Below are 57671 nucleotides of genomic sequence, written 5' to 3'. Positions count from 1 at the left end.
CATTGAATGCCGAGGAAGTAACCCCTAAGGTGGGACACATACCCAATAGCATAACAAAAACAGGATTGTCTTTGACAATACCTTTTAGAAAATTTTGTTTTTGATTTATTTGCTCTGCCATAGTTCCTATTCTTGTTTATTCTCTAGATATACATCGTAAGCCAGCTGCGTAGCTTCTCCAAAAGCTCTTGTGGTAATGGTAGCTCCAGTTAATGCATCTACCTCGCCCCCATCTTTTGTCACCTTTAAATTGAACGAGGAAGGGTCTTTACCCCTAAACTGTTGAATAAACTTTTCGTCCTTAATTTTGGTGCCAAGCCCAGGTGTTTCCTTTTGCTCCAAAACGGCGATATTCTTTATGGTACCATTCGTCTCAAACCCCACCATTATTTTTATGAGTCCGCTAAACCCTTTTTCTGAAGAACCAATAACTGCGACTCCCACCCCATCTCCTTGCAATGAAGCCAGGTATATTTCAATACTGTCCTTTGCCCTGTCAGATGCAATTTTCTTCACTTCTTCCACTGGGTTATTATCAAATGCTGGAAGCACTCCTTTTAAGGCATTCACTTTACGCTCAAGTTTGGCCTTGGCCTTGGGCCCAGCGGTCAAATCATTAACATATCCCAATGAAAGACCTGCAACCAGAGTAATCACAAAAAGTGCCAGTACCATATTCAAGAAGGTAGATTTCTTTTTGCTCATAGTTATATTATTTTAGATTTGATTTTATTACCGAATCTTCGTGGCTTAAAATAAGTATTGATTAGAGGTACAAAAGCGTTCATAAGCAATATTCCAAAGGAAACCCCCTCAGGATACGCCCCAAATAATCGAATAACAACTGAAATTAGACCTATTCCCACAGCAAAAACAACCATTCCTTTTTTGGTCATTGGGCTTGTTACTAGATCGGTTGCCATATAAAAAGCACCCAACAACGCTCCCCCAGATAGCAAATGAATCAAAGGATTTGCATAATGCTCAGGGTCCATGAACCAAAATATTCCAGTTAAGACAGCCATGGTCACCAACATCACAACAGGAATGTGCCAGGTGATTACCTTTCTAATTATCAGGTATATCCCGCCCAATAATAAAGCAAAGGCAGACATTTCACCTAACGAACCACCAATAAACCCGAACAAAAGGTCTAAAATTGAAGGTAGTTTGGCACTGATTTCTGACATTGTACCACCAAATTGTAAATCTTCTTTTATAATGCCCAAAGGTGTAGCTCCAGTTACGGCATCAGCTAGTGTACTATTGTTTTCGAAAGGAGTTGGCCACGAGGTCATTTGAACTGGAAATGAGACCAATAAAAAAACCCGCCCTACAAGGGCTGGGTTAAAAATGTTATATCCTAATCCACCGAAGGACAACTTTGCAACCCCTATGGCTACAAAACTACCAACAACCACCATCCAAATAGGCAGACTTGAGGGTAGGTTAAATGCCAACAAAACTCCAGTTATCAAGGCCGAACCATCAGTTATGGTTATCTCAGATTTCAGAATGAACTTTTGTATGACATACTCAAAAAAGATACACGAAATAATGGCTATAGACGTGACCAAAAGTGCTCCTAATCCAAACACGTAAATCGAAACCAAAAAGGCTGGAATAAGTGCGATAAGCACATCATACATAAGTCTTTTAGAAGTTCTATCTGAATGAACATGCGGTGAGGCTGATATAATTACCGGTTGATCTGACATTCTAATTCTTTGAGGTTTCCATTTTTTTTACAATACTTTTTCCAAATCTGATATAGTCAAGCAAAGGTCTATGGGAAGGACATACATAACTACAAGACCCACATTCAATACAGGTCATTATATCTTCTTTGGATGCCCGTTCATACAACCCTTTTTCACTCAAATTCATCAACAAATGAGGTTCTAATCCCATTGGGCATACAAAAACACATTGACTACACCTAATGCAGTTTTTAGCTTCCTTTCGGCTTGCTTCTTCTTCAGAAATAACAAGTATTCCCGATGTTCCTTTGGTAATCGGCACATCTGTATTTTTCATAGCCTTGCCCATCATAGGCCCACCATTGACTATTTTCCTTGTACCATCCGGAACGCCTCCTACTTCTGCCACTAAATCTTTGATAGGAGTCCCAATTTTGACCCAAAAATTTGATGGGTCATCAAGTTTTTTTCCAGTTACTGTAACCACACGTTCCGTCAAAGGTTGATTGTGCTGTACTGCTTGATAAATGGCGTAAATAGTACCGACATTATGAACGATTACCCCAACATCCATCGGTAGGCCGCCTTTGGGTACTTCACGTTTTAAAATGGCCCTAATCAATTGCTTCTCACTCCCTTGAGGGTATTTAACCCTAAGTGCGGCAACTTTAATTCCGTTGGCAGATCGTGACGCCTCTTTAAGTACCTCAATGGCATCTTTTTTATTGTTTTCTATACCTATTACAGCTTTTTCAATGTGAAGAGCATGCATTAGAATTCGAATACCTACAATGATTTCCTCTGCTTTTTCGAGCATGAGTCTGTGATCAGCTGTCAAGTAAGGTTCGCATTCCACACCATTGATTATCAAGCAATCGACCTTACGGTCATTTTTAATATCCAATTTAACATGCGAAGGAAAGGTTGCTCCTCCCAAGCCTACAATACCATATTCAGTAACATGGTTCAAGATATCTTTTTGTGAAAGTGTGATTTCCTTTTTTAAAGGAAAATCAAGTTCTTCAAAGTTTGACTCATTCTTCTGGTCAGTACGTATAACAATGCATTGTTTTTTATACCCACTGGAATCTACAATCATATCTAACTTTGTGACCGTTCCAGCTATTGGAGAATGAATATTAGAGGAAACAAACCCTCCTGATTTGGCGATAACCTGACCTATATCCACTTTATCCTTTCTATCTACAATAATCTCGGAAGGAATACCAATATGCTGGGCAATTGGAACATATACGACTTTTGGTGCCGACATACGTTTTATGCCCTTAGATGCCGTTATTTTGTTTTCAGAAGGATGAATACCTCCTTTAGGAAATGTTTTAAGCATTGGCATCTGTTTTAATTGATTTTGCGCTGGCCTTAACTTTTGGCTTGTCTTTCTTTACCTTGACTTTTTTCGGAGGAAAATTAGTCTCAATTATGGAATGGGTAGGACAAACCTCGACGCATTTTCTACAAAGGGTACATAAATCAGGATCTATGTACGCTAGATTATTATCCATGTCTATAGCATCCTTTGGACAAATATCTTCACATTTAGAACACCCTATACAGGCTACATCACATGCCCTTTTGGCAATTCCTCCTTTATCTTCATTTAAACAACCAACAAAAATCTTTAGATCACGCTTGTTTCTGGGCCTCATTTCAAGAATATGTCTCGGGCATGCCTTTACACAAGCTCCACAAGAAGTACATTTATCTGTAATGATTACTGGCAACCCAGTTTTTTCATCCATGTACATCGCATCAAAATCACAAACATTAACGCAATCACCATCGCCTAAACAACCATATTGACAATCAGTTTCTCCGCCATACACCAATGATGAAATCGCACAGGACCTAGGTCCTTGATATAAAGTGGTTTTTGGCCTTACATCACAACCACCTTGGCAGCGCAATACTGCAACAGTAGGGTCCTTTTCAGCGACTTCCTTATCCAGTATTTCGGCCACCTGCTTCATAACATCATTCCCCCCTACTGGGCAAAACAAATCCGAAATGTCCTCGGTATTCACTAATTTTTCGGCAAATACCCTACACCCTGGACTACCACAACCTGCACAGTTAGCTGCGGGAAGAATATCCTCTACCTCCGTAATTTTTGGATCCTCAAAAACATTGAATTTTTTTGAAACAACAAATAATACCACAGCTGCCACAGTCCCGATGGACGAAAGTAAAATAGCGCTGTATAAAATCGATGCAATCATAGTTGAGTTGTCTTTAATATAGATACTTTGAATTCTTTCTTGAATGAACCCCTTAGGGCATAAATAATCAAGTAATAAGGCAATAGAATTGCTAAGGCCAAAAGTCCCGCAAACCATTCCTCAAAGTAGTTGGAAGCGAGCAATAGGGTTAGCAAAAGAAATATAAAAGGTAATATGTATGCCAGGAAGACCGCTTTTATAGCCAAGTTCTTTTTAAGCAAAACTGTAACATCTTCGTTTAGATCCAGTTGCTGGGATACATTGTCAACTTCAATTTCTTTACCATTCGAGTCAGCAGCACCACAGACAGCCTTGGCCTTACAGCCATCACAATTTATATTCCCTTTAAGAGCAACCGTGATTTTATTATTTGAGATTTTTGAGATAACTCCATCATGTTCCACCATTGCCCCCGCAACGGTTCCATAATGTTCTATCTCGATATCTTCCATAGTCTTGAAGAATTTTACTTTACAAAATTAATTTGGTCGATTTTCTAAAAACATGACATTAGACAGGATTTTTAATAATTTTTTGATGTAGCCAGTTTAGCTTGCGCTTATTTAAAAGCGTACGATGATTAAATAAAGAATATCATCAATAAAAAAGGAAGAATTATATCTTAATAATCTTGAAGTAAGATGCTTTAGTCGTATTATTTTGTAACCTAAGTTACATAGGGGAAGAATCATGATATATGTCATGAAATTAGGACCTATCCATCTTTAATTTTGCTAGGAAATATATAGAACTAAAATTATGGATACGATTACAGAAGTCAAGGCTAGAGTTTATAAATTCGGAAACAAAAAAGCTGACGGCAACAGTGAAATGAAAAACCTATTAGGAGGCAAAGGAGCAAATTTGGCAGAGATGAGTGCTATTGGTATTCCTGTTCCTCCGGGATTCACGATTACTACTGAAGTTTGTACCGAATATAATTCACTTGGTCGAGAGAATGTAATCGAAGCTATTAAAGAAGAAGTAGAGGAATCAATAGAGGCCATAGAAAAAGTTATGGGAACCACTTTTGGTGATAAAGAAAACCCACTCTTGATTTCTGTTAGATCGGGTGCTCGAGTTTCTATGCCAGGGATGATGGATACTGTACTTAACCTTGGTTTAAATGATGAGGCTGTTTTAGGTTTGGTGAAAAGGACCAACAATGAAAGGTTTGCTTGGGATTCTTATAGAAGATTCATACAAATGTATGGTGGTGTGGTATTGGGAATGAAACCACAAACAAAAGAGGACATAGACCCCTTTGAAGAAATCATGGAGCACCTAAAAGATAAAAGGGGAATCCAATTAGATACAGAATTTACAATCCAAGATTTACAGGATTTAGTTTATGACTTTAAAGATGCTGTAAAAAAACAAACCGGGCATGATTTCCCAACAGACCCTTGGGATCAATTATGGGGAGCCGTTATGGCCGTTTTTGATAGTTGGAATGGTAATAGAGCCATTTATTATCGTAAAATGAACGGATACCCAGCTGATTGGGGAACTGCAGTGAATGTTCAGGCAATGGTATACGGTAATATGGGGCTGAACTCTGGTACAGGAGTTTGCTTTACCCGGGATGCCGGTACAGGGGAAAATGTCTTCAATGGTGAATATCTAATTGATGCCCAGGGAGAAGATGTGGTTGCAGGTGTACGTACACCACAACAGATTACAAAACTTGGTTCTGAACGTTGGGCTGAACTAGCAAAGATTGAAGAAGCAGATCGCGCAGAAAACTATCCTTCGTTGGAAGAATTAATGCCATCTATTTATGCTGAACTTAATGATTACCAACAAACATTGGAGGACCATTATTCTGATATGCAGGATATGGAGTTTACCATTCAAGAAGGTAAACTTTGGATTTTACAGACTAGAAATGGTAAACGAACAGGTGCAGCAATGGTAAAAATTGCCATTGACCAGTTAAAAGAGGGAGTAATTGACGAAAAAGAAGCATTACTTCGCATAGAGCCTAATAAATTAGATGAACTATTACATCCAGTTTTTGATACTAACGCCTTACAAAGAGCTAATGTAATTGCCCAAGGATTACCTGCTTCTCCAGGAGCCGCTACAGGTCAGATCGTCTTTTTTGCGGATGAAGCTGATAAGTACAAGAATACCATACTAACTAGAATAGAAACCTCTCCTGAAGATTTGGAGGGCATGAACATCGCGAAAGGTATATTAACTGCTCGTGGGGGTATGACATCCCATGCCGCAGTAGTGGCTAGAGGAATGGGTAAATGTTGTGTGTCTGGTGCAGGAGCTTTAAAAATCGATTATAAAAATCGTGTTTTACGGGTTGATGATAAAGAATACCATGAAGGTGATTGGATATCTCTAAATGGATCTACTGGTAACATTATAGAAGGTAAAGTTGCCACAATGGAACCTGAATTAAGTGGTGAGTTTGGAGAAATCATGGAACTTTCGAACAACTATTCCACAATGCAGGTTAGAACCAATGCTGATTCTCCAAAGGATGCAAAAGTAGCACGTAGTTTTGGTGCTCAAGGAATCGGCCTTACCAGAACAGAACATATGTTCTTTGAAGTTGATAGAATAAAGGCAATGCGAGAAATGATTCTTGCAGATACTATAAAAGGTCGAAAACATGCTCTGGAAGATTTACTACCCATGCAAAGAACAGATTTTGAAGGAATATTCGAAGCAATGGAAGGACTTCCGGTGACAGTTCGATTATTAGATCCACCATTACATGAATTTGTACCCCACCAATTAGCAACCCAGAAAGAATTGGCTGAGGATATGCATATATCATTGTCTGCAGTTAAGAACAAGGTAGCTGAATTACAAGAATTTAATCCAATGTTGGGTCATAGAGGATGTAGATTGGGAAACACCTATCCAGAAATTACCGAAATGCAAACAAGGGCTATTATAGAAGCCGCATTGAATCTAAAAGAAAAAGGGATTATTGCTAAACCGGAAATTATGGTGCCATTGATAGGTACGGCCAATGAATTTATTGAGCAAAAGCAGATCATTAAAGAAACTGCTGACAAGGTTTTTGAAGAAAGGAATGATAGTGTTGAATACCAAATTGGTACTATGATTGAAATTCCTAGGGCGGCATTAATGGCTGACAAAATTGCTGAACATGCCGATTTCTTCTCTTTCGGAACAAATGACCTTACACAAATGGCTTTTGGATATTCTAGAGATGATGCAGGTAAGTTCCTTGCCGTATATTTAGAAAAAGGTATCTTAACCCATGATCCATTCGAGGTATTGGATCAAGAAGGTGTTGGACAACTAGTGAAAATGGGTACGGAACGCGGTAGAGTATCTAAACCAAATTTGAAGGTTGGCATATGTGGTGAGCATGGTGGTGAGCCAAGTTCTGTTGAATTCTGTCATAATACTAATATGAACTATGTCAGCTGTTCTCCCTTCCGAGTTCCAATTGCACGCATTGCCGCTGCACAAGCTGCAATTAAATCATTGAACTAATAAAATTAAAATTAGTATATGAAATTGGCTCTGCAACATATGCGGAGCCTTTTCATTTTATATAAACAAAGTTCTTATTACCAAACATGCAAGCCCATTATAAATCTTATCTTTGCACATTATTTGCAATTTTAGCAGTACTATTTATGTTCAGTTTTTTTACAAAAAAAGAATTTTTAGTTGACCATTTAGAGGGGTTTGTTGATATACATAATCATATCTTACCCGGAATCGATGATGGGGCAAAAACAGTTGAGGAATCAATTGCATTAATACAGGAATTTGCTGGCTTTGGTGTGACAAAATTTATTGCCACACCCCATATAATGCACAATTATTATCCAAATAATCCTGAAACCATTAATTCATCCCTTGTTATTCTAAAAAATGAGCTTTTAAAAAATGGAATGAAAGAAATATCACTCCAAGCTTCTGCAGAGCATATGATCGATGATAATTTTGAAATTATTCTAGAGGAAGGGAAAGTAATGCCAATTGGCCAGTTCCACCTTCTGGTGGAGATGTCATATTTGCAACCTTCTTTAAATTTTAAGGAAGCAATAGAAAAAGTGGTGTCTAATAATTATTTTGCTATACTGGCACATCCTGAACGATATGGTTTTATGCATAAACAGTTCAAGCAATACGCATCTTATAAAAAGCGAGGAATACATTTTCAGTTGAATATTTTATCCCTAGGAGATTTTTATGGCAAGGAAATTCCAAAAATTACCCATAGATTATTAGATGATCATATGATTGACTTTATTGCGTCTGATGTTCACAATATGCATCAATTAAATGCACTCAAAGAACTGACAATTTCCAATAAGGCATTAAAACATTTAATCCCTATCATCAATAATACAATTGAAACATTTTATTGATTAGTAAAACTTCTACTTCTTAATAACCATTTGTTTTTGGAGTAGTTTACCATTTTCATCTTGTACCCTCAAGAAATATATTCCAACTTCAAATTCCTGTACCGATATGGTTGATGACTTTCCATATTCTTGCTTGCTTATGGTCTTAACAAGGCGTCCGGCAACATCAAATACTTGAATATCACTTGTTATGGTCGGTTGGTCAAAAAATACTGAAACTTCATCAATAACAGGATTTGGTATAATCCTCATATTGTTTGTACTCTTTAGCAATAAGTTAATATTTTGACTGCAATTGCTCGCCATATCACCAAGACCTGTTGGAAGATTCGTAGTACTTGTGATATAAATCTTATCAAGTGAGGCACCATCTTCCCTTAAGGCAATATCTATCGTATTGGACCCTTGTGCCAAATTAAAGATCACAGGTTGACTGCTATTATCACTATCATGTACTTGATCCCAAACAAAAGTCGGGCTATTGGTAATCTTATTCCAACGAATCCAAGTTCCTCCGTTAGAACGTACCCAAAAACTATCGTCTGCACCAGTACTTGCCTGTACCAATGCATGAACGCTATAGGTACCTGCATCAGCTTGAAAATCAAAGGTTACCATCTGGTCGGTATTGCTAGGCGGACCTGAAAGGTTATTGCCCGAAGGGGCGAGGAGATGTTGCCCGTTCGAGGAAGAGACATTATCGATAAAGCTCCAATCAACACCAGCAATAGCGCATTCAGCCTCCAACCAAATCTCGTCGGAGGTCTCCGGACTCACAGTTACACTTACCAAATCAAAACCAGTATCGCCCTCATCATCGGTCACCGTCAATCGGAAGACGTACGTGCCCTCTATTAAATCACTGGCCGTAAACTGAGTTGTATCTCTCCTGCCAAAGTAGCTGTAGAAGGTCCACCGCTTTCCTGCGTCCAAGCATAAGATACAATGGCTCCGCCATCAGGGTCATTGCCAATTCCACTGAAAACTGCACTATTGGCGGGCAGCATGATGTTCTGGTCTGAACCGGCATCGGCCGTAGGAGGTAACAATACTATTGCTTCCACAGTTACACTTACCAAATCAAAACCAGTATCGCCCTCATCATCGGTCACCGTCAATCGGAAGACGTACGTGCCCTCTATTAAATCACTGGCCGTAAACTGAGTTGTATTCTCTCCTGCCAAAGTAGCTGTAGAAGGTCCACCGCTTTCCTGCGTCCAAGCATAAGATACAATGGCTCCGCCATCAGGGTCATTGCCAATTCCACTGAAAACTGCACTATTGGCGGGCAGCATGATGTTCTGGTCTGAACCGGCATCGGCCGTAGGAGGCTCGGGAACAATGACACAGTTGCTCGCCATATCACCAAGACCTGTTGGAAGATTCGTAGTACTTGTGATATAAATCTTATCAAGTGAGGCACCATCTTCCCTTAAGGCAATATCTATCGTATTGGACCCTTGTGCCAAATTAAAGATCACAGGTTGACTGCTATTATCACTATCATGTACTTGATCCCAAACAAAAGTCGGGCTATTGGTAATCTTATTCCAACGAATCCAAGTTCCTCCGTTAGAACGTACCCAAAAACTATCGTCTGCACCAGTACTTGCCTGTACCAATGCATGAACGCTATAGGTACCTGCATCAGCTTGAAAATCAAAGGTTACCATCTGGTCGGTATTGCTAGGCGGACCTGAAAGGTTATTGCCCGAAGGGGCGAGGAGATGTTGCCCGTTCGAGGAAGAGACATTATCGATAAAGCTCCAATCAACACCAGCAATAGCGCATTCAGCCTCCAACCAAATCTCGTCGGAGGTCTCCGGACTCACAGTTACACTTACCAAATCAAAACCAGTATCGCCCTCATCATCGGTCACCGTCAATCGGAAGACGTACGTGCCCTCTATTAAATCACTGGCCGTAAACTGAGTTGTATTCTCTCCTGCCAAAGTAGCTGTAGAAGGTCCACCGCTTTCCTGCGTCCAAGCATAAGATACAATGGCTCCGCCATCAGGGTCATTGCCAATTCCACTGAAAACTGCACTATTGGCGGGCAGCATGATGTTCTGGTCTGAACCGGCATCGGCCGTAGGAGGTAACAATACTATTGCTTCCACAGTTACACTTACCAAATCAAAACCAGTATCGCCCTCATCATCGGTCACCGTCAATCGGAAGACGTACGTGCCCTCTATTAAATCACTGGCCGTAAACTGAGTTGTATTCTCTCCTGCCAAAGTAGCTGTAGAAGGTCCACCGCTTTCCTGCGTCCAAGCATAAGATACAATGGCTCCGCCATCAGGGTCATTGCCAATTCCACTGAAAACTGCACTATTGGCGGGCAGCATGATGTTCTGGTCTGAACCGGCATCGGCCGTAGGAGGCTCGGGAACAATGACACAGTTGCTCGCCATATCACCAAGACCTGTTGGAAGATTCGTAGTACTTGTGATATAAATCTTATCAAGTGAGGCACCATCTTCCCTTAAGGCAATATCTATCGTATTGGACCCTTGTGCCAAATTAAAGATCACAGGTTGACTGCTATTATCACTATCATGTACTTGATCCCAAACAAAAGTCGGGCTATTGGTAATCTTATTCCAACGAATCCAAGTTCCTCCGTTAGAACGTACCCAAAAACTATCGTCTGCACCAGTACTTGCCTGTACCAATGCATGAACGCTATAGGTACCTGCATCAGCTTGAAAATCAAAGGTTACCATCTGGTCGGTATTGCTAGGCGGACCTGAAAGGTTATTGCCCGAAGGGGCGAGGAGATGTTGCCCGTTCGAGGAAGAGACATTATCGATAAAGCTCCAATCAACACCAGCAATAGCGCATTCAGCCTCCAACCAAATCTCGTCGGAAGCCTCTGGAGCAACCGTTACGGTAACTATCCACTGTTGCTCTACTTCATCCGAAGAAGTAACTTTATATATTACCGGGTTCGTAAAATCAATGAGTGCTCCAGGTGCAGGGTCAATAACCGCATCTGCCGATACTCCTATATTTGGAGCAAGGGAAGTTATATCTGATCCAAATGCGACCGTAACATTTACTGTTTTTTCAATAGCGTCAATGCTAGCTGGAGCTAATTCTGTTGGAAGGGAGAAAGAGGTTATATCATTTCCGGGAATTCCAGAAAAAGTAACTTCTACATTCTGCATACATGTACTACTATTTCCTTCCTCATCAGTTGCGGTCCATTCTATCATGGTTATTCCCACTGGGAATGGATCCGTCAAAGCAAGAGCGTCGCCGCGAATGCCTGTAATAGTATTGAATGTTGAACAATTGTCAACCACAATAGGAGGAGTTATTGTAACAATAACCGGACTTCCATTACTACTTGGCACCGAAATGTTATCAGGGCATGTAATAACTGTGGCCGTATCATCTTCCACCGTAACCGTTGCAGAACATGTGCTGGTATTGTTGTTTGTATCTGTTACCGTAAGTATTACAGTATTATTTCCTATATCATTGCAATCAAAAGAATTCGGAAATACCGTCAAACTAGCAATTCCATCAGGGGCGCTAGAACCATTGTCCACATCGTCACCTGTAATTGTGACGTTTCCATTTTCATCTAAAGAGACGGTTATGTTCTGACAAATCGCTGTTGGCGAACTATCCTCTGTAATCTCAAAATTGATTGTAAAATCTGGACCTTGGGTTCCTGTCAAATTAGGTCCCGTAAATGGAGTAGCTGTCAATGTGTAATTTCCAACCACAAAAACTTGTTCTATATAATCACCTGCAACATCACCATAAAGTGAGTAAGGAGCCGCATTTTCAACATTACTTGTAGTTAGAGCACCACTTAATTCAAATTGTATGCTCCCGACATCAATCGCATTGGCTCTTATGCTTAACAAGTTCGTAGGAAGGTCTTGCATTGAAAGTACATCCCCATCATTTATAGTTGTGATATCTTGATCTGAAGTTGCATTAATCAACGTTAAACTAGTAACCACACCGCTCGGAATACCTCCATTTGAAGCATTCGGCGTAGGAGACGTAAAATTGACGAATGTAGGCCCACCGTCGAAGGACCTACCTTCTGAAATATCTTCGGTTTGGGCTGTATATATCAATGAATCTATGAACGTATTGTCATTCCCATTAATCTGAAGTAGTCCTATTTGTTCACCTCCACCACTTAGCTTAACACCAACATGTAACACTCCCTGAGACTCTTGTTTATCCGCCCAAAGTAAAAGGAATCCTCCTGGAGGAATAGTTGTTTCAGAAGGTGACGTTGTCGGAATTTGATACGGGTCGGCCTCTGTCAAATCATCCACTATAAATAGACCTCCTACATCTACTGCAGTTGTGCCAGCATTGTATAATTCAATCCAATCATCAAATTCTCCTGCTTCATCGGAAATCGTTATAGCATTGCTTGCCATATATTCATTGATGAAAACATTTGTTACTAACGGAAGTATATTATTGTTGTTCGGTGTAGGCGCACTAAATGACTTGAACTGTTCTGAAGCATCTGGATACCTACCAAAAGAAATATCATTTGTTTGTGCCGCATAAGTCATGGAATCAACAGTAGACATATCTGTCCCAATTATATCGGATATAACTATCGTTCCCCCACCACTACTCAAAGTAAAAGGTAGGTGCAGTTCTCCCTGGGATGTTTGATTATCGGCCCATAGGGTGATAAATCCACCTGCAGGAATAGTTGTCAAACTAGGATTTGTATCAGGAATCTGCCAAAGTGAAGGATTACTGGCATCATTACTTACATAAAGGCCTCCGATATCTACAGCATTTTCATTTAGGTTATACACCTCAACCCAAGGGTCGTTCTCCCCATTGGGGTCCGTAATTGAAGTGGAGTTAATAGCAAGGACTTCGTTTATAGATAATCCGGCTACAAAAGGAATGATATTTGAACTACCGGGAGTTGGTTGAAAGTAGAAACTAAATGTACTACCACCATCAGGTTCGCGACCATAGGATACATCATCAGACTGTGCACCATAGGTAAGGGAATCTATAAACTGTTGCTCGACTCCAATGATTTGCGTAAGCCCAATATCCTCTCCACTTTTTCCAAGTTTTAGACCAACATGAAGTGTACCTTCTAAAGGTTCATTATCAGCCCATAATATGATAAATCCTCCAGCAGGTATCGTCGTTGCCGTAGGATTATCTGTTGGGATTTTGAACAATAATGGATTCGTCAAATCATCCGTTATGTATAAACCGCCTATATCAACAGGCGTATCATTACTATTGTAAATTTCAATCCAATCTTCAAATTCACCAGCTTCATCTACTATTCCAGTTTCATTACCAGCGATAAACTCATTAATGTATATTCCTGAAAGGAAACCGATTTCATTCGGCGCACCCGGAGTTGGGTTATCGAAGGTCACAAAATTATTCTCACCATCTGAAAATCTTCCTTCTGAAATGTCATCTGCCTGGGGACCAAATGTATAAGAATCAATTGTTTGGATTCCTGTGGAGCTATCAATAGACAAACCTATTGCCTCACCTCCAGAACCAAGTTTAATATCTACATGCAGTGGTCCTTCTTCCGGATCTTTATCTGCCCAGACATAGAGAAACCCTCCTGCTGGAATCGTTGTTTCCGCGGTTGAAGTATCAGGAATCTGCCATTGTGTTAAATCCACCAAATCATCGGTGATATACATTCCTCCTAGATCCACGGGTAATACTCCCGCATTATAAAACTCAATCCAATCTTCATTGGCTCCGGACTCATCTGTAATTCCAGTTACGTTACTAGCGAGGAACTCATTGATATATAATTCCATTTCAGCGTAAGAAGCCTCCGTACTTGCACTCCAATCACTGCCATCGTTAACCCTTGCAATAATTTCTAAAATACCCGAATCTGGTACATCTATGGGCGAGGAATATGCTATTGCGCTGCCAGAAACACTTCCATTTGGCAACTGTGGATCAGTTCCATCTGTCGTATAATAAATAGTTCCTGAAGGATTCGGATTAGTCATCTCAAGCTCGAAACTTGCAATCACTGATCCGCCGGGATTATTAAAGACAGCTGCATCCAAAGCAGGATAATAACCTTCCACTCTAAGTGCGTCTAAAAATCTTTCAGCATTACCGTTCATAAGCGCATCTAAGCGATCTACTTCAGGTTGCCAATCATCATTTTTAGTTCGTGTTTGGCCATCATTCAATCCATCACCCCAACGTGCCGATTCTGCAATTACCGCAGTTTCAATATATTGATTTACAGTTGCCCATCTGGCTCTTGAAGCATTATCCGATATTGGACCATTATTAAAAAACTGAAGATTTACTCTATCTACGAATAGCTGCATAAATTCAGGATTTGCCCTGAGACTATGCCATAGATTAGAAATTGGCTCTGAACCTGTCTGACTACTCCTGAAAAAGGGATGTACCCACGCCCCATTATTTGATCCATTTGTGGTATCCCATGACCATTCGCCATCCCATGCATAATAGTTAAATGGTTCTGCAGGATTATTGCGATTTCCTCCATAAAAATTATTTAAAGGCCAATCCGTCATTCCCATAGACCAGGTAACCATTAAATAGTCCATAAATTTTTCTATATCAAGATACTGTTTGACTTCTTCATAATTTGCCTGGATGGACATATCTTGATTTACCAGAGTATTGGTCAAATAATCAAATCTTGTAGCATCTCCACTCTTTACACCATTATGATTAAGGGTCATATAATCGTCATTCTCCCCTCCAAAATACGCTGCCATAAAACCAGCATCTTGTCTTTGTACCGGATTATACATACCCCAGTAAAGTCCGTTAACATAAAGATGAACAAATGCGCCCGGCTTACCAATTCCAGAGGCAGCGATCTGTGAAGCTCGATACCATTCATCTCTTGTGAAAGCTGTTCGGTCTGCGTTCCAGTTTCTTGACCATGCTCTATTATTACCTCCTCTTAGAACAAATTTGGTATCTGTAAAGTTATCTGTAGCCACATCACCACTTAATGGCCCTGTTCTGAGTAAATTTGATGAAATGCTATTGTTGATGTCTAATTTCATTGAACGTTTAAGCCTCAAATGGCTATGTGACTCTAGTTCTGCTATAAACTGTTCATTGGGAAAAGCACCATTGGGATAGATAATTTCAATAGAGCCGTCAATGCCGACTTCGCCATCGTAAACCGTCCAAAAATCATCTTTGTCCATTACAATTGACATGGTTGGAATTGATGATAGCCCTGATATGATATCGTTGCTATATTCAGGTGCATTTACGACTGCAGGATCCATCTCATAATCATGTGTTGCCTGCGCACCACCGGTACCAAGATTGTAAACATTATTTGGCCAACCGGTAATGTTAGCCGGCTGCTGTACAACATCACTTAAAAATATGTATGAATGGGTTCCCACTTCCGATTCTGTACTACCAGAATATGCAATAGCCCTTACTGTTGTAGTAGTATTTACAGTTAATGGATTGCCGTTATAAATAGTACCGCTTGTGGTACTCGGTGTAGAACCATCTAGTGTATAACGAATGGTAGCTCCTAAAATTCCAGTGAATAGACTTAAATTAAAAGGAACTTCATACAAACCTCTTTCTTGTGAAAAAGCTAAATCTTCGACAGCACCATCACTTTGAAGTGCAATGCTCATCTCACTACCAGCACCATAGTTGATAACCAGGTTTGCAGTTTTCCCTGGGCCTGGATTAACTAAACCAATGGGTATTGTAAGTTGCATTCCTGACTTAATCAATTGACTTTCAGGTGAACTCACAGATGTATTAAAATCTTGAGCATCTGTACCTGTTAATTCAATTGAATTTATAATAATTCCTTGATTACCGCCATTCACATCTAAGTTAATAGTTATACCCGCATCAGGCACGGTAACTGAAGTTGGAGCAGAAAGCACACTTGCTATACTAGCCGTTCCCTCAGGATTGTCAACCCCTAAAACTTCCATGTTTCTTTGATTGCCAGCTCCTTGCAATGGTGATCCTGCTACCATAAAAACTCCATTGCCCGAAACAATTACCTGGGTACCGTGTCTAGGAGAATTTAGACTTGCTGCGGATGTCCATGTATCAGTATTTGGATCGTACTCCTCAGTAATGGCCAATGCTTGAGTTTGACCTCCTATCTCTCCACCTATCACAAGTAACTTATCATTAAAATTCACCGCAGAAGCTCCACCTCTTGGTGTTGGAATATTTTGGACGGCCGGAAGTGTACTCCAGGTTGAAGTAGCAAAATCATAAACATCTACTTCTGGAATTGTAGGTTCAAAATAACCATTGGCTGTACTTGTTAATCTACCACCGGCAGCGTACAATTTGTCATTTATTATAGCCGCCGCAAAATGATCTCTTGCTCTTGGTGCATCAGTTAAAGAAGTCCAGATGCCTGTTGCAGGATCATATTCGTCAAAAAATGACACAAAACCAGCGTCATGACCATTTGTATTACCGCCAACAATATAAAACTTATCATTGCGGACCACTAAACCGGCAGAACCTCTTCGCCTAGATTGAGGAATCTGCGCTCCTTCAATCCATTCTTCGTTTGCCGGGTCAAAAGCCCAAACATATTCCGCTGGAGCCTCTGTTGGAAAGGCGTTCGTTTGAAACGCCCCTATAACCCAAATCAATCCTTGATATTCTGTAGCCTGGAAATGATTAAATTCAAATGGTGCTGAATCTACCAAGGTATTCCATGTATCAGAGGAATAGTCGTAAACATCAATGCTCCGTGAGTTTTCGCGCCCTCCCATCAAATAAAACTTATCACCGGCTTGTACGAAGGAATTTTCGTGGCGTGCTGTGTAGTTCTCGTTTTCATTTTTATCCACCCAATTTTCAGAACCGACATTCCAATTAAAGACTTGATTGACAGTTGCAGAACCTGGCTTACTAACAGCCACACTTACCACATGTTGACCGTCATTATTTGCACCACCTGAAGCTGCAGCACTGGAAATTATGCCAGATATCAAACCATTGGTTGGTTCGATTTGGACACCGTCTGGCTGGCCGGAGATCTGATAGGTGAAATTCGCATTTGAATCACCTCCGGTCGCCGTTACTCCAAAACTAATATTATCATTAATGACATTAGCCTGATCTACTATTGGTTCTAGAATTAGTGGAGGAAAAGTCACTCCGCCTGACAAAATTTCTATCGCTGAAACTTTTGGTTGGTCAATTCCGCCAACCGCCGCCAATGCAGAAAAATCGATATTCAAAGAACCATCATTTACAGTAACATCAAAAGACTTTTGTTGCGCTACTTCAGCACCTACTTCCGAAAAAATATCGTAGTTGTCCAAAACTAAATTTCCTTCAACAGTAACATCAAAAACGCGTTGACCTGACCCACCAGGTCCTCCGCCGGTTGCTCCCCAGTAAATTTCGGCGAAATGAAGAACTACTGTATAGTCACCATCAGTTATCGGAATACTATATTGAAAAGTTTTAGACGGAGAACTTCTTTCGGTCTTATACATATCTGGTACGAGTGCACTAGGATTTGTATATGGGGTTCCTCCAACGAAATGTTCATCAGCGACAAAGGTGGTACCATTTTGGTCGATTAACACTCCTCCTGCATTTATCCCTAACAGAGAATCGGTAGAATCTTCGGGTATCACGCTCAAAAAATCCCATGTTCCCTCTAATTCTACATCTGTTGTACCTGAAGTACCAATAAAACCTGCAGCCAAATCTTGATTAGCTTGTTGAATAGCATCTAATATACTACCCTGAGCAGTTACGGTGCCTATACCAGCTCTTGTACCTCCATCGATGGCATATTCAAGGTCAACCTGCCCATTAGATGGGTCAATCGTAAAATAAAACACTATATCATTAGCGGGTCTATTAGATACCGAAATAGGAATGTTTATAGGGGTTTGTGGTATATCATTAATTTCTTGTAAAGCCGTGATTCCCGAAGTATTCAAAACAATCTTAATATAGTTGCTCTGTGTTCCATCGCCTATGAAGTGACCAAGTTCACCTCCCAGAGCGGCACTATTACCATAAATTCGTAAAGGGCCAGTTAAGTTGATAAGGTTACCTGATACTGTAAAAATTCCGGTGCCAACATCTGTCTGAACACCAAATTGATAACCTTTGTCTTGTGTATTAGTTGACCCTAAGGCGGTACCAGAAGTCATATGTGATGTCATTAACCCTGTAGCTCCTCCCAAAACATCATTTGGGTTTGGATCGTTAGGGTCATCCCGCCGATCTATCCAACTTAACCAATTCTCATTAGTATTGCCATTATTCATTAAACCTGTCAACCCTAATCCAAATATTCCATTTAAACCCTCTTGATCATTAAAAAGGTCATTGCTAACAGGAATTACAAACGCATCGCTTCCCGTCGAATCTGGGTCTCCTAATTGAAATGGATCATTGGAATCCAATATACCATCACCATCGTCGTCATTATCATTTAAATCTGACAGTAATGTTCCACCTATTGATTTATCAAAATCATTTGGCTGAGAACCACCATTACATGGATCTGTTCCATTATCTTCCTCGTCTTGATTTGTATAACCATCATTATCATAATCAGCAATAGGGTCATATCCAAAATCTCCTGGGGAAAGACAAATTGAACCATCGCTAGGTTCAAAAACCACAATCTTACCATTTAATGTTCCTGCCCAAATAGTCCCTGGAAAAATTTCATTATCACCGTTGCATGTTATGCCAAGGGCATTACCTCCAATTCCTGAAAGAAAACTTGAAGTAAGTTGTTGTAAAGTTCCATCATTAGCTAATTCTACTCTATGTATTAGCCCCGCATTATGCCCAGCTAAAAGATTACCTTTCATAGCACCACTAAAATTAGAGGCTGTATATTCATCAATACCATTCGTATTAGTACTCCAGATAGTGATTGGGATGTCATCCAGTCCATCGGGATTAACTATTCCAGGTCCCCTCCAGTCCCCTTCTACACTGTTAGCAACGGATACTGGCGGCCAATTTGCTGGCAAAGCAATATTAGGGTCTGTTGTATATCCTGCACCTCTGGAACCATCAGGGTCATAAATTAATGTTCTGAATACGGCATTTGTAGTACCAATTTGGTTTGGAGCCACAAAAAGCCCAGCTCCAGAAGGGTTTGCTCTAGTAGGATTAGGATGACCTGCATAGAAACTACCTGGCACATAGTTTTGAATATCAAAAGTCACCATCTCAAGATGGTCTAAATTATTTATATATTCACCTCCTGATGGGGATTGACTTCCCAGTTCATTAGGGTCATAGTCATTAGTAACGTTGGCAGTTCCCTCATTTACCGGAAATCCTCCCCATCCTTGATTAGCCCCATTTTCGGTAACATAAAGCGCTCCATTTTCAGTAACCACTAAATCATATGCATTTCTGTAACCCGGAGAATAGATTTGAACAGGTCCATTTGGAACTACCATAGCTTGGTTTAGACCATCATTTCCTCCAAATGGATCATTGACATCTATTCCATTATAACCAATATCATCGGGATCAATAATTCCGTTTTCGTTTGCTCTTTCAGGGTCATCTAAGGTGGGTAAATCATATAAGAAAGCCCTTCCATTGTCCATTAAGACGGGAAGAGCATTAATTGCATCTAAATCAATTGATAGAATCGCACCGGAAAGAGCGTACTCACAGGAATATACAAAATTGGTAGATGGCCCACCTCCATTTGTAAACCCACCCGAAGCGACTATTAAATAATTGGTCCCATTTATATTCACTTTTTCCAAGCCATTTGTTGCGTGATTCTCCTCAGATCTAGGCAGACCTCGAACTAAATCCACAACATCCCAGGACGTGCCATTCCAAGAAAATCGAGTAATAATTCCAGAATTAGTATCTAATTCAATATCGCCATTGCCACCTGAAGAACCAGCACCAATTCTGAAATCACTTGAACTTACATATATTACAGGGTTGACAGAAGTCCCAGATACCGTAAGACCTATTGTTTCACGGTAGACCTGAGAATTGTTGATAGTACCATCATCATCATGGTTGACAATATCTGTCACTCCTGTAAGGGCTTCTACCGCTATAACAGTATAATCTCCAAGGCTAGTTTTTTCAACAGTTAATATTTTAATTGTTCCAGGGTATTCAGCAACATAAAGACGCCCATCTGGACCATACATTAATGATGTAACTCCACTATCTACAGAACCAAGACCATTAAAATCCAGCTGACTTTGATTAAAGCTAATTTGTGCAACTATGGTGGTATTAAATAATAAAAACAGTCCAGCAATAATCTTAACTAAAGGATTGCCGGTACAAATAAAAGGTGTATTCATCCTCTGATAATATTAAAATGGTTAGCAAAAAATAAATGGGGGGGGTCTCTTAAATATATTTACTCTAATTCTGTAATAAAAGGAATACATCAACTTATCGATTAAAGGCAAATGTTATCCGATGAATAGCATTCAACCTATACTTCTAGTTGGCCAACTTAAAACACTGAAAAATATTGATTTTCAGGGGGTTGGAAGGATCCATGTACTATGGATCCTTTAGAAAAAAATCTTATTCAGTTTACTTTTTAACAATCAAACCAAGTATTATTGGGTCAGCATTACTAAATTCAATTCTAATGTGATAGATTCCATTCCTTAGAATATGTACTGGAATTTCATATTCCTCATTTGTAAATATTTCTGAAGGAGTAAATGATTGTAAATGCCTACCTGTTGAATCATATAGTGAAAGGTTTATTACAACTTTGTCAGTTGGTAGATAACTAATTGGAATTTTTGCCACATCACTAGCAGGATTTGGATAGACTCTACCTGTTGTATCTACATTTTCAGAAACCACAATAATACTTATTGTTTCAACATCCGTTAATCCTTCCCCATCAGTAACTGTTAATGTAACGTTATATGTGCCGGCTTTATCGAAGATATGAATTGGATTTGCTTCGTTTGAGGTAATACCATCTGCAAAATCCCAAAGATAACTTACTACGGCAAGATCATCGGTTGAATCATCACCAGTAAAAGTTACTTCTAATGGTATATTACCATTTTCAGGAGTTGCAGAAACTGCTGCAACCGGCGGCATATTGCCATTTATTTCGTTGACAGTTATAGTCACTGTGTCTGTATCGGATAATCCTTGGGCATCTGTGACAGTAAAATCTACATCAAAAACGCCTGTTGTCTCAAATAAATGAGTCGGGTTTTCCTGATCAGAAGTAAATCCATCTTTGAAGTCCCACAAATAGCCTACTATGCCCTGGTCATCTGTAGATCCTGAACCGTTAAAAATTACTGCTAAATCGACTGTCCCTGCTGTAGGGCTTGCAGTTGCTACGGCAACTGGAGCTTCATTTTGACTTAGACTAACTGTAATTGTTATTGTTGTCATATTTGTAAGACCATCTACATCTTCTACGGTAAGTTCTACAACATACTCTCCTTCAGTATTAAAAGTATGTGTAGGATCTGTGAGTGTTACAATAGGGGATCCATCTTTAAAATCCCATGAATAACCAGTAACGGCAACATCATCTGTAGAATTACTACCTGTAAAACTAACTTCTAAGGGAGCATCTCCACTTAATGGTGTAGCACTAGCAACGGCGATAGGAGCCTCATTGCCAACACTTACATTAATTTGAACAGTAGTTGTGTTCGTGAGCCCGGCTCCATCTGAAACAGTTAATTCAACATCATAGATTCCTTCAGTTGTAAACGTATGTTCTGGGTCGGAAAGTGTCACAGTAGGGGATCCATCTTTGAAATCCCATAAATAACCAGTAACCGCAACATCATCTGTAGAATTACTGCCAGTAAAGTTAACTTCAAGCGGTGCTGAACCAGTAAATGGAGTTGCACTTGCAACGGCAATAGGTGCCTCATTACCTACACTTACATTAATTTGAACAGTAGTTGAGTTTGTGAGTCCAGCTCCGTCTGAAACAGTTAATTCAACATCATAAATTCCGGCTGTTGTAAAAGTATGCATTGGATCAGCAATTGATACAGTGGGTGAACCATCTTTAAAATCCCATAAATAGCCCGTTACCGCAATATCATCTGTGGAATTACTACCGGTAAAGGTAACCTCCAAAGGTGTAGGACCGGTCAATGGAGTAGCACTAGCTACAGCAGTTGGGGCGATATCACCTATCTGCCCTATATTCCAAATAAATTGCTCAGAAGATGACAAGGCCGGAGCCATATCATCTGTAACTGTGACTTCAACTGTGTAAGGGCTATTTTCAGAAGCCCCACCCCCACCTCCAGTCGAAGATTCAGGAGCAGCAAGCAGCTGTGCTTGCGTATAGTTTTGATCTACATTGTGTAATGCAACCCTGTCAATAAAATGACCATTTGATCTTGAAGATATTTCCATTGTATAAACCCCAGCGGTATCGAACGTAACGTAAACGTTATGCGCGTCGTTGTCACTAGTCAAAGATGACCAATTCCAAGCAATCGTGTTTGTATAGACCTTAAACCAGTTGTCTGCACCGGGTCCATTACCTACTGGAGATTGACCACTCCCCACAGGGTAAATCAAACCTGTTGTAGACGTATATCCTCCATAAAACTCGCTGGCATCGGGAAACCTTAACCAAGCATCATTATGCTCTGTAGTTGGACTAGAAGGTGCAATGATTCCTATTTTATTATGCCATTGTACCCGATATGTCCCAGGTGCAGAAATATTTATTTCAGCTGTTATTGTTCCAGTACCTGGGGTAAGGAAACTATCCGTATGATTATTCAGATATCCACTTCCAGTAAAACCACTTTCAATACTCTCTTCAGTCCAATTGGTATCATATGTTAGGCTTTCCATTTCAATAATAACCAGTCCATTATTTTCTAGAAATTCTGAACCACCACCAGCACTTACAGTACCTGAAATTACACCAGTATTATTATCAATTGTTAATGTAGGAGGAAGTCCTGTAGCCATATAGGTAAGGTTAATACTTGCATCTGAGGCAATTATTGGTAGTGTAACACTATCACCTTCATTATTATTTTGTGTTCCTGGATTTGTAATTAAAGGCGCTATATTTGAATTGGATAAAGCAATATCCAGCGAACCATTGTTACCATAATTAACCGTAAGAATTGCATTTCTATCAGCACCACTCCCTGTTAGTTCTACAGTAATTGTATGTGTAGAGTTAGGTTTTAGTAATTGGTTGGATAACTCACCAGATAAAATATTGAAATCTGCCGCATTAGGACCGGAAAGCACCATTGATGTGACAATTACCCCAACGTTCCCTGCTTCTATGTTCAAATCAATATCCTCAGAGGATCCATCAGCAATTAGAACGCCTCCCAGTGCATTTATTACACTTTCTACACTTGGTGTTCCTATGGGGGAATCAACCCCAAAATATTCCATATTCTTTTGATTGCCACCTCCTTGAGCAGGCGACCCACCCAGAATAAAGATTCCTTGACCAGATACAATAGCCTGCGTACCATGCCGCGGATTATTCAATCCTGCCAGTGTTTGCCAAGTTTGAGTATTTGGGTTATATTCTTCAGTAGTTGTCAAGGATGGTCCGGCCACTTCGGTTTCACCTCCTATTACAATCAACTTATCATTAAAACTTACAGCCGATGCACCACCTCTCGGAGTTGGAATATTCTGTCCAGATGGAAGTGTACTCCATGAACTTCCTGAAAAATCATATACATCCACTTCGGGAATGGTAGGTCCAAATGTTCCTCCAGGTCCACCAGATAAACGACCACCAGAAACATACAATTTATCACCTATAACTACCGCCGCAAAATGGTCTCTGGCCCTTGGGGCATCATCTAAAGCTGTCCAAACGCCAGTAGCAGGATCATATTCATCAAATAAAGCTAAATACCCGCCATCATGTCCATCATTATTTCCCGCAATAATATAGAACTTATCATTATAAACTACCAATCCCGCTGACCCTCTTCGTCTCGAAATAGGAATTTGTGGTCCTTCAATCCATTCCTCATTTGCCGGATTAAAAGCCCAAACGTTTTCTGCAGGTGCTTCAATAGGGTAATTATTGTCTTTAAACGCCCCAATTACCCAAATAAAGCCTTGATATTCCACTGCCTGAAAATGATTGAATTCGAAAGGAGCTGAATCAACTAGAGAAGTCCAGGTATCAGAAGTATAATCATAAATGTCAATTGTCTTGGCATTTTCACGACCGCCCATTAAATAAAACTGGTTTCCAGCTTGTACAAAGGAATTCTCATGCCTAGCCGTATAAGTTTCATCCTCGTCTTTATCTATCCATGAAGAAGCAACAGACCATGTAAACACCTTACTGTCCGGAGCGGATCTTGGTTTTTTCACCGTTACAACCACTTCATGAACCCCATCTCCCAAAGGACCACCAGAAGATGAAGACTGATCTATTGTACCTGCAATCAACCCACTTGTTTCATTAATGGTTAAGCCTTGGGGCTGTCCTGAGATATAATACAACATACTCTCCACAGGATCTCCCCCAGAGGCACTTAGTGGTACACTAACAGCTTCATTAATATCACTTGTTTGAGCTGTTACTGAATCTAAAATAAGTGTAGGATTAGCACTATCAACCTCAAAAACCTCTATTGCATTCAATATGGGATTTTCTGCAACACCATGGGCAAATTCAATATTCATATTGCCATCAGTCAAGGTTACAGGAAAAGATAACATTCCCGCTACTAAATGCCCGAATTCATCTATAACATCTAAATCATCTTTGACAATATTGTCCTCGATCAAAATATCAAAAACCCTATCTCCTATCTGATTTGCTGGCTCATAACTGTTCCCCAAATAAATATTGACCATATAGTCCCCATTATCGAGTGGAAGTGTATATATCATCTCAGGGAGAGCGGAAGCATCATATCGCTCACGTTCGAAAATCCCATTAAAGGTTGCTTCATTAATATATGCCGGAATTGAATTATCCCTATTTGAGTATTCTAAGCCAGAATCAAGTGACACACCAGTATTAACAGAATATATGGAGGACACATAAGAACCATCCACATTATTAAATTGCCATTTTGGATCATTGTCAACAGTTTCTAATTCATCACCACTGACATTGATTCTGAAAGCCGATGCAGCATTAACAATCCAATTAAAACTAATGGTCACGGCATCACTTGTAAGCCCATCACTATCATCAACTGTAACGTTTACATTATAAGGGCTATTTGCGTCAGCGTTCACATCTATTGTTCCACTAATATGTCCATTTGTTGGCTCAATTGATATACCATTAGGTAACCCTGTAGCACTATAATTAAGATTTCCATCACCACCAGTCACTTCTACACCAAGTGAACTTATCGCAGCCCCCGTAAAACTGGTTTGATCATCTATATTATTAACATATATAGGGGTTTCCGTATCAGGAGCATGAAGAATTTCTATTGCATTAACTATTGGATTTTCCAGTAATCCGTGAACAAAGGATATATCTATAGACCCATCTGCCACTTGCATTATATGACTTATCGCTGTTCCTATTTGATGCCCGTATGTCCCTGACAAATCTATATCGTTCAACAATGGATAAACAACCCCTTCAATTTCCACATCAAAGATTCGCTGATCGGCACTAGACGTACCGCTCCACCCATTACCTAAATATAAGCGAACCTCATAATTACCTTGTGAGGCTACAGGAAAACTATAAGACATATTCGGAACCCCAGGAATATTATCTGCTCTCTCAGTATCAAAAACTGATATTGGGGTTGTACTCTGATTTACTTCTGAAGTATACCCATTCATACCGAAAGAAAAAGCTTGATTCCCCCCAGGTGTCACCAGATACTGCGAGTTATTACCTGGCGTATCTTCTTCCCAATCAATACCACTATCTATAGCAGCAATTTGTGGGCCCCCGGTATTTATACGATATAGTGCAACAGGAGTATCGGTAACCGTTACTAAAAATGACTGTTCAACAAAATTCAAATCATTGTCGGTCGCTCTAATTGTAATAGTTGTTACATTAGGTGTTCCAGGGTAAGATAATGTCAATATACTTCCATTTATTACCGCCCCGACAGCATTATTAGTATTAGACTCTATAGTATATGTTAAATTTGTCGTGCCATAATCATCGTCAAAAAAATTATCTAACTCTATATCTTCGTCTGCCGTATTAATCAATCTATAGATATCCGGAATATTTTGAGAAACTGTCGGAGTACTTCCAATTACATTTAAGAAATCCCAAGTACCCTCAAGCTCAACCGCTGTAGTATTTGATGTTCCAATAAAACCGACGGCCAAATCCTGGTTGGATTGCTGAATGGCATCAAGAATGCTACCTTGTGCTGTTAATGTTGCACCCATTGAAGTTCTTACCCCTAAATCTAAGGAATACTCAAGTTCAACAATGCCCGTTGATGGATCAACAATGAAATAAAATACTACTGAATTCTGTGGTCTATTTGGAATAGCAATAGGTACATTAATAGGAGTCTGAGGCACATCCCCGATTTCCTGAAGAGCTGTTAACCCTGCGGTTGTTAGAACAAATTTTATAAAATTACTTTGTGTTCCATCACCAATAAATAACCCTAGCTCCCCACCTATCGCAGCACTATTACCATAGAGTTGATTGGGGTCTGAAAAATTCAATAGATTTCCGGAAACCGTAAAACTTCCTGTTGAATTATCAACTTCAACACCATATTGATATCCCTTTTCTTGGGTGTTAGAGGAACCATTAGCGGTCCCAGAGGTCATGTGAGAAGTCATTAAACCCGGTGCACCACCCAACACATCATCAGGATTTGGACCTTGGCCAATATCATCTAACCAGTCCATCCAATTTGGATTCGCATCCCCATTGTTCATAAGACCGGTCAAGCCTAATCCAAAAATACCACCTAATCCCTGCTGATCGTTAAATAGCCCATTCTGAATTGGTACTGCAAAAGCATCACTACCTGAACTATTTGGGTTACCTAATTGAAAAGGATCGTCTTGATCCAAAATTCCATCATCATCATCATCGGTATCATTTAGATCCGAAATTAATGTTCCCCCTGCCGACTTATCAAAATCTGCGGGTTGTGATCCACCATTACATGGGTCCGTACCATTATCCTCTTCATCTTGATTCGTATAACCATCACTATCATAATCAGCATTCGCGTCGTATCCTGGCTCACCTGGATTTATACAATTAATCAAATCACTAGGTTCTAGAACGATAATTTTACCGTTCAATGTTCCGGCCCAAATACTTCCTGGAAATGGATCGGTGTCACTATTACAGGTAATTCCCAGGGCATTACCCCCTAATCCTGAAGCGAAAGTGTCAGTTAAGGTTTCTAAACTACCATCTGGATTTAATTCCGCCCTTCTAAGAACACCACTGTTAACACCTGCAATTAGATCACCTTGCATGGCATTTCCAAAATTGGATGCCGTATATTCATCAATTCCATTTGTATTTGTACCCCAAATAGTAACTTCGTTATCGACAGGTCCTTCAGGATTAGCTAAACCAGGACCTCTAAAATCACCCTCTACAGGATTAGCGGTTGATACCGGAGGCCAATTTGCCGGAAGAGCTATATTTGGATCAGTAGTGTACCCGGGACCTTGTGAACCGTCAGGGTCATATATCAAGGTCCTGAAGACGGCACCAGTAGTACCATTCGAAGCGGGTGCTGTAAATAATCCTGCACCATTGGGATTTGCCCTAATAGGATTTGGATGACCTCCGTAAAGGCTTCCGAAAGAATAGGTCTGAATGTCCGTGGTGATTAATTGTAGATGATCCTCATTGTTTATATATTCGCCATCGGCAGCGGGTGAGCTACTTCCTGGTTCAGTAGAATCGTAGGCATTGGTAACGGTGCCTCCTCCCTCATTTACTGGAAAACCTCCCCAACCTTGATTAGCCCCATTGTCAGTAGCATATACCGCCCCACTTTCAGTAATAACCAAATCATAAGCATTGCGATAGCCTGGTGAAAATATCTGAATTGGGCTTCCTGGCACAACCATAGCTTGATTTAACCCATCATTCCCTCCAAAAGGGTCATTGATATCAATTCCATTATATCCAGGTGAGTCTGGATCAATTATACCGTTAACATTGGCTCTAGTTGGGTCATCCAAAGTGGGGATGTCATATATATAATCCCGGCCATTGTCGTTTAATATGGGTAAGGCATTTAATGCCGTCAAATCAACTGAAATCAAAGCGCCTGAAAGGGCATATTCACAGGTGTAAACAAAATTGGTTGAAGGCCCACCACCATTAGTATTGCCACCCGATGCTACAATAAGATACTCTATTCCGTTCACCGTAACCAACTCCAATCCATTGGTAGCATGGTTCTCTTCAGAGCGTGGAAGGCCACGTACCAAATCAACAACATCCCAAGAGCTTCCATTCCAACTAATCCTCGTCAGAATTCCAGAATTAGTATCTAGATCAACATCACCATTTCCTCCTCCTAAACCTGATCCAATTCTAAAATCACTGGAAGTAACATAAATTATAGGATTGGATGCTGTACCAGCAACCGTTAATCCTGTAGTCTCTCTTTTGGCACAATCTGGAATACTACCACTACAGGGAGTTCCGTCATCATCATGGTTGGCCAGAGATATAACACTATTTAAATCCTCAGCGGCAATTACCTGATAATTAGTGGCATCGACCCTATTTATAGTTAGGATCTTAATCGTTCCTGGATATTCGGCAACATATAATCGACCATCAGGTCCATACATCAAAGATGTTACCCCATTACCGACAGACCCATTACCATTAAAATCCAGTTCACTCTGGGAAAAATTAACCTGCGCATGTAAGTTTGTAAATAATAATGTTGCCCACAATACGGCAGACAAATACACTCTTGAGTATCTGATAAATAATCTTTTCATTTTCAATAGCTTTATTACACTTATTTTTAACTAGTGTTAAAGTTGGGTAGGGCAAAGACAAATATACTTGATCGATGAACTACCAAAAAAATATCAACATGTTTTTCGTTTAAACAAGTTGATTTTTCGTTAAACATCTCAACAATTTGATAAATTGGGAAGATAAATTCGGGAATATTAACTTTTACCTACTTTCATTTCTTACAATGAACATGACTTTGCAAATACCCACACTATTGGAATATAATTCTTGATCCAGAACATGAGCGGACATAAACTGTTAGTTTTTATCTCCGATTTTTAAAGGAAGATTTAAAAAGATTATGTCAAATCTTGTTCATCAGTTAAAATCTCATAGTATAAAACTTTATCCATAAGATGTTTACATGGTAATAAATCCTAGCGTTAACAAATAGACAGACCCTTACTAATGTAGTTAAAAGCAAATAGAATTCTTTCTATTCAGAATTAGTCATTCTATATTATAAAAGTTGTAAGTACTTTTGAAGCGTTTACCAATAAACCTTGGTCTATATCTAGTGATTTTTGAAAAGACGCTTTTCAAATGCCCCAACGTAAAATATTTAGTTTGGTTTACTAAACTAACCATTTTTGACTGTGACATAAAATGGTTTTCACCATTGGCCATACTATAAATAGCGCCTGCAATTGGTAAAGGTTTCAAAATAACACCATCATCAAACTCTGTTTTTTCATGAAAATAATAAAGGTATGGCTCTTCTAAAAATAATTGCTTGAATAAATCTTTTCTTATAATTGTACAAGTACCACAACGAACATTAAAATTGCTTCTAATCTTCCATGCCATCTTTTCTCCTTCCCTGTAGAAATACCCCTTATCAATAACCCAACCAGGTATATTACTTGCAATTCTAGAATTCACATATTTGCTTATGCCATTGTGAATACAGTCATCAGAATCAACAACCATATAATAGTCAATCTCAAAATTTTGATTTGCATATTCAAAGGCTCTCAAGATTTTCCTTGCCTTATCCCCTTCTTTCAATTGTCTATCCTCTTCCCAGTCATTATTCTTAATTTTAGGTGGATCAAAATCAACTTGAACATAATGAACTTGAGGATGTTCAAATTTACTCACGGGCAATTCATGACAAGCCACTATTATTTGAAAATCCCTATCTTTTTGTCCGTTTATGGATTTAAGACTCCGATCTACAAGTTTGCTAAATAAAGGCCAATCAGAAGAAAGCTGTTCGCTTTTTACAGGTACAAGAAAACCAATCATGTTTAACTATTTTAGTTGTGTAATGAGATGAAGAAACACTGTTACTTAAAAACTAGCTGTTTTTACATTCTCCTATAATATTATTCTAACTACGTGGAATAAGCCTCAAAATACCTGTTCCTAGTAAAAGCAAATTCTTAGTATTAAAAAGTGGTACAATAATTCTGTTAAAAATTAGACCACCATCACCCATTGCCCCAATCTTTCTATCTATGGGGTAGCCTCCTAACTTATTCATTTTATCTAATATCAAACTTAGATCCTCATGATTTAGAAGTCGATATTTAATGACCCGAATCAATAAAGCAAAAACAACTGCCTGCTGTTTAGCTTTCAATTTTTTTACGACATCAAGGTGTTTTTTATGCGAATTATTGAGGTTTTCAATCAATCCTTTAAGTTCTTCAACCGCTTTCTCCTGATTATTAATGAATACTAAGTTCTTTTTATAACTCTTACTTGTGACAATCGACCCAGCAACCTTAACATACCTATGTGCATCAAGTTCAACCCTAGAAATTCTAGTCGATTTTAAAAAGACACTTGTGGTAAAAATCAAATCTTCATAGGCCCTCATATCATCTATAAACTTAATTCCTGAATTCAATAAAAAACTTCTCTTGATTAAATATCTCCAGACTTCATTTCTGAAATTATTTTCAGATATATATGACATACCGTCCGTTACTGGACAAGCTAATTGTTGAGGTTCTTCCGATGAATTAACTGGTAAATCACTTAATGCTTCATTTTCTATTTCTTTACTATTGAATTGCAATATTTCAAGATTGTTTTGTTCGCACAATTCCAAAAGACAACCTAAAACATTTGCAGTAAGCAAATCATCTGCATCGAGAAAATAAATATAATCACCTTTAGCTACTTCTAAACAACGGTTACGTGCAATACTTGGGCCTTGATTAGATTGGCTATTCAAACAAATGTTAGGATGTTTTTCAACATATCCTTGGACAATTTGTGCGCCGGAATCCTTTGATCCATCATCAATAATTATTATTTCGTATTCAATCGGTGAGATATCTTGGGCAAGAAGACTATTCAAGCAACGTTCAATATATTTTTCTTTATTAAATAAAGGAATGATAACGCTTAACTTCATTGCTTTTTTTGATTGACTTCTTAGGGTACTTTTTGAATATGAACGCCGAAAAAACTATGCTGACATAAAAATATCACTCACTTGTACAAGTGATATTTTGACATCTGAATTCACTCTTTAACGTAATAATCCCAGTAAAATTATTGAATCCAACAATAACAACAAATAAAACAGTTTTTATTGCCATTTTACAAGATGAAATACAGCTTTTAATATTATGACCACATTTAAAAAATACGTGTAGTCAAATACTGTAAACAATCCCTGATTTAAAACTTAATCATCTAGCCAAATAACCGCCATCTACCGGTATAAGACATCCAGTAATATAATCACTAGCTGAAGATGATAAAAAAACTGCCAACCCTTTTAAATCTTCACCATTGCCCCATCTTTTCATTGGAACTCTATTGAAAACTTCTTCCGTCCTTTTCTTATCATTTATCAATGCAACATTTAGCTGAGTATCCATGTAGCCAGGTCCAATTGCATTAACACAAATTCCTTTTGCTGCCCAATCGTTTGAAAGAGCTTTTGTCAATTGAGCCACACCTCCTTTTGACGCTGCATAAGCTGGTATTGTAATACCACCTAAAACACTCATTATTGATGCTATATTTATGATTTTACCACTCCCTTTTTTTAGCATAGTATTACCTGCATATTTACAATAATAGAATGTAGCGTCTAAGTTGATTGAAATAACTTCATTCCATACGTCTTCAGGAAAATTTTCACTTGGATACCTTCTTTGAATACCAGCAGAATTAATCAGAATATCCAATTCTCCACCCAATATATCAAGAGCCGAATTGTATGATTTTTTAATCTCTTCAATCTTGCTAACATCTGCCTTTAATGGACTTACATTAAGATCATTATTTTGAAAATCTTCGCAAATTTCAAAAACTCTATCATCTAAGTCAATAACCACAGTTTGCGCTCCTGCTTGCGCGATTGCCTCTACCATTGCCTTTCCAAGATCCCCTGCACCACCAACTACGATTGCTTTTTTTCCTTTTAAATTAAACTTGTCTAAAATGTTTGATGTCATAAATGTATTTTAAGTTATCCCATAAATAATCCTCCGTTGACATCTAAAACCGAACCTGTAGTGAACCCAGAATCGTCACCAGCATAGTATAAAGCAGCAGCGGCAACTTCTTCAGGTGTTCCAAATCTACCTATTGGAAAGCGTTTAAGTAAATTGTTCAAAGTCTCCTGACTTCGTTGTGCTGACATATCTCCTTCAATTGTCCCAGGTGCAATACAATTCACTGTTATTCCCTTTGGAGCTAATTTTCTAGCAAGCCCATATGTCAGAGCAATTATCCCTCCTTTTGAAGCACTATAAGCCATTCCATTTTCAAAACCGCCCATACGTCCTGAATTTGACGAGATGTTTATTATTCTAGGAAATTTACTTTTCTCTAGATACTTAATAGATTTTTGTATGGTAGTAAATGTTCCTCTTAAATTTGTTGACAATACCTTATCCCAATGCTCAGTTGTCATTTCTTCAATACTACTCATATCCAAAATTCCAGCACTATTAACTAAAATATCTATTCTCCCAAACAAAGAGTTAATTTTTTCTAAAGCAAGTTCCACAGAAGATTCATCTGAAACATCGCACTGCAAACCCAAAGCTCCGGTGCCTGACTTATCAATACTTTCGGCAGCTTTTTTCGCACTACCTTCTCCAACACTTAAAATGGCAACTTTCATCCCAGATTCATAAAATCTCTTTGCAATTGCTAAACCAATACTACGGGAACCGCCAGTTATTACAGCAACCTTATGAGCAGTGTTTGAATCATTCATTTGGTTCATTTTTTCTATAAATAAAAATTAGTTGTTTATTATTGAAGGGTCAACCCAGTATAAAATCATATCTTTCCCCTCGTCATCATGAATTATTAAATTATGCTTTATTTCATCAATCTTTTGACTTAACTCTGATGTAGAGTTTCCTTCAATATAAATTCTTGCAAAAACCTGTCTTTCAGTTCCTAGCATATCCGGTGTTACAACATCTCCAGTTTTAAACCTATCAAGTACATAAGCAATTTTTTTATCTGATTTTAAATCATCCAAACCTTTTATAGACCCAATTTTACCATCGGTCAGAAGCACCCAAATTGTACATGCAGATTTGCCTTTAAATCTGGGGTCGTTTTTTTGTGAAAAATCAGCCTCACCAAAAGTACCCGTTAAAGCAAAATTCACCAACATTTTTCGATGATCAAACCCATTTATATGGGCAAGGTGAATATGTGGGGCTTCCCCCTGCAATCTAAATCCTGGGTCATAGGCATAAAATTTATTCTTTTCTACAAAAAATTGCATGTTCAGAATACCATTTTTTAATCCCAACCCATCAAAAAAAGAACATAATTTAGGATGAACATAATTTTCAAATTGTTCTGTGTGTTTTGAAGGGTAAACAGCCCCAATGCAAACCGGACTAACATCGCCCTGATCTTTGGTGGTAATCCGATCATAAGTTGCCGATAGATAAGGTATTCCATCTTTAAAAGTATAATAGACCGCCATATCATCGCAGTCCATATATTTTTCTACCAATACAACCCCTTTCTTAGAGAAATTCAACGCTGTTTTAACTGATTCCTCGTAGTCTGAATCATTTCTACATATACTCATTCCCACTCCACCACCACTATCCACGGGTTTAATCATCAATGGGTAATCAATAATATTAGGCTTGGTTATGTCTGATTCTCTATCTAGATAGATTCCAGGTATATCTTGAATATCAAATTGAAGACAAGCCCTCTTAAAACCATCTTTACTACAAAATGCTTCAACTGCTTTCTCAGTAGCATAACAAGGAAAATCAAGTTTCTCACAAATTTCCCAATACGATTTTACTAGGATGTCAGCAACTCCTACTAAAACCCCATCTACTTTTCTTTCTTTGGCAATACTTACAATTTTATCTATATCAAAACCATCTATGTCATAGGTTTCTGAAGCACTTTTTTTTGCAGGAGCATTGGGATTAGGGTCGATAACAATAGTATATACTCCCATGGACTCTGCAGTATCTACCAAAACCCCCGTTTCAGGATTTCCACCAAGTATTATTAGTTTTTTTTGCATAGATTATCTTGATTAATTTATTGTCAACTTAAAATGATAGGGTTTTTAAACAAAAAAAAAACTTAAACCAAAGTTGTAGTCTGAAAAATCTTCCAGTACAATGGTCGTGCTTTTAAACAAAGATACTTATTGTTTAAGTCATATTTATAGAATACAGCTTTTTTCTCAATGCTTATACTTATAAATTTATTAGTGCAGTAGCACAACTATCCGAAAGTTTGATTTTCAAAAAAGCCTGAGAATCCTGAGTTGCGGGGCTATGGCGGATTTTTTACCTGCGGTTTGTCACCTATTCTTTTGACCGGCAAACGTCTAAATGTCAAAAAATTGGCCATAAACAACGGATTGCGTACAGTTCATACTGAAGTATATAATGTACCCACAAAACTTTTTTTAAAAAAATAAGGTGAAAGGTTGAACTGTTATAAAAAGTAGGTAAGTTTGCATTGGACATGCAATAACATAGATTTTTATAAGTTAGATATTATGCAAAGATTAACCTTTGAATTAACGTTTAATTTTACTTCTACAAAATGAAAGTTTTATTATTGGCCGGTGGGCTTGGAACACGGATTTCTGAAGAAACACATCTTAAGCCAAAGCCCATGATAGAAATTGGAGGAAAACCAATTTTATGGCATATTATGAAAATGTACTCTCATCACGGCTTTAATGAATTTACAATCTTATTGGGGTACAAGGGATATGTGGTCAAAGAGTTTTTCGCCAATTACTTTCTGCACCAATCCGATGTTACTATGGATTTGGCAGAAAATAAAATTACCTTTCATAACAATAAATCAGAACCTTGGAAGATTACTCTTTTAGATACTGGATTGCATAGTATGACCGGTGGGCGGATACTCAGAGCTCGTGATTTTGTTGGAGATGAACCATTTATGCTTACCTATGGTGATGGAGTATCTGATGTAAATATTAAGGCCTTAGAGGAGTACCATCGAAGTCATTCTGGTTGTATCACTATGACCTCTGTGCAGCCTGACGGAAGATTTGGTGCACTTAAAATGAAAGGAAACCGTATTAGTCAGTTTTTAGAAAAACCTAAGGGAGATGGAGCTTGGATCAATGGTGGTTTTTTTGTTTGTGACCCCAAGGTTTTTGATTATTTAGATGGGGATTCTACTGTTTTTGAAAGGGACCCGTTGGAAAAAATGGCAGAGGACAAAGAGCTCTTTGCATTTAAACACACAGGTTTTTGGAAGCCTATGGACACGCTTAGAGATAAAAATCAACTAGAGGAAATGTGGACCAACAATACAGCGAAATGGAAAACATGGTAGTATATGATGATTTTTTTAAGGGGAAAAGGGTTTTTTTGACCGGACATACAGGTTTTAAAGGTTCATGGATAACTCTTTTGCTTAAAGCCCTTGGAGCTGAAGTAACAGGTTATGCACTTTCTCCCGACCAAAAACAAAACTTATTCGATTATGCTGGTTTGGATAAAAAAATGTGTTCTCATATTGGGGACATACAGGATTTTTCTGCTTTAAAAGAGGCAATGAGAAATGCTGATCCCGAAATAGTGATTCATATGGCTGCTCAGCCACTGGTTATCGAATCATATAAAAATCCTGTATATACCTATGGGACAAATGTGATGGGAACAGTGAATGTTCTTGAGACGGTTCGTCAATTGCCCAATGTAGCTGTTTGTCTTAATATTACCACAGATAAAGTATACAAAAACAACGAATGGCTTTGGGGGTATCGCGAAACAGATTCTTTGGGGGGGCATGACCCCTATTCCAACAGTAAGGCTTGTTCTGAATTGGTTACCCAAGCTTATCGCGATTCTTTTTTTACTGATTCCAACACCATTTTGGCTACAGCAAGAGCCGGAAATGTTATTGGTGGAGGAGATTGGGCCGCAAATAGGTTGGTTCCCGATTTCATTAAATCTATCCAATCCGGGGAGCAAGTAGTGATAAGAAGCCCAAAAGCGGTGAGACCTTGGCAACATGTTCTTGATTGTATTGGTGGATACTTGCACCTCATTTGGCAATTGTCAACGAGCAAAAAATTGGCATCGAGTTATAATTTCGGCCCAGACAATGACAATATTAGAACGGTTGAATCCCTTATTGAAATAGTTTGTAAGGCTTGGGGAAATTCAGTTTCATATAGAATCGAAGGCAATGACACTTTTCATGAAGCGGGTTTGTTACGATTGGATATTTCTAGGACAATACAAGAATTGGGGTGGCAACCTAAGTGGGGGATGGAAAAAACCGTATTACAATTAGTTGATTGGTACAAAGGTTTTTCCGAGGGTCAAGACGCCTTAGAACTTTGCCTAAAGCAAATAGATGAATTTCTTCATCATTGATTAATATATGATGAAGCAAACCATTATTATTACTGGAGCCGATGGCTTTTTGGGCCACCACTTAGTCCATCAATTGGCCAAAACCTATGATATTGTTGGTTTAGTGAGAAACCCTCAAAACCTTAAAAGGTTAAACGTTGGGCAGATAACACTATGTAGTACCCATGAGCCATTAAACAAGGTTTTTGAGCGATACCGACCTATTGGAATTGTTCACACCGCAACTAAATATGGAAGAACTGGTGAATCTGTACCCAGTTTACTAAACGTAAATGTTGATTTACCATTACATTTGCTAGAACTGTCACAAACATATAATTCCAAAGTATTCATTAATATTGGTAGTTTTATCACCCAAGGCAAAGGTTATAATTATTTGCAAGATTACGCGCTTTCTAAAAAGCAATGTTCAGAATGGCTTCAACTTATAGCCAATAAAGCCAATACTTGTAAAGTAATCGATTTTACCCTGTACCACCCGTTTGGGCCTGGGGATTCTGAAGCTAAGTTTGTCAGCCAAATGGTAAAAGCCATTAAAGGAAGAACCCCTTTTATAGATTTGACCCCTGGTGAACAAAAGAGAGACTTTATTTATGTGGCCGATGTGGTGGCTGCTATTGAATTGGCTTTAAACCGGTCTGATGGTTTACAAAAGCCTTATACTCGAACAGATTTGGGCACGGGTTCATCCCAAACGCTACGCTATTTTCTCGAAACTCTCAAGGCCGTATCCAAAAATACCGAAACTGAACTTCGATTTGGAAAATTACCTTATCGTAAAAACGAAATTATGGAAGCAAAAGCTGTTCCTGACTTACTTACCTCTTGGGGCTGGAAACCTAATTACACCCTTGATCAGGGCCTTTCACTTACCTTGGACCAAACAATTTAGTTTAGTTACCCTCGCTCCATTACTGTTGATTGTTCTTTTGTTCAGTGACTCTATAAAAATATCCAAGAATGGACTACTGCCTTAATTAGTTGTCAAAACCCAATTGTCCCATCAATCGCCAAATTTCTTTTTCATCCGTATTGATTTGCACAATTTTTTTACTATCAATTCCCATAAGCATCAATTCCTCCTTGATCGAGTTAAAAGCAGATGGATTGATTGTGGCAATTATTAAAAAGTCAAACTCAGTATTGACAATAGAACTATGAGGCCTAACAAAATTGTCGGCAATATTCATTTCATGGAAATCAATATCTATCCATTTGACAATTTGAAAAAAATTGCTTTTGCTATTCGACGATAAAAGATGCTGCCCAAAAGAACCTGAACTGTAAACAACAACTTTTGAGTTCTTTTTTGTTTTTAAAAAAGGATTGAAAATAATAGTTCCCGAGGCATCATGGATTATTCCTCCAGATCTAACCAAGATTAAGGAATAAAGGTAATATAGTATCTGTGTGTTTAAGTTCTTTTTAGTTAGAAAAGGACTTAATTTTATTTCCAGAAAATCTTTTAGCAGCCCCAATCTGTAGAACTCTATTTTTGTGTTCTTAATAGATTTTAAGATGGAATCATGTCGTTGCCTATAGTAATATAATGGTATTCTACTTATCGTAAGTTTTTTTGAAATAGACAAATAGGTATAAGTGATAGCGGCATCTTCACCCATTACAATTTCACTGGGAACTTCATACAATATTTCATTGAGCAACTCCCTTTTGAACAGCTTACTCCACACATAGGTAGCTATTTCGTGTTCGCAAAAGGCGCCATTAAACATTGCTTTCGGAAGTATCGAATTTTTAATTTCATCTTCCCCAAAAACACCAGTATATGTAGGCCTTACTGTTTCAATTTTTCCCTCGAATTCCCTGAAATGCCCAGTCACAACTAGGTCAGAATTGTTAACTTCGGCAAGTTTAAATAAAATGTCGAGATAAAATTTATCGACCCAATCATCACCATCAATATAAGCAACATACTTCCCCTTGGAGTTCCTAAGCCCTTCTTTTCTACCACTCAAAAGTTCTCCATGCTCTTTGTGAATCACTTTTACCCGGTCGTCTTTTTTGGCATATTCGTCGCAAATCAGGGGGCAATTGTCAGGGCTTCCATTGTCGACCAAAATCAGTTCAAAGTCAGAAAAGGATTGATCTAAGATGCTATCAATGCATTTTGAAAGATAAGCTTCTATCTTATATACTGGGACAATAACACTGATGCTAACTTCATTCATAATCACCGTTAATTTAATTTAATATAAAAAAGTCCGCCTCCGTACATATCATCTTTACCAAAAGACTTTGCAGTTGTTATGTATAGGTTTAAATGATTGTCAAAACAGCAGGATGTCACGTTTGGGCATGGCAATTTTCGTTCATCCATTTTTTGGCCATTTTTAGGGTTCCATCGAGATACACGTCCTCCTCCCCATTCTGCAATCCATAACATTCCCTCATGATCCATGCACATGCCATCAGGACTTCCCTCTCCATTAAACTCGATCACGTAAGACTCAAATGACACCTCTCCAGTTTCTTTATCATAGGCATATTTGGCCACTTTCTTCGTAGGTGTATCAATAAAGTAAAGGCTGAAGCCATCTTGTGAAAATGCCAGACCATTGGAGATGGTTGTGTTCTCGATTATAACCTTGTATTTCCCTTCTGAATACGAAAAGACTTTTCCTATGTTATTCTTGACCTCGGGAAATCCCATCGTTCCAATGATAAGTCTTCCTTTGGGGTCTTTGATTCCATCATTATATCTGACTGAATTTGCTATATCCATTTGGAAGGAAAACTGTTTTTGCAATGTATTGAAATCTACTTCGAAAAAACCGTTTTTAGAGGCGGCCATGATTTTTTTCCTATCCAACAAGAAAATACAACTAACGGGAGAATCCAATTTCACGCTCAAAATCTCCTCTGTGGATGGATTGTAACAAAAGACCAAGTGATCCAAAATAGACACAAAATAAAGGAGGTTTTCTTCGTGGTCAAAAACAGGCCCCTCTAAAAGTTCCGAATTGAGGTGAAAAATAAGGGAAGGGTTCATATGGCCGTATTAATTAAATGTAATGTCCTCCTGTAATTCTCATTAACGAGCCAGTTGTCATGGCAGATTCATCAGAAATTAAATACATTACTGCTGGTATTGGATCAAATTTATTCAATAATCGCCCCATAGGAATAATATTACTTGCAATACTATTCAATTCTTCTTCACTAACACCTTCATCAGCTCTTAATTGGAGTTCTCCTTCAGTATTAGTCCAACCCATTACCAAATAATTTGATCTGATTCCATATTTAGCATAATGATGAGCAATATGGTTGGACAGCGCATAAAGGGTATTTTTAGTTAGGGCATATGGAGCTCTATCAATATCACCATAATCCATATGAGGGGATCCAAAGAAAATGATAGAACCTACTTTAGATTTCATCATGGACTTTAATACGTGTTTTACTAAAAAAAATGGAGCTTTAAGGTTGATATTGAAAACGCTATCGTAAATGTCTTCTTCAGTATCAAGAATAGATGAAACAGGTGTTATTCCTGCATACAAAATCAATGCATCTATTTTTCCAAATTTATTTAAAGTTTGTTTACAGAATTCTTCTATTCCCTTAATACTATTTAAGTCTAGTTTATGAAAATAAAGCTTATTTTTAAACGGCGATAATTGAATGATTTCATTTCCCTCACTAGGAGTTCTACCACAAAAAGACACGTTATACCCTTTATTTAAACATGTCAGCAGTATTTCTTTCCCGACACCTTTAGTGCCCCCTAGAATCATTACAGTTTTCATTAACTCAATTTAGATTAATAACAAAATAACGTAATGCATCACACTATTATTATCAATAAATTTTATTTTGCAATACTTGTTATTTTTCAATATCTGATTTCAATTATTAAAAATATTCAAGTCCTTGAATATCTGATATATATATGTGTAATTTGATTTACCTATACCACCTAAGTGTTGACTAAATTCACTTATGGAATCTTAATTATGATAACTTTGTTGGAGGAAAAGTTGCTCTTAAAAATTAATGAGATACCTGCTTACCTTAAAGCTACTTGTCTAAAACAATAATCGCTTATATATAATTTGATTCTAGTATATTTTGGTTGCCATGTTGTTACTTTTGATTAGATTGTAAGCCTTTCTATTTGGTCAGTACGCTTATTATTTAACGGTGGTCAATATGAATTACTTGTTGCTATTGCTGACAGAGATATATTGTAGTGATAATGTCGAGAATTCCTCTATTTCAAGAGGAGATAAACACTTTAGCCTACAGTAGTTCCTGGGTATCTACACTCGCCTATTTTCTTTGAGGCCCAGATAAATTAATACTTATCAACAGATACTAAAATTTCCACCATTTTTTAGTAGTTGTTCCATAACCATATCCATATTTGCCGCCATACCCCAGGTTATCTAAGTTTACATCGTTGACCACAAAAGATACGTTTTTAATTTTACCCTCTTTAAGTAGCTTTAACGGGAACTCAGTGGATTTTTTCTCAGTAACTCCAGCTCTGGTCACATAAATAATACAGTCAGCGAATTGGCTAATCAATAAGGTGTCACTAACAACCATTAAAGGAGCAGTATCTACAATGACATAATCATAAAGTTCTGAAACTTTTGAGAAGAGCTCCTCCATTCTAACACTCATCAATAATTCTGACGGATTCGGTGGTATCTTCCCCGAATAAATAACATCAATACTATTGGAATGTACAAGCATCGGATTGATAATATCCTTTACTTCAATGGAATCATTAAATAGAAACTCCGTCAAACCTGCATCTTTATTTCTTTGTGGTCTTTTCATTTTATCAACTGAATCTCCAGTGAAATAAGTGTAAAACTTGGGGTTTCTAATGTCTGCACCTATCAACATTACTTTTTTATTAGTACTTGCCAAACTCATTGCTAAGTTTGTTGACATAAATGTTTTACCTTCTCCGGGCGTACCAGAGGTTATAAATATTTTATTATTTTTCTTCCCATTTACGGGTTTTTTTGTCTTTAAAAGATAATCCAAATTTGTTCGTAAAATTCTTAGTGATTCTGCTAATACAGAACGATCGTCCTTTATAATAACTTTCTCATCCTTTTTTCCTAATCTAGGCAACTCTCCTAAAACTGGTACATCGTTTACGATATTCTCTAACGTGTGTTTGTTGTTTATTTTGGTATCTAACAGGTGATTTATATAAATAACACCAAAAGGTACTGCCAGCCCCAAAATTAAGGCAGCTAGGTACATTATACTTTTTCTTGGCTTAACAGGCGTAGAACTTGATACATAAGCCTTATCCACTATATTCGACTTAGGAGCAGCAGAGGCAAACGAAATTTGTGATTCTTCCCTTTTCTGAAGTAAATAAAGGTATAGAGATTCTGTGGTCTCCTGCTTGCGTGTTATGTTCCTTAATTCACGTTGGTTTTCAGGGGCCGAGTATATGGTACCTTGAATTCGACCCATTTGATTTTGAAGTGTACTTACGTTCATGCCAACATTACGCTCCAAGGCAATTAAACTAGACTCCATTGTAGATCTTAAACCATTAAGCTGCTGATCTAAACTAACGATCATCGGGTTCTTCTCGTCGGCACTTTGCAACAATCGTTTACGTTCAGCTATCAATTGATTGTATTGTGTCGTGGCTTGGGAGATTGCACCACTTCCAAGATCCACTACGGGCATTTCCTCAAAACTGGTTTCTTGGTCAATGTAATCCTTCATTCCAGTAACCATCTGCAATTGCACCTTGGCATTTTCCAAACTTTGTCTACTACTGGCACTTACTTGTACCGCAGCACCTAATTCTAACCCTGATCCTGTAATTCCCTTTTCGGTAAGCATCTCTTGGGCATCTTTATCAACAGAACTTAAAGCACCAGAAATAAGCTGGATGCGATTATCAATAAACTCGGAGGTTTTATCGGCAATACGTCTTTTTTCTTCAATCCCATTTCTATTATATACTTCTACGAGTTTATCTATGATATCTCTAGCCTTTTGGGTTATTGGGCTTGTCATTGAAATATCTAAAATATTAGAAAATTCAGATGCCACACCAATAGCAACAGCATTCTTATAGGCCCTGGCAACTTTTATTACAGGATTAATCTGCACCATATAACGCTTTCCTGCCAGTGCTTCGGGCTTTTTAACATTGGGAGTAATAACAATATCTCCTATCGTAGAGGATACTGCTTTGCCGAAAGTGTGTAATTTTTTCGGCTTATCTTCATCTTTATAAAACCTAAAAGCAGTATCAGTTGAAAATTCAATAAAAAAACTGAACTTAGCATTATTGATGACCGAGTCTGGTGCAATTACATTAATATTAAACGGGGCATTCTTATAGACTTCGGAATCAATGACCTTTCCCAGGGCGCGAATCTCGGTATTAAGTCCTAATTCTTTCACTACATCTATGAAATTTGCTCGTGATCTCAGTATTTGAATTTCATCCTCAACTTCTGTGGAGCCACCTGAAAACACATCCAATTCCCTAAACACGCTGAGTTCGCTGGTAGAGTTTTTTTCCTGTACAATCTGTATTTGCGAACTTACCGCATATTCGGGTATGGTGTAGCGCATTTTTGCGTAAGCCATTAACAATGCAACAACAGCAGATAGCATAAACCATTTCCAATGCTTAGCAAATAGTAATATATACTGTTTTAGTTCAGCCGTATTTTCGGACAAATCCATAGCTTTTTATTTAGGGTAAAGACTTGCTTTTTTACTTTTAATTTCTTGTTATTAGAATAATTGTCGAAGTTATTAAAATGGAGGCGATTGAAATAGCTATTGTCGCTCTGTTATCCAAACTGGAAGAAGAAACGGCTGATTGATTTGGCTCAACATAAACTACATCATTCTGAGTCAAGTAGTAAACTGGAGAACTCATGGCGCTTTTATTCGTTAAATCAATCCTAGTGTACACTTTGGTACCATCAAAATCGCGAATGACCATTACATTTTCTCTCATTCCCTTTATGGTTAAATCACTTGCCAACCCTAAAGCTTCCAAAATTGTAATCCGTTCTCCATTAACGGCATACGTTCCAGGTCTATTTACTTCGCCTAAAATAGTTACTGTAAAATTCCTAAGTCTTATGTTGATTATGGGGTCTTTCAAATAATCTGACAATTCTTTGCGTAAAAGCACTCTTAATTCCTCAGGAGATAGACCTGCAATCTTAAGTTTACCTAAAACGGGGAAATCAATCTCGCCTCCTTTGTCAATCAAGTAATCTACCTGCTCAGCTCTAAAACCGCCCTCTGAAGAACCTCTAAATAGATTAAACGGCGTGCTTGCCAGATTATCCAAAGTAGAAATATGTATACTCACTAAATCGTCTACTTTAAATTTAGGTGTAAAACTATTTTCATCGACTATGGTCTCAAAGTCCCCTGTATTTTGAAAATAAACAACCTCTTTCTTTGATGCACAGGACCCTAATAATAGCATTAAAACTGTACAAAAAAATAAACTCTGACAAGATTTTTGAACTTTTACTGACATAAATGGTTTGATTTTTGACGAAAATAAGAAAATTAGGATTGTAAAACTTTCAAAAATCCTTTTTTGGAATTTCTTTGTTCCTGTTTTTCATCCAATTGTTCATATTTGGAATTATTAGAGACATATTCAGGAACAATCTCCTTCATAAGACGAACCGTATTCGTATTGAAAAACATATTGGAAATACAAAGTTCATCAATTTTAGAGCGAACATGAGCGTAATCCAATTCACGTGTTTTACCAATCATTATTTTTTTATGATAGGTCGGTAATGTATTTTCACCATCTGCCAAAAGCTCTTCATATAGCTTTTCACCTGGCCTCAAACCAGTAATCTTAATGTCAATATCATCAGGGTATTTAAGGCCCGAAAGCTTTATCATGTTTTTTGCCAAATCAAATATTTTAACGGATTTGCCCATGTCAAAAATAAATATTTCTCCACCTCGACCCATTGCCGCGGCTTCCAACACTAATTGAGAAGCTTCAGGAATAGTCATAAAATATCTGGTAATATCTTTATGGGTCACGGTCAATGGCCCACCTTTTTCAATTTGTTTTTTAAATAAAGGAATTACAGAGCCATTCGAGCCTAACACATTTCCAAAACGGGTTGTAATGAATCGAGTTTTGTTTTCTTGTTGCATACTACTTATATACATTTCAGCAATACGCTTGGTCGCACCCATCACATTCGTGGGATTTACCGCCTTATCGGTAGAAACAAACACAAATTTATCAACTTTATGCTTTAACGATAAATCAACTAGCATCTTTGTTCCAGCTATATTTACCTTTATCGCTTCATAATAATTATATTCCATTAAGGGAACATGTTTATAAGCCGCAGCATGGAAAACCATCGTCGGTTTGTACTCTTGAAAATAGGTATTCATTCTATTCTTATCCCTAATGTCTCCAACCAAAGGAATAAAATTATGGAAGCCATTCTGCTTCAACTCTTGCTGAAGGTCATATAGCGGAGATTCTGCTTGGTCAATTATTATTAATGATTTATACTCATAATTTGCTATCTGACGAACTATCTCACTCCCAATAGATCCAGCACCACCAGTCACCATTATCACTTGATCTTTTAGCTCTTCTGAAACTTTTGATTTTTTAATATCAATTGGAATACGATTCAGTAAATCCTCAATTTGCACTTGTTTTATTTGAGAAACCTTTAATTCACCATTGATCCATTTTTCAACAGGGGGAACTATTTTAACTAGAACCGAAAAGTCTACTAAACTCTCAACGAGCTCTCTGAGTTTGCTTTGGTCAACATTATTAATAGAAACGATTATTTCTGAAATATCTCTTTTATTTAAAAAATAATCCGATAATATTTCTTTACCAAAGACCGCAACACCATTAATACTTTTACCTACCTTTTTCTCATCATCATCAATATAGCCAACCACTCTAGCATTACTACTTGTTTGGTTTGTCAACGCATCATATGTAAGAATTCCTGATTCGCCAGCTCCATATATAATCACATTCTTTGTAATCTTGAACTGCTTAACAAGGTTAAAGTACATGGATTTAAAGACATATCTTGATGCTGTAAGGGCAATAAATCCAATTAAACTGTGAATAATAATAATCCCTAAAGGAATAGTGAATTCTTCGATAATACTGAACTGCCTATTAACAATTATCATAAAAATGGTTATGATACTCGATAAACAAATTGCGTTAAAAATTCTATAGACGTCTCTTAGGCCAGTATGTCTTACAACTCCTTTGTAAGAATTTGTAAGTAGAAATGCAATAAGGGCAATCAAGGATACTATGGGTATTTGAACCAATAATCTCTCAATATCAAAATTCAAGGTTAAGTTAAACCTAATAAAATATGAAAGAATGAAAGATATAGTTACAATTACAACGTCAATGGCCAAAACCAACCATTTTGACGCATATCTATGCGCATTATTGACTAAATAATTTTTAATCATTTGGTTATTTCTTTTAAGATTAGGGTCGTTATTCGTTCTAAATCATCAATTGACAAATTTGATCCACTAGGTAAACATAGACCACGGTCAAATAAATCTTCTGACGTTCCATCAGTGTAATTTGGATATTTTTCAAATACAGGTTGCATATGCATAGGTTTCCACAATGGTCTCGTCTCAACATCATCAAGTAATAATGCCTTACGAATCTTTTCCCTCAACTCAAAAGAGCTTGTTAGTATGCAAGTTAACCATCTATTGGAAAAAAAACCATCAGGTTCCTGTAAAAATTCTATATCCATTAAATGATTTAATTTTTTATAATAAAACTCAAAGTTGCTTCTTCTTGCACCAACCCGATCATCAAGAACTTCCATTTGACCACGGCCTATGCCTGCCAAGACATTACTCATCCTATAATTATAACCAACCATGGAATGTTGGTAATGAGGTGCATCCTCCCTTGCTTGAGTGGCTAAATGGACAGCCTTATGCTTTAGTTCAATACTATGACAAACTAAGGCACCCCCTCCAGAAGTTGTAATTATTTTATTTCCATTAAAAGATAAGATACCAAAATCTCCAAAACTACCACAATTTATACCATGGTATGTACTCCCAAAAGCTTCAGCACTGTCCTCAACAATCGGAATATCATATTTCATTGAGATTTGTGCCAATTCATTAATCTTATAAGGCATACCATATAAGTGAACAGCTACAATTGCTTTGGGTTTTTTACCTTGGGCAATTTTATCTGTTATCGCTTTTTCAACTAACTCGGGAGCTATGTTCCAAGTATCTCTTTCACTATCCACAAAAATAGGTGTCGCTCCAAGATACATGATAGGGTTTGCTGAAGCAGAAAAAGTAAAACTCTGACATATTACTTCATCATCTTTTCCAACCCCTAATAATTCAAGTGCTAAATGAATAGCACTAGTTCCTGTACTTAAAGCAGCAACGTGTACATTATTATTAAGATAAGACTGTATAGCTTCTTCAAACTTATCAACATTTGGACCTAAAGGTGCAACCCAATTGGTCTGAAAAGCCTCATTGACATATGTTTGTTCCTTGCCTCCCATATGGGGTGATGAAAGCCAAATTTTAGTTTGTGTCTGCACAGTTTATACAATTAGTTAAGTTCATGAAAATCAAAAATAGCCATAGTTTGCCTTACCAAAGTCAATTCTTACTGATATTTCGTTTAATACTTCAAATTCATCGGTTAAAGACCTTTTTTACTTTACCACAAGTTTCAATTTCAACAAATACATTAACAATTAAACACACCACCTATAATATAAGGCCTTTTAACGACAATAATAGTCGAATTATCAAGTTATTTAATAATCTTTGCAACCATAATTAACAAAATAAGTAATGCACAAAATCACAAAAATATGCTGTATAGGTGCTGGTTACGTTGGCGGCCCAACAATGTCGGTAATCGCCAACCAGTGTCCAAATATCCAGGTAACAGTAGTCGATATTAACCAAGTAAGAATTGATCAATGGAATGATTCCAACTTAGATAATTTACCCATATACGAGCCAGGTTTGAAAGAAATTGTTCGTGACACACGAGGTAAGAACCTATTTTTCTCTACAGATGTGGACAAAGCAATTGACGAGTCCCAATTGATCTTTATTTCAGTGAACACCCCTACAAAAACTTATGGCAAGGGTAAAGGTCAAGCTGCTGATCTCAAATACATAGAATTGTGTGCTAGAAACATAGCTAAAGTAGCTAAGGACGATAAAATAGTTGTTGAAAAATCAACACTACCAGTAAGAACCGCTAGTGCTATTAAAAGTATTTTACAAAATACAGGTAATGGTGTTAATTTTGAAATACTTTCAAATCCTGAGTTTTTAGCTGAAGGAACAGCTATAGATGATTTGTTGAATGCTGATCGAGTTTTGATAGGTGGTGATGACACTCCATCAGGACAAGCAGCCAAAGATGCCCTTAGTGCCGTCTATTTAAACTGGTTGCCAAAAGACCGGGTACTTCAAACCAATGTCTGGTCCTCTGAACTGTCCAAACTTGTTGCAAATGCATTTCTTGCACAAAGAGTTTCATCAATAAACTCAATTTCAGCGCTTTGTGAAAAAACAGATGCCAATATTGCTGAGGTTGCTCGTGCAATTGGTTATGATAGTCGTATTGGTTCCAAATTCTTGAACTCTTCTGTTGGTTTTGGTGGTTCTTGTTTTCAAAAAGATATTTTAAATTTAGTATATATAGCCAGAAGTTTTGGTTTAAATGAAGTAGCAGATTATTGGGAACAGGTAATACTAATGAACGATTATCAGAAAAAAAGGTTTGCCGATAATATTGTATCAACCTTGTACAATACTGTTTCGGGTAAAAAAATAGTATTTTACGGATGGGCATTTAAAAAGGATACTAATGACACCAGGGAATCTGCGGCCATTTATATTGCGGATGCCCTATTAGATGAGAAAGCAGAAATTGTTGTTTATGACCCAAAAGTCCCTGCGGAACGCATATATGCAGATTTAGATTATCTTGACACGCGTAGCCCAGAAGAAAACAGGAAATTACTCACAGTAACTTATGACCCAATAAAGGCTGTTGAAGAAGCTCATGCCATTGCGATACTAACTGAATGGGATGAATTTAAGACTTATAACTGGAAGTCTTTGTATTCAAAAATGCTAAAACCTGCATTTGTTTTTGATGGAAGAAGACTTATGGATAAATCACAAATGGAAGAAATAGGCTTTAAATACTATAAAATAGGAGAATCATGAGAGTGCTTATAACTGGGGCAGCTGGTTTTATTGGCTTCTATTTATCTAAGGCCCTTGTGGCAAATGGACATTATGTAGTGGGATTGGACAACATTAATGATTATTACGATGTAAATCTTAAATATGCCCGTCTAAAGGAGCTAGGTATTTCTCGGACGTCCAGTGAACCATATAATAACATGACAGCCAGTACAATTTTGAAAGATTTTTATTTTGTCCGCTTAGGATTGGAAGATCGAGAAAATTTACCAAACCTGTTCAAAAAAGAATGCTTTGATGTGGTGTGTAATCTAGCAGCTCAGGCGGGAGTTCGATACAGCTTGGAAAATCCAGAAGCCTATATGGATAGTAATATGGTTGGGTTTCTTAATATATTGGAAAATTGCAGGCACAATGACATCAAACATCTGGTCTATGCCAGTAGTTCTAGTGTCTATGGCCTCAATGAAAAAGTGCCATTTGAAACTACAGATGCAGTCGATAACCCTATAAGTTTATATGCTGCTACTAAAAAAAGTAATGAATTAATGGCCCATACCTATAGTCATTTGTATGGGTTCCCAACAACAGGACTTCGCTTCTTTACTGTATATGGGCCTTGGGGTAGACCTGATATGGCCATGTTTCTTTTTACAGATGCTATAGTCAATGGAAAGCCAATAAAGGTTTTTAACCATGGTAAAATGGAACGGGATTTCACCTATATCGATGATATTGTTCAAGGAGTTACCCTAATTATAGAAGGAGATACTTCAAATAGAAAAACTATCTCAGACTTATATAAAATATACAATATTGGTAATAATAAATCTGTCCGATTAATGGATTTTATTGAAGAAATCGAACAAAGTCTAGGAATTAACGCTAAAAAAGAAATGCTTCCAATGCAACCCGGGGATGTAGGTAAAACATGGGCTAATGTCGAAGATCTAGTGCGAGATTATAACTATAGTCCCAATACACCAATAGAAAAAGGTGTCAAAGAATTTGTAATTTGGTACAAAAATTATCACAAGGTATAAATTGTAGTTATTGGAAAATCTTGAAGGGTCTAGCTGAAAATCTTGTTGAAAAAATTGGTCCGGATATTATGTGCTTTTATGGCATTTTCTCTTTAATAATAATCTTTTTCAATTCAACTAGTTTGAACTAACTAAAGAGTTCGATCAATCTTGGTTATCATTTCAACGGAATTAATGAGAGGTTAAAACAAAATAATATTGAATTCCATTTCTTTTATAGATCTTTAACCACTAAAATTTTAATAATTTATGGATATTTCAAGTCTAAAGTTAGATTCAAACCACCACATATTAGTTACAGGAGGAGCTGGATTTATTGGGTCAAACTTATGTGAGGTACTTCTTTCAAATAAAAACAGGGTTACCTGTTTGGACAATTTTTCCACAGGAAAAAGAGAGAACTTAGACCATTTGATTTCTGATAAAAAGTTTAGGTTGATTGAAGGTGATATTCGAAATATAAAGGACTGTCAAGAGGCATGTTCCAGTGTTGACTATGTATTACATCAAGCTGCCCTAGGGTCTGTTCCAAGATCTATCAATGACCCAATTACGAGTAATGATGTTAACGTTTCTGGATTTTTAAACATGTTGGTTGCGGCGCGTGACGCCAATGTAAAACGTTTTATTTACGCTGCAAGTTCTTCAACCTACGGAGATTCAAAAAACATGCCCAAAGTTGAGGAGGTCATCGGCAAACCACTGTCTCCTTACGCTATTACAAAATACGTAAATGAACTATATGCCGATATTTTTAGTAAGTCTTTCGGCCTGGAAACAATTGGGTTACGATATTTCAATGTTTTTGGCCGCAGACAGGACCCCAATGGGGCGTATGCAGCAGTAATCCCTAAATTTGTTATGCAACTGATGAAACATGAATCACCTGTTATTAATGGTGACGGGAGTTATTCCAGGGACTTTACCTATATAGATAATGTCGTTGAAATGAATATTAGATCCATGCTTGTTACAAATATTGAAGCTGTTAATACAGTCTATAATGTAGCATTTGGAGAACGTACTGATTTAAATGAACTTATTGGTCTGCTAAAGAATTATCTAAGTGTTTTTGATGAGAACATAAAAAATATATCCGTTGTACATGGTGCTACACGCCAGGGAGATGTTCCTCATTCTTTGGCCTCTATTGATAAGGCCAAAAAACTATTGGGGTATGACCCTAAGTTTGATATCAAGGCAGGATTAAAAGAGGCAGTGGATTGGTATTGGAAACATTTAAGGTGAGAAATCACCCCTAACCCACTATATAAAAGTAAAAACAGTTTTATATTAAACTATTCAATAAAAATGAATAATATTAAAATAGCCATTATTGGTTTAGGTTATGTTGGGCTGCCCTTGGCTCGATTATTTGGTACAAAATACCCCACAATAGGATTTGACATTAATGAAGGAAGGGTACAAGAACTAATGAACGGGCATGATAGTACCTTAGAAGTGGATGATGCTACTCTGAGAAATGTACTTTCAAAAACGTCCAAAATGGATGCCGGATTATTTTGTACCAACCAATTGGGTGATATAGAAGATTGCAATTATTACATCGTTACGGTACCAACTCCAGTGGACAGTACGAACCGTCCCATTTTAACTCCTTTGTACAGGGCAAGTGAAACAGTGGGGAAAGTTCTCAAAAAAGGAGATACAGTAATTTATGAATCTACAGTCTATCCTGGTGTTACCGAAGAAGAATGTATTCCCGTTCTTGAAAAAACGAGCGGGCTCAGTTTCAATTCTGACTTCTTCGCGGGATATTCACCTGAACGTATCAATCCAGGCGATAAAGAACATACCGTAGAAAAAATATTAAAAGTCACTTCAGGGTCAACCCCCGAGGTGGGTAAAAAAGTAGACGCATTATATGCCTCGGTAATTACGGCAGGAACCCATTTGGCACCATCCATTAAAGTAGCCGAAGCCGCTAAAGTAATTGAAAACTCCCAGCGAGACATAAACATTGCTTTTGTAAATGAGTTGGCCAAAATTTTCAATTTAATGGGTATTGACACTCACCAAGTATTGGAGGCTGCGGGCACCAAATGGAACTTTTTACCCTTTAAACCTGGGTTGGTAGGTGGTCACTGTATTGGTGTGGACCCCTATTATTTGGCCCAAAAAGCACAAGAGTTTGGTTATCATCCTGAAATTATTTTGGCAGGTCGACGTATGAATGATACCATGGGTAAATATGTAGCTTCAGAAGTTATTAAACTTATGGTGCAAAAAGATATAAAGATTAAGGGAAGTAACATATTGGTATTGGGTATTACTTTTAAGGAAAATTGTCCGGATGTACGTAATACCAAGGCCGTAGATGTTATTAATAATCTCGCAAGTTACGGAACAATGGTTCATATTTACGATCCTTGGGCATCAAAAGAAGAGGTGGCCAACGAGTACGGCCTTGAAGTTTCAAATAACCCCCCTAGCTCAACATTCGATGCAGTGGTACTTACCGTATCCCACAAAGAATATCTAAAATTAGATATCTCTAAACTACTCAATGAAAATGCAGTTGTTTATGATACCAAAGGAATTTTGGGAGACACTGTTGATGGTAGATTATAATGGCATATCTTAAGTTCTTGAATTGCCCAAGAAAATAGATTGATGAATGTACTATTAACAAGCTTTATTTTGGTAGCTACCACCAAATTATTATCTCATTTAAGCAGAAAATATGTGGGGATTGATAAAAAATAGGCTTACAGAACTTGATTTAAAAAATCTTTTTCAAAAGCGGGTAATACAGAATATTTTAACTGTAGCCACGATTACTCTGTTTTTAAAAGGCATAGGGTTTTTTAAAGAATCGATAATTGCAGCAAATTTTGGTTTATCTGAAGTATTGGATACATTTTTTATTGCCTCTTTAGTGCCCGCCTTTATTTCCAATGTTTTTATCGGTGCCTTTAAAAGTGTATTTATACCCAATTATATTGCCGAGCTCAAAACAGGCAATAGCATTGCATCTTTTCAAGCTATGGGATTCTTTATTACCGGTCTAGTATCTCTAGTCTTTATGATTTTTGCAATTTTATTTACCGATGTCTACTTGGAATTGGTATTTCCCGGTCATTCATATGAATATTATTCCCAAATAAAAATGCAATTTTATTATTTAATGCCCTGTATTTTTCTGTGGGGGTTCTCGTCTCTTTTGGGCGGACTTTTAAATATTGACGAGGAGTTCAAATTGACATCCTATTCAAGTATTTTCGTCCCAGCTGCAATAATCTTGTGCATATTTCTCTTGGATGACTTATTGGGCAATATGGTTCTAGCAATCGGAACCTTAATAGGTTCCACGCTTACATTTCTATTTTTATTATGGATTAGTATTCAAAGGAAAATCATACGTCTGGACTTTCCTGATTTTTCCAACACTAATGCTAGGCTAATGTTTGCCCAAGTACCTGCTAAAGTTTCATCTGGCTTTCTGACCGGAATGAACAGTGTGGTAGATCAATATTTTGCCGCACAATTGGCTGTAGGATCTATTGCGGCAATCAACTATGGTACAAAAATGCCTGCCTTTCTGGTTAGTCTCTTGTTAGTAGCCCTAACCAACGTACTGGTCCCGTATTTTTCTAAAATGGCAATGGAAAATAGACGACAGACTTTCTCTACCGTTTTTAAAATGTTCAAGTTCATGTTTATTGGGGCAAGTATTTGTGCTCTAGTCGGTATCCTAATGACTGATTTTCTGGTAGAGCTCTTTTTTCAGCGTAAAGAATTTACTTCTGATGATACTATCCTAGTTTCCCATATTCAAAAAATATTTTTGATTTATGCACCATTTACCGTTTCGGGAATGATCTTAGTTAATTTCTTGACCAGTATCAATAAAAATGCCTTTATGGCCTACCTTTCTTTTGGCGCACTCATTCTTAATATTGTCTTAGATTACCTTCTTATGATGCAATACGGAATACTAGGAATAGCCTTTGCGACTACATTGGTAACAATCACTAAAGGATTTATTTTATTCTTTTATACTTATAATCTTAACAAAAAAGAAAAAAATCAAAATTTAAAGGATATATAGATAATATTCATTAAACATAAATATTTTTTTATATAAAGTAGTTACTTCTTTATTTATGCGTCCGTAAATTAAAATCAATCCGAGTTTCAAGATTATAATCAATAACATACGAAACGCACTTAGACTTACGTCAAAACCACTTTTTGATGATAAAACAATTCAAATCTTGTTTCATCCAAATAAAAATAACAATTTTTTATTTGGACCAGTCCCCAATAATATGCAACAAATCTTGAGATTTAGGTATAAAAGTGACCGTTCATCGAATTTATTCTTAAAAAAAGAATAAAGCCTAGATGAAATAATCCAAAAATAGGTTGAACTACGTATTTATGCCGATGATTATTTTTAGTGCTTGTTTTATCATGAATTTTCAAATTCATTTAAACATTCATCGATGAACAACACTTTTTTTTACGCAAATATTGTAATTCATCGAAAATCAGATCTATTTCAACGATGTAAATTATATTTTAAATAGTTTTGTTAAATCCAAATCGTTTATCATTTTACTTAATTATACAATCCCCATGAAAATTAACAGCAAGATTCCCCTACAAGTCCTGTCACTTTGTTTTATTCTAATTTTCCATTATTCCTGTTCAAAAGATTCTGATTTGTTGACGGATTATGTCACCTCAGAAAATATGGATACTTCGGATATTGGCCTATTAATAATAGATGATACTTATTTCATGTCAGCAACTAGCAATGTTACTCTAGATGTTTTGGCCAATGATACCTTTGAGAATGAAGAAGAAGTTAATATTACAGAGACTTCTTCACCTTCAAATGGAACTGTAGCAATAAATGACAATAACACGATAACTTATACGCCAGATTCAGAGGTAATTGAACAAGTTTCTGACACCACCAATAACGAAGTAGTGGAGGTTGTGGACACATTTACTTACACTACTGAAGTAGTAAATGAAGATGAGACCGTCAGTACGGAAACAGGTAATGTTACAGTAACTGTGACCGAAGATCCAGACAAAACATTTATGGGTCAATTAAAAGCTTTTCCAGGTGCTGAAGGTTTTGGGAAAAATGCTACTGGGGGTAGAGGTGGAATCGTGTACCATGTAACTAATTTAAATGATGATGGTCCTGGAAGTTTAAGAAAAGGTATGGAAGATGTGGATGGTGCTAGAACCATTGTTTTTGACATCTCTGGACAAATAAATCTTGAAAGTAGAATCTATACTTTTCCATTATATTCTAAAGGGAGTAGTGAAAATAGGTTAACGATAGCAGGTGAAACAGCTCCGGGGAGCGGTATTACCATTGCGAACTATGGCATAACTATTAGAAATGGTAATGTTATCATGCGGCATTTAAGAATAAGGCCAGGTTCCAATAATGGGCAAGATTCACCTGATTGTATTTCCATTACACCTCATAATGGCGATGATGCAAGTAATATTATAATAGATCATTGTTCTTTGTCTTGGTCACAGGATGAAAATATTGGAATAGAAGGTCAGTCAGGTAATCCAGTCTCTAATGTGACGATTCAGAATTGCATCATTTCAGAATCTTTAAATGCTTATGCAGTTTTGGTAGGGAGAAATGTCAAGAATCTCTCCATGCTGAATAATTTATTTGCCAACACCGGGGATAGGAATCCCGAGCATAGTTATGGAGATGGTTCCTCATTTGAATTTAACAATAACATTATATACAATTATAAAAGAGGCGTTACGATACCCTATGGTATTGGAAAGTTTGATGCGATAAATAATAAATTCAAAGTAAAATCTGCGCCTGCCACGTTTAATTATTATTATGCAAGAAACAATGTCGAAAATCCGACTGGTGATGCCGATGACGGTGTTATTCATCAATCTGGTGGGATTACAGAGGGAACACCTTACGGTGAAATGAGTACAAATTGGGAATCTTGGAACCAATCAAGTCCAACAATGTCATCTCTATATTCCCCAACACCTGCGAGTGATCTTGATGCTAAATTACTAGGACATATTGGTGCCAACTACACTTCAAATGGAATGCTCTTTGATGACCCCGTTGATAAAAGAATACTCTCGAATTATGAAAATTCTGCAGGCAATTTTATTACAAATGAATCAAGTGTAGGTGGTTTTCCTAGTTTAAACTCTATAAAGAGGCCGGCAAATTATGATACCGATGGTGATGGCATGGCAGATGCATGGGAATTGGAACAAGGATTAAATCCCAATGATTCTGGTGATGGCAATGATGATCGTAATGGCGACGGCTATACCAACCTAGAAGAATTTTTATTTAGTCTGGTGCAATAACTATTTGTTTTTATCATAAAAAATTAAAGGGAAGGCTTAATTAAGCCTTCCCTTTTGTAGTACAACAAAAGATTTAAGACTTTGGTCTAATTCATTCTAAATTTCAGGATTGAACATGTATCTTCACATTTTCTAACTGAAGTTTTTATGAAAAAAGTCATTACATTTTACTATAAAAATACGTACTGGGGGTTTTATTTACTAAGGCCAGTAGCTCGATTTTACCAATTCTTTTTGCATAAAAAGTATCTTTCACCACAAGCCTTTACCAAACAAAGGTTTAAAAAAAAATTCGGATATCCTTTAGACTTGGATAACCCCAAAACATTAAACGAAAAAATTCACTTTTTAAAGCTTTATTACACCCACCCTTTGGCTACTCAAATCGCGGATAAATATGCCGTAAGAAGTTTTATACAAGAAAAATTAGGCAAAGATTATTTAGTGCCATTGGCTTATACCACGACTAATCCAAAAAATATAATACCTGAGAATTTACCTGATTATCCATGTATCATTAAAACCAACCATAACAGTTCAGGGGGTATAATGATAAGGGATAAAAATGCTAACCATAATTGGGCTCAAATTCAGTCTACCTTACGTTGGAATCTATCAGAAAACTTTTACTGGGATGGAAGAGAACGACAATATAAGAACATCGCTCCAAGGATTGTTGTTGAGAAGTTATTGTTGGATAAATCCGGGAATACTCCAGCCGATTATAAAGTACATTGTTTTAATGGGAAAGTAAGAATGATAAATGTGGATATTGGCAGAAGTACAGAAAATCATTATAGAAACTGGTACAATGCATCTTGGGAACGGGAACCTTACAAATGGACTTCAGAACTAATGAATGACAAGGAAACCAATCCAAGCAAAGAAGATGTTCCAAAA

The 57671-nt window shown here is 37.5% G+C and carries 31 protein-coding genes and 1 pseudogene (2 of these 32 cut by a window edge); 12 read left to right on the top strand and 20 right to left on the bottom strand.

The genetic code is table 11. The annotated features are described in order from the left end of the window. The 6 genes in view from FB2170_RS11225 to FB2170_RS11200 are tightly spaced (at most 5 nt apart) and all read right to left on the bottom strand, a layout consistent with a single transcriptional unit that may run on beyond the window. A protein-coding gene (locus FB2170_RS11225; protein WP_013306675.1) for an RnfABCDGE type electron transport complex subunit E crosses the window boundary here: on the bottom strand, positions 1–121 show its start. The gene continues 485 nt to the left of window position 1, outside the view; 121 of the gene's 606 nt are visible here — the first part of the coding sequence; the start codon lies at positions 119–121; the stop codon falls past the left edge of the window. 5 nt (positions 122–126) lie between these two features. Further along, on the bottom strand, positions 127–705 hold the full coding sequence (locus tag FB2170_RS11220; RefSeq protein ID WP_013306674.1) for an RnfABCDGE type electron transport complex subunit G: 579 nt from the start codon (positions 703–705) through the stop codon (positions 127–129). Positions 706–707: 2 nt separating this feature from the next. Next, positions 708–1718, bottom strand: a complete 1011-nt coding sequence (locus tag FB2170_RS11215; protein WP_013306673.1) for an RnfABCDGE type electron transport complex subunit D — start codon at positions 1716–1718, stop codon at positions 708–710. Between the two features lies 1 nt (position 1719). Continuing rightward, entirely contained in the window at positions 1720–3048 is a 1329-nt protein-coding gene (gene rsxC / locus FB2170_RS11210) for an electron transport complex subunit RsxC (protein ID WP_013306672.1), read from the bottom strand. Beyond that, the gene (locus FB2170_RS11205; protein ID WP_013306671.1) at positions 3041–3937 is read right to left on the bottom strand and encodes a Fe-S cluster domain-containing protein; all 897 of its coding nucleotides are present in this window, start codon (positions 3935–3937) and stop codon (positions 3041–3043) included. Before FB2170_RS11205 ends, rsxC begins: the two co-directional genes overlap by 8 nt. Then, positions 3934–4389, bottom strand: a complete 456-nt coding sequence (locus FB2170_RS11200) for a SoxR reducing system RseC family protein (RefSeq protein WP_013306670.1) — start codon at positions 4387–4389, stop codon at positions 3934–3936. Before FB2170_RS11200 ends, FB2170_RS11205 begins: the two co-directional genes overlap by 4 nt. A gap of 307 nt (positions 4390–4696) precedes the next feature. Here FB2170_RS11200 and ppdK point away from each other — a divergent pair, with 307 nt between their 5' ends. Both ppdK and FB2170_RS11190 read left to right on the top strand, forming a co-directional pair. Further along, complete coding sequence (gene ppdK, locus FB2170_RS11195) at positions 4697–7426, top strand: pyruvate, phosphate dikinase (protein WP_013306669.1); 2730 nt, start codon at positions 4697–4699, stop codon at positions 7424–7426. A 146-nt stretch (positions 7427–7572) separates the two neighbouring features. Continuing rightward, positions 7573–8313 carry a tyrosine-protein phosphatase gene (locus FB2170_RS11190; RefSeq protein WP_041632815.1) on the top strand — a complete coding sequence of 247 codons (741 nt, stop codon included), beginning with the start codon at positions 7573–7575 and terminating at the stop codon, positions 8311–8313. A 12-nt stretch (positions 8314–8325) separates the two neighbouring features. On the opposite strand, the pseudogene FB2170_RS11180 reads toward FB2170_RS11190, so the two are convergent. The 7 genes and pseudogenes from FB2170_RS11180 to FB2170_RS11150 form a co-directional block, all read right to left on the bottom strand. Further along, a pseudogene (locus FB2170_RS11180) lies at positions 8326–18497 on the bottom strand (T9SS type A sorting domain-containing protein); the annotation flags it as partial. 2398 nt (positions 18498–20895) lie between these two features. Then, entirely contained in the window at positions 20896–29256 is an 8361-nt protein-coding gene (locus FB2170_RS17655; RefSeq protein ID WP_013306665.1) for a PKD domain-containing protein, read from the bottom strand. Positions 29257–29728: 472 nt separating this feature from the next. Beyond that, complete coding sequence (locus FB2170_RS11170; protein ID WP_013306664.1) at positions 29729–30526, bottom strand: hypothetical protein; 798 nt, start codon at positions 30524–30526, stop codon at positions 29729–29731. Positions 30527–30611: 85 nt separating this feature from the next. Then, positions 30612–31646: a glycosyltransferase gene (locus FB2170_RS11165; RefSeq protein ID WP_013306663.1), complete on the bottom strand. Its 1035-nt coding sequence runs from the start codon at positions 31644–31646 to the stop codon at positions 30612–30614. A 280-nt stretch (positions 31647–31926) separates the two neighbouring features. Next, positions 31927–32700, bottom strand: coding sequence for an SDR family oxidoreductase (locus tag FB2170_RS11160; RefSeq protein ID WP_013306662.1), 774 nt, complete (start codon positions 32698–32700; stop codon positions 31927–31929). A 14-nt stretch (positions 32701–32714) separates the two neighbouring features. Continuing rightward, positions 32715–33470 (bottom strand): SDR family NAD(P)-dependent oxidoreductase, encoded by a 756-nt coding sequence (locus tag FB2170_RS11155; protein ID WP_041633181.1) that lies wholly within the window; start codon positions 33468–33470, stop codon positions 32715–32717. 27 nt (positions 33471–33497) lie between these two features. After that, a complete protein-coding gene (locus tag FB2170_RS11150) occupies positions 33498–34769 on the bottom strand; it encodes a carbamoyl-phosphate-synthetase (RefSeq protein WP_013306660.1) in 1272 nt (423 codons plus the stop codon). Positions 34770–35302: 533 nt separating this feature from the next. On the opposite strand from FB2170_RS11150, the gene rfbF reads away from it, so the two are divergent. The 3 genes from rfbF to FB2170_RS11135 are packed head-to-tail and all read left to right on the top strand — an operon-like array spanning position 35303 to position 38011. Then, positions 35303–36070 carry a glucose-1-phosphate cytidylyltransferase gene (rfbF, locus tag FB2170_RS11145; protein ID WP_013306659.1) on the top strand — a complete coding sequence of 256 codons (768 nt, stop codon included), beginning with the start codon at positions 35303–35305 and terminating at the stop codon, positions 36068–36070. Then, the gene (rfbG, locus tag FB2170_RS11140) at positions 36055–37119 is read left to right on the top strand and encodes a CDP-glucose 4,6-dehydratase (RefSeq protein ID WP_013306658.1); all 1065 of its coding nucleotides are present in this window, start codon (positions 36055–36057) and stop codon (positions 37117–37119) included. The genes rfbF and rfbG overlap by 16 nt, the downstream gene beginning before the upstream one ends. Before the next feature lie 7 nt (positions 37120–37126). Then, positions 37127–38011, top strand: coding sequence for an NAD-dependent epimerase/dehydratase family protein (locus tag FB2170_RS11135; RefSeq protein WP_013306657.1), 885 nt, complete (start codon positions 37127–37129; stop codon positions 38009–38011). Between the two features lie 85 nt (positions 38012–38096). Here FB2170_RS11135 and FB2170_RS11130 read toward each other — a convergent pair whose 3' ends face one another. The 7 genes from FB2170_RS11130 to FB2170_RS11100 all read right to left on the bottom strand — a co-directional run bounded on the left by FB2170_RS11130 (position 38097) and on the right by FB2170_RS11100 (position 47735). Next, entirely contained in the window at positions 38097–39308 is a 1212-nt protein-coding gene (locus FB2170_RS11130; protein ID WP_013306656.1) for a glycosyltransferase family 2 protein, read from the bottom strand. 8 nt (positions 39309–39316) lie between these two features. Next, a complete protein-coding gene (locus FB2170_RS11125; RefSeq protein ID WP_013306655.1) occupies positions 39317–40129 on the bottom strand; it encodes an SMP-30/gluconolactonase/LRE family protein in 813 nt (270 codons plus the stop codon). A 13-nt stretch (positions 40130–40142) separates the two neighbouring features. After that, positions 40143–40889, bottom strand: coding sequence for an SDR family NAD(P)-dependent oxidoreductase (locus FB2170_RS11120; RefSeq protein WP_013306654.1), 747 nt, complete (start codon positions 40887–40889; stop codon positions 40143–40145). 568 nt (positions 40890–41457) lie between these two features. Next, complete coding sequence (locus FB2170_RS11115) at positions 41458–43824, bottom strand: GumC family protein (protein ID WP_013306653.1); 2367 nt, start codon at positions 43822–43824, stop codon at positions 41458–41460. Between the two features lie 37 nt (positions 43825–43861). Next, positions 43862–44641 carry a polysaccharide biosynthesis/export family protein gene (locus FB2170_RS11110; protein ID WP_148232096.1) on the bottom strand — a complete coding sequence of 260 codons (780 nt, stop codon included), beginning with the start codon at positions 44639–44641 and terminating at the stop codon, positions 43862–43864. A gap of 32 nt (positions 44642–44673) precedes the next feature. Beyond that, entirely contained in the window at positions 44674–46608 is a 1935-nt protein-coding gene (locus FB2170_RS11105; RefSeq protein ID WP_013306651.1) for a nucleoside-diphosphate sugar epimerase/dehydratase, read from the bottom strand. Then, a complete protein-coding gene (locus tag FB2170_RS11100; RefSeq protein ID WP_316927687.1) occupies positions 46605–47735 on the bottom strand; it encodes a DegT/DnrJ/EryC1/StrS family aminotransferase in 1131 nt (376 codons plus the stop codon). Before FB2170_RS11100 ends, FB2170_RS11105 begins: the two co-directional genes overlap by 4 nt. Before the next feature lie 259 nt (positions 47736–47994). Between FB2170_RS11100 and FB2170_RS11095 the strand changes: the two genes are divergently transcribed. From FB2170_RS11095 to FB2170_RS11065, 7 genes are all read left to right on the top strand, one after another. Beyond that, a complete protein-coding gene (locus FB2170_RS11095) occupies positions 47995–49392 on the top strand; it encodes a nucleotide sugar dehydrogenase (protein ID WP_013306649.1) in 1398 nt (465 codons plus the stop codon). Then, entirely contained in the window at positions 49389–50414 is a 1026-nt protein-coding gene (locus FB2170_RS11090) for an NAD-dependent epimerase (RefSeq protein WP_013306648.1), read from the top strand. The genes FB2170_RS11095 and FB2170_RS11090 overlap by 4 nt, the downstream gene beginning before the upstream one ends. Positions 50415–50663: 249 nt before the next feature. After that, positions 50664–51662 (top strand): SDR family oxidoreductase, encoded by a 999-nt coding sequence (locus FB2170_RS11085; RefSeq protein WP_013306647.1) that lies wholly within the window; start codon positions 50664–50666, stop codon positions 51660–51662. A 63-nt stretch (positions 51663–51725) separates the two neighbouring features. Beyond that, entirely contained in the window at positions 51726–53006 is a 1281-nt protein-coding gene (locus FB2170_RS11080; RefSeq protein WP_013306646.1) for a nucleotide sugar dehydrogenase, read from the top strand. 112 nt (positions 53007–53118) lie between these two features. Continuing rightward, a complete protein-coding gene (murJ, locus tag FB2170_RS11075) occupies positions 53119–54486 on the top strand; it encodes a murein biosynthesis integral membrane protein MurJ (protein WP_013306645.1) in 1368 nt (455 codons plus the stop codon). A gap of 530 nt (positions 54487–55016) precedes the next feature. Next, positions 55017–56771, top strand: coding sequence for an Ig-like domain-containing protein (locus FB2170_RS11070; RefSeq protein WP_013306644.1), 1755 nt, complete (start codon positions 55017–55019; stop codon positions 56769–56771). Positions 56772–56918: 147 nt separating this feature from the next. Next, on the top strand, positions 56919–57671 hold the 5' portion of the coding sequence (locus FB2170_RS11065; protein WP_013306643.1) for an ATP-grasp fold amidoligase family protein. The gene runs 210 nt beyond the window's last position; only the first 753 of its 963 coding nucleotides appear in the window; the start codon lies at positions 56919–56921; the stop codon falls past the right edge of the window.

The organism is Maribacter sp. HTCC2170, assembly GCF_000153165.2.
Classification (GTDB): domain Bacteria; phylum Bacteroidota; class Bacteroidia; order Flavobacteriales; family Flavobacteriaceae; genus Maribacter_A.
Note: the sequence above shows the minus strand (reverse complement) of the source record. Positions and strands in the feature narration are given on the sequence as shown.

What these genes read in the sequence shown, in the direction of transcription:
- FB2170_RS11220 (WP_013306674.1), bottom strand. Translation starts at nt 705, where the DNA reads ATGAGCAAAAAGAAATCTACCTTCTTGAATATGGTACTGGCACTTTTT.
- FB2170_RS11215 (WP_013306673.1), bottom strand. Translation starts at nt 1,718, where the DNA reads ATGTCAGATCAACCGGTAATTATATCAGCCTCACCGCATGTTCATTCA.
- rsxC (WP_013306672.1), bottom strand. Translation starts at nt 3,048, where the DNA reads ATGCTTAAAACATTTCCTAAAGGAGGTATTCATCCTTCTGAAAACAAA.
- FB2170_RS11205 (WP_013306671.1), bottom strand. Translation starts at nt 3,937, where the DNA reads ATGATTGCATCGATTTTATACAGCGCTATTTTACTTTCGTCCATCGGG.
- FB2170_RS11200 (WP_013306670.1), bottom strand. Translation starts at nt 4,389, where the DNA reads ATGGAAGATATCGAGATAGAACATTATGGAACCGTTGCGGGGGCAATG.
- ppdK (WP_013306669.1), top strand. Translation starts at nt 4,697, where the DNA reads ATGGATACGATTACAGAAGTCAAGGCTAGAGTTTATAAATTCGGAAAC.
- FB2170_RS11190 (WP_041632815.1), top strand. Translation starts at nt 7,573, where the DNA reads ATGTTCAGTTTTTTTACAAAAAAAGAATTTTTAGTTGACCATTTAGAG.
- FB2170_RS17655 (WP_013306665.1), bottom strand. Translation starts at nt 29,256, where the DNA reads ATGAAAAGATTATTTATCAGATACTCAAGAGTGTATTTGTCTGCCGTA.
- FB2170_RS11170 (WP_013306664.1), bottom strand. Translation starts at nt 30,526, where the DNA reads ATGATTGGTTTTCTTGTACCTGTAAAAAGCGAACAGCTTTCTTCTGAT.
- FB2170_RS11165 (WP_013306663.1), bottom strand. Translation starts at nt 31,646, where the DNA reads ATGAAGTTAAGCGTTATCATTCCTTTATTTAATAAAGAAAAATATATT.
- FB2170_RS11160 (WP_013306662.1), bottom strand. Translation starts at nt 32,700, where the DNA reads ATGACATCAAACATTTTAGACAAGTTTAATTTAAAAGGAAAAAAAGCA.
- FB2170_RS11155 (WP_041633181.1), bottom strand. Translation starts at nt 33,470, where the DNA reads ATGAATGATTCAAACACTGCTCATAAGGTTGCTGTAATAACTGGCGGT.
- FB2170_RS11150 (WP_013306660.1), bottom strand. Translation starts at nt 34,769, where the DNA reads ATGCAAAAAAAACTAATAATACTTGGTGGAAATCCTGAAACGGGGGTT.
- rfbF (WP_013306659.1), top strand. Translation starts at nt 35,303, where the DNA reads ATGAAAGTTTTATTATTGGCCGGTGGGCTTGGAACACGGATTTCTGAA.
- rfbG (WP_013306658.1), top strand. Translation starts at nt 36,055, where the DNA reads ATGGAAAACATGGTAGTATATGATGATTTTTTTAAGGGGAAAAGGGTT.
- FB2170_RS11135 (WP_013306657.1), top strand. Translation starts at nt 37,127, where the DNA reads ATGATGAAGCAAACCATTATTATTACTGGAGCCGATGGCTTTTTGGGC.
- FB2170_RS11130 (WP_013306656.1), bottom strand. Translation starts at nt 39,308, where the DNA reads ATGAATGAAGTTAGCATCAGTGTTATTGTCCCAGTATATAAGATAGAA.
- FB2170_RS11125 (WP_013306655.1), bottom strand. Translation starts at nt 40,129, where the DNA reads ATGAACCCTTCCCTTATTTTTCACCTCAATTCGGAACTTTTAGAGGGG.
- FB2170_RS11120 (WP_013306654.1), bottom strand. Translation starts at nt 40,889, where the DNA reads ATGAAAACTGTAATGATTCTAGGGGGCACTAAAGGTGTCGGGAAAGAA.
- FB2170_RS11115 (WP_013306653.1), bottom strand. Translation starts at nt 43,824, where the DNA reads ATGGATTTGTCCGAAAATACGGCTGAACTAAAACAGTATATATTACTA.
- FB2170_RS11110 (WP_148232096.1), bottom strand. Translation starts at nt 44,641, where the DNA reads ATGTCAGTAAAAGTTCAAAAATCTTGTCAGAGTTTATTTTTTTGTACA.
- FB2170_RS11105 (WP_013306651.1), bottom strand. Translation starts at nt 46,608, where the DNA reads ATGATTAAAAATTATTTAGTCAATAATGCGCATAGATATGCGTCAAAA.
- FB2170_RS11095 (WP_013306649.1), top strand. Translation starts at nt 47,995, where the DNA reads ATGCACAAAATCACAAAAATATGCTGTATAGGTGCTGGTTACGTTGGC.
- FB2170_RS11090 (WP_013306648.1), top strand. Translation starts at nt 49,389, where the DNA reads ATGAGAGTGCTTATAACTGGGGCAGCTGGTTTTATTGGCTTCTATTTA.
- FB2170_RS11085 (WP_013306647.1), top strand. Translation starts at nt 50,664, where the DNA reads ATGGATATTTCAAGTCTAAAGTTAGATTCAAACCACCACATATTAGTT.
- FB2170_RS11080 (WP_013306646.1), top strand. Translation starts at nt 51,726, where the DNA reads ATGAATAATATTAAAATAGCCATTATTGGTTTAGGTTATGTTGGGCTG.
- murJ (WP_013306645.1), top strand. Translation starts at nt 53,119, where the DNA reads ATGTGGGGATTGATAAAAAATAGGCTTACAGAACTTGATTTAAAAAAT.
- FB2170_RS11070 (WP_013306644.1), top strand. Translation starts at nt 55,017, where the DNA reads ATGAAAATTAACAGCAAGATTCCCCTACAAGTCCTGTCACTTTGTTTT.